Source organism: Novosphingobium sp. (genome assembly GCF_024642085.1).
Lineage (GTDB): Bacteria > Pseudomonadota > Alphaproteobacteria > Sphingomonadales > Sphingomonadaceae > Novosphingobium.
This window is the reverse complement of the sequence record NZ_JAHEBV010000063.1, coordinates 57,672-106,903: the sequence shown is the minus strand read 5'-3', so window position 1 is coordinate 106,903 and position 49,232 is coordinate 57,672. Positions and strand designations below refer to the sequence as shown.

Here is a 49,232-nt window from a genome sequence, read left to right as displayed (position 1 = left end):
GAGCTGGAACTGCCCTGGCGTGATGAACTTGTCGGGGTGGCGGAAACCGGTGTGCTTGCCTCGGGTCCGATCATCAGCCTGATGGACAATGCCACTTCGATGTCGGTGTGGACCCTGACCGGCACCTTTGTGCCCCATGCCACGCTGGATCTGCGGGTCGATTACATGCGCGCGGCCGTTCCCGGGCGCAGCGTGATCGGGCACGGCGAATGCTACAAGCTGACACGCACGATTGCCTTTATCCGTGGGATTGCCCACGATGGTGATCCGTCCGATCCGGTTGCCCATGTGATCGGGACATTCATGGCCACGCACGGAGCCTATCTGTGACCGGCGCTGACCTGCCTCCCTATGCCCACGCACTTGGCATCGAGATTGACCGGATCGAAGACGGGACGCCGGTGCTGGGCGTCGACTTTTCCGACCGCATCCTGGGCCGGCCAGGCTTCCTCCACGGCGGGGCGATGAGCGGTCTGATGGAGATGGCCGCGATTGCCGCGCTGCGCGCCGAGATGGAACGCCGGGGCGAGGCGATGAAATTGAAGCCGGTCAACGTGGCGGTTGAGTTCATGCGTGGCGGCACCGCGCAGCGCACCTTTGCCATGGGCACCGTCACCCGTGCCGGGCGGCGCGTCGCTCTGGTCAATGCCGAATGCTGGCAGGATGACCGGGCCAAGCCTATTGCGCTGGCCCAGATGAAGATCCTGCTCAGCGCTTCCGCAGAATAACGGTCAGCCGCGCATCTTGTGGCGCTGCGGCATCAAGCGGCAACCGCACTGCATCGGCGCGGCTGCGGGCAAGGATGGCGGCAGCAACATGCCCATCGCACAGTATCGCGTCAGCGCTACCCAGCCACCGTGCCTGGCGCAGGGTGAGGTCATCCGGATCGTCGCTGTCCAGATCGATTTCGACGGTTTGTGAAGGGCTTGCCCTTCCTTGTTCAAGCCATATCGAAATGCGTTCCGGAGCGGCTTGATCGAGCAGATCGAGTGTTCCCCCCGGCGCGAGCGCAAGGTCGAGCGCGTGGCGCCGTTCACTCCCGTCGGGCCAGCGCCTCCGCATTGCCTGACGCGCTGCTCCCAAACCGGCGGCCAGCACGCCGAGCGAGGCGGGCAGCATCTGCTCCAGCCGCAGCCGCAACACCTTGGCCAGCCCTGCCGATGCCCCGCCTGTGCTGACTGCGATCAGCACCGGATCACGATCCAGCACCGATGGCAGGGTAAAATCGCACAGGTCGGGCCGGTCAGCGACGTTGACCAGCACCCCGCGCGCCTTGAGTGCGGCGGTGATCTTTTCAGGATCGACAAGAGCCACAAAAGCCAGCCGCGCCTCGTCGTCCTCAGGCCCGACGATCCGTCCGCCTGCCCGCGTGACCAGCCGCGCCTTGGCATCAGCCATGTCGCCTTCGCCCACCACGATCACCGGCTGACCCGAAATGCGGTGGAACAATGGCAGGCTGTGCATCGCCGTTAGTCCTTCAGAAAATCGGGCACACGTTCGGCCGCGCTGATCGCTTCGGGGACGATCCGGTCAGCCACAACCGCCCACTTGTCACCGTCGACCATGACCTCGGCAATAAACCCGCGGCTGTTGTACGAACTGGCCATCGTCGCGCCGTATGCGCCGGCGGTACGGAACACGGCCAGATCACCCGCCGTCAGCGCATCGGTTTCGCGGTCCATGGCGAAAGTATCGCCGGTTTCGCAGATCGGACCGACCACATGGGCAGTCATTCGCTCCCCGGTTGGGGCCACTGCATCGAAGTCGTGCCAGGCACCGTACATCGCCGGGCGGGCCAGGTCGTTCATGGCCGCGTCGACAATGACAAAGGGCACCTGATTGGAACTTCGCTTGACCCGGACAACCTTGGTCAGCAGTACTCCGGCATTGCCGCAGATAACCCGGCCTGGTTCGAACATCAGGGTTACGTCCCAGCCTTGCGTCGCACGGGCAACCATTTCGGCATAGGCCTGGGGCGAAGGAAACACCTCGCCCGCCTTGTAGGGCACACCCAGTCCGCCGCCCAGATCTGCGTGAGTTACGCTTTGACCCTGGCTGCGCAGCTCGGCGATCAGGGCACCGACCTTGGCAAAAGCTTCCTCGAAGGGTTCCAGATCGCTTAGCTGGCTGCCGATGTGGACGGCAATGCCGCGCATGTTGAGACCCGGCAGAGCCGCCAGATTGGAATAGATCGCACAGCCCCGGTCGATCGGCACGCCGAACTTGTTTTCCGCCTTGCCGGTTGAAATCTTGGCATGAGTGCGGGCATCGACATCGGGGTTCACCCGCAGCGCGCATTGGGCGATCAGGCCGCGCTTGGCCGCAAGCGCCGACAACTCGACCCCCTCTTCCTCGCTTTCGAGGTTGAATTGGCCGATCCCGGCTTCCAACCCCAGAATCATTTCGTGGTGCTGTTTGCCCACGCCTGAAAAGACAATGTCGGCAGGCGGCATGCCCGCGGCCAGTGCGCGCGCCAGTTCTCCGCCCGAAACGACATCGGCGCCCAACCCCTCGCGGGCCATCACATTAAGCACGGCAAGATTGGGGTTCGCCTTGATCGCAAAGGCAACATGAACGCGCGGCAGGATTGACAGCGCATCGCGGAACACGCGCGCATGGCGTTCCAGGGTCGCGCGCGAATAGACATAAACCGGAGTGCCGACCTGTTCGGCAATCACGCTCAGCGGCAGGTCCTCGGCGTGAAGCACGCCGTTGCGGTATTCAAAATGGTCCATTTGGATCAGGCTTTCACTCTGGCGGGGGCAGGTCGAACGGGTCTTCGGAGCGGTCTTCCGACCGTTTTCGAAGCTCGACACTACGTTCCGGCGCAGCCTGAGGTGTGGGTTTTAGCAGCGTTTCAGCATCAGCCTGGGCCTCGGCGCCATAGGCTGCAACCGGCAGCGTCTGACCTGCAGCAGGCTTTAGCGGCGCACTTTGCCCGCAGGCAGCAAGAGCAAGCGGCACGGCAATAACCAGGACACGGCGCTTCATAAGATCACTCCAGCCCGAGATCGCGGCGGGCCTCGGCGATTCGAGCCATTACCTGTTCGGGCGCCGTTCCGCCATAGCTGGCGCGCGAGGCGACCGAGGCATCAACCGACAGCACGGCGAAGACCCGCTGATCGATCCGCGCGTCAATCACCTGCAAATCCGCCAGCGGCAAGGCATCGAGAGCCAGGCCCCGGCTTTCCGCCAGCTTCACCGCTGCACCGGTGATGTGGTGCGCTTCGCGAAACGGGATGTCGGCCTGACGCACCAGCCAGTCGGCAAGATCGGTCGCCGTGGCAAAGCCAAGCTCTGCGGCGTTGCGCATCCGTTCGGTCTGAAAAGTCGCACCATCAATCATCCCGGTCATCGCAGCGAGGCTTAATGTAAGCAGGCTCGCAGCCTCGAACACCGGGGGCTTGTCGTCCTGCATGTCCTTCGAATAGGCCAGCGGCAGGCCCTTCATCGTCATCATCAGGCTGGTCAGACACCCTGCGATCCGTCCAGAATGTCCGCGTACCAGTTCTGCTGCGTCAGGGTTCTTCTTCTGCGGCATGATCGAGCTGCCGGTCGAAAGGCTGTCGGGCAGGACGACGAAGCCGAACGGCTGGCTGGCCCAGATGATCAGTTCCTCAGCCAGCCGCGACAGATGCAGCGCACACTGGGTGGCTGCCATCAGGTAGTCGAGCGCGAAGTCGCGGTCCGATACGGCATCCAGGCTATTGCGGGTCGGCATGGCAAAACCCAGGGCCTTGGCGGTCACATCGCGGTCAATCGCAAAGCCCGTTCCGGCCAGCGCTGCTGAACCCAGCGGGCATTGGCTGGCGCGGCGGTGCGCATCGACGAAGCGAGAACGATCCCGTCCGATCATTTCGTAGTAGGCCATCAGATGGTGACCCAGGGTGACCGGCTGGGCGGTCTGCAAATGGGTAAAGCCCGGCATTATGCTGGCAGCGTGTTCCTGCGCACGGGTAACCAGCACGACCTGCAAGGCGCCCAGAGCGGCGTCGACCGCCACGCAGGCTTCACGAACCCAGAGCTTGAAATCAGTCGCCACCTGATCGTTCCGGCTGCGCGCAGTGTGGAGCCTGCCGGCCGGAGCGCCAATCAGTTCGGCCAGCCGGCTTTCGGTAGTCATGTGGATGTCTTCCAGGTCCCAGTTTTCAGGGACGCCATTGGCTTCGTACTCGCCCGCCACCTGGTCCAGCCCGGCGGAAATCGCGTCTGCATCGGCCTGCGTCACAATTCCCTGCGCAGCCAGCATCGCGACATGCGCCTTGCTGGCGCGGATATCCTGGTGCCACAGTGCCTTGTCGAAGGGGATCGAGGCGTTTATCTCGCGCATGATCGCCGAGGGTCCCTCGGCAAACCGGCCGCCCCACATTGCATTGGATTCGCTGTTGCTATCTTCTCGCTCGCTCACCGCTGCAATCCTTGGCTGTACCCTTCTGATCGGGGGGTGCGATAGGCAAACCGGCGGTCAGGCGCAACCGCAAGCAAGTGACGCCGCGCCAAGCGCTTCACTCGATGGAGTAATAAACCGCGCCCACCGCGGCAGCGCGATGCCCGATTTTCTGATCAAGGACGCAGCCGGCAAGGAACTCAAGCTGGCGAGTCTTAAGGGTCAGCCGGTGCTGATCAACCTGTGGGCGACCTGGTGCGCACCTTGCGTCGCCGAACTGCCCGCGCTCAACCGCCTCGCCGAAACGCGCGGCCAGGGGCTGAAAATCGTGACCGTCAGCCAGGACATGGCCAAGCTGGATGCGGTCGCCCCCTTCCTCAAAGCCAAGGCACCGCTGCTGGAACCTTGGCTCGATCCCGATGGGGAATGGTCGACCTTCTTCGAGACAACGATCCTGCCGACATCAATCTATTACGATGCGCAAGGGCAGGAAGTGTGGCGCTATATCGGTCCGCGCGAATGGGACAACGACAAGGCCGCTGCGCTGCTGGCCGAAACCGTTCAGTAAGTGGCCGCGTAGCTTGCCGGGAAAGCTGCCTTGAACCGGGCCAACTTGGGCATGTCCCACGTGGTGATATAGGGATGCTGCGGATTGCGGCGCATGAAATCCTGATGATAACGCTCGGCCGGGAAAAACGCTCCGTTTTCGATCCTGGTGACCACCGGCTTCCGAAATGCGCCGGCCTTGTTCAGCGCGGCGATATAGGCCGCCGCCGTGGCCCGCTGCTGGGCGGATTGCGGGAAAATGGCTGAGCGATAGCTTGGCCCGGTATCCGGCGTCTGGCGGTTGAGCTGTGTCGGATCATGCGCCGCATAGAAGTATATCTGCAGCAACTGGCCGTAGCTAATGCGCGATGGATCATACGAAATTCGAACCGATTCGGCATGACCGGTCGTTTCGTCCGACACTTGGTCATACGTAGCCGTGCTGCTCGCGCCGCCAGCATAGCCGCTGACCACGCCGGTCACGCCTCTGACGTGTTCGAACAGCCCTTCCATTCCCCAGAAACAGCCCCCCGCGAAGACCGCCACCTGAGGGCCTTTTTCAGCAATCGCTTGAGGCGGCGCAATCCGCACCGCGGATGTCACCGGAGCAGCTTCGTTGCGAGGGGCAAAGGCCAGCGTGCCTGCAGCCGCGGCCAGACCCACTGCGATCCACACAGCAGCGCGCATCACGCCTTCCCTGCGGCGCGAAACGCCAGCGCCAGGCCGTTCATGCAATAGCGCTTGCCGGTGGGCTTAGGACCATCGTTAAAGACATGGCCAAGATGCCCGCCGCAATTGCGGCAGTGCACTTCGGTCCGGGGATAGCCGGTTTCCAAATCGGTCATCGTGGCAACAGCATTTGGCAGCGGCTGCCAAAAGCTGGGCCAACCGGTGCCGCTGTCATACTTGGTCTTGGCATCATAGAGCGGCCAATTGCAGCCGGCGCAGTGGAACACGCCAGCGCGATGCTCTTTCAGCAGCGGGCTGGTCCCCGGCACTTCGGTATCAGCGTGACGAAGGACCTTGTACGAAGCCGGGGTGAGCCGCTGGCGCCACTGTGCATCGGTCAGCTTGTATGGTGCACCGGGGCGCCCTGCCGCCAGGTGCTGCGACAACGCCAGCGCGCCAACTCCGCCAAGAGCAGCGCCGATAATCCAGCGGCGGGTGGCAATGGGCTGCGACATCATGAACCTCTCGTTCCGGGCTTAACCGTTGCACCATATGGGGGGCAACGGGCCAAAGGGGAAGGCGCGGCACTGCGCCGCATTCCCTTTTTCGCGCGAAACGGTGATCTGGTTACAGAATGTACCGCATCTTGATTTCGGTGGCTTCACTGCCCGTCAGTTCGATCTTGGCTTCGTCGAACCTGGGTGCCCGCGGCTTGAAACCCGGGTTGGCCGAAAACCCGTAGCCTTCGCGCGGAATGCCCGCAAAGGTATCCAGCTTGCCGTTCGCGTTGGCGTCGTGGAAAACGCTGATAGCGTAACTGCCCGGGGCCAAGCCTGTTAGCACGGTATGCGCCGTGCCGTTTGTTATCGTCAGATCAGACGTGCTGACGACCCGTTCCTTGCATTCCGGAAATCCGGCCTGTGGCGGGCAGACCGCCAGACGAATCACGCCTTTGGACGATTTGATGCCCGTAATGGTGACGGTCAGCGAAGTGTGCTGAGGCAAAGCGCTGCCAGCCAGACCCGGAGAGCCTGGCACCATCGCTGCGATGGCCGCAATAGCTGCCAGAGCGGCCAGCCGAAAGTATCGCGGTGCGGTTTTCATCATCAAAATCGCCCAATCAACAGTCGTTGAAATCCCGTTGTGTCCCCGCCCCTTTGGTGAGGCTAGGCACTTTCAAGTCCTTCGTTTAGGGCAAAACCATGAATATAGCGTTGCCCGTAATAATCGTCGGCGGCGGTCTGGCCGGCGCGCTTGCCGCACTGTGCCTGGTCCAGCAAAGGCCCGACGTGCCAATTCTTCTGCTTGAAGCGGATGAAACCTTTGGCGGCAACCATACCTGGTCGTTTTTCGACAGCGATGTGCCGGACGCCGCGAAAGATCTGATCGCCGCCTTGAATCCCGTGCGCTGGCCCCGGCACACCGTGCGGTTTCCGCGCCGCAAACGAACCTTCGATTTCGCCTACAACGCGGTCACGGCAGCCGATCTGGACCGGCTGGTAAGGACCCGGCTACCGGCAGGCTCTTGGCGAACTGGCGCTGCGGTCGCGGCAATTCACGTCGATCAAGTGGTGCTGAAATCGGGTGAGTGCATTCGCGCAAGCGGGGTTATCGATGCCCGGGGACCGACCGGACCGATGCCGGGGCTGGAACTGGGCTGGCAGAAGTTTGTCGGGATCGAGTTTGCCGCCCGCGCTGGCGATGCCGCCTGTGCCACGGTAATGGATGCAGACATTCCGCAAATCGACGGATACCGGTTTGTCTATGTCCTGCCGATGGCGGCCGATCGCGTGCTGGTGGAAGATACGTATTATGCAGACGGCCCGGAGCTTGACATCAATGCCGTATCGGACCGGGTCCGGACCCTTGCCGATGAGCGCGGTTTGCTGGGCAAAGAAGTCCGGCGCGAACACGGTGTCTTGCCGATCCTGATCGGGGGGGATCCGGACACGTTCTGGCCCGATGATGATCCCGTCGCCCGGCTTGGTATGCGCGGCGGGTTTTTTCATGCCACCACCGGCTATTCGTTCGGCCTTGCGCTGCAGAACGCAGTCGATCTTGCGCAGCGCAACGGCCCTTTCGACAGCGCATCGCTCGCGCAGTGGAGCCGGGCGCTGTTTGCGCGCCACTGGCAATCGATGCGGTTCTTCCGCGTGCTTAACCGCATGCTTTTTCATGCCGCCGCCCCGGCCGAGCGTTACCGGGTGTTTGAGCATTTCTACCGGCTGCCGTTCGCGCTGGTCGCGCGCTTTTACGGAGGCGTCCCGACAGCGGCAGACAAGCTGCGCATCCTGTCGGGAAAACCGCCGGTGCCAGTGGGCGCCGCGCTGGGCGCGCTGCTGCGCCGATGAGCGAGCGCACCACCCTTGTCGCCGCGGCCCGCGACACCATCGCACGCGGATCGCAAAGCTTTGCTGCCGCGAGCCGCCTGTTCGCGCCCAAAACCCGCGAAAGGGCCTGGCTGCTTTACGCCTGGTGCCGCGCGGCCGACGACATGACCGATGGACAGGAACTGGGCCACGGCGCCACGGCGGATGTGCCCGATCCGGGTACGCATGGCCAGTTGGATGCGCTGACCTGGGCTGCGCTCGACAGTGATGCACCCGTGCCCCTTCCCTTTGCCGCGCTGCGTCAGGTCGCGCGCGAAACCGCTATGCCGCGCCGCTACATCGCCGATCATCTGGCAGGTTTCGCGCTGGATGCAGCGGATTGGCGCCCGGCCAGTGAAGACGACCTGATGCGCTATTGCTATTACGTGGCGGGATCGGTCGGCTGCATGATGGCGATTGTGATGGGCGTAGCGCCGGATGATGACGATACGCTGGACCGGGCCTGCGATCTTGGACTGGCCTTTCAGCTCGCGAACATTGCCCGCGACGTGGTGCCCGATGCCAAGGTAGGGCGCTGCTATCTTCCCGCGCAGTGGCTGGCAACCGAAGGACTCAGCGAAGAAAATCTGATCGATCTCCATCACCGTCCCGCCGTGGCCCGGCTTGCGGCGCGGCTGGTTGATAGCGCCCGGCCCTATCGCGCATCAGCCCGGGTGGGCGCGGCACGCCTGCCGTTCCGATCCCGCCTGGCGGTATTGGCGGCAGACGGGATTTATGGGGCAATCGGCGAGAAGGTTTGGGCGCTGGGCGAGGCCGCCTGGGACGAGCGGGTGCGGGTCAGCAGCGCAGGTAAACTCGCCTTGCTGGGGCAATCTGCGCTGCGCGGGTTGACCAAGCCAAAGCCTGCTCCGCGCACCGGCCTTTGGATCCGCCCACGCTAATCTTGCAGCGAAGGCTCACGCAGCTGCGCCCCGGACGATGCCTTCAGTTCTGCCTTGAGCTGATCAACCGGCGGCGCCCACAAAAACCCGAAACTGACTGTCCCGTGTTTGCTTTCAACTACGTGATGCAGGCGGTGGGCCTGGACGATCCGTTTGAAATAAGCGCTGCGCGGCACGATCCGGTGGGGCAGCCGCTGATGCACGATCCAGTCGTGAAACCCGAAATAGATCGCGCCGTAGCCGGCAATTCCCGCCCCAACAGCGGCTGCCCAGTCTCCCCAACCGCCGCGTACACCCATCCACAGCAGCGCAATTGACGGTCCGGCAAAGATCACTGCGTAAAGGTCATTCCATTCGAACGGCCCGGTTCGCGCGCGGTGGTGGCTGGCATGAAGGAACCAGCCCACGCCGTGCATTACCCAGCGGTGCATCACGTAAGCGAACACTTCCATGAAGGCGATGGTCGCCAGGAATATCAGGGCAAATGTTACAAGGTGCATGGTAGCTTTATAGCGTCTTCTGCCTGCGATTACACGATCAGGCTGGCGGTGGCCTTGGCGCTGCCCACGACGCCCGGTATCCCCGCGCCTGGGTGGGTGCCCGCGCCTACAAAATACAGGTTGGAAAAGTGATCGTCGCGGTTGTGGCCGCGGAACCAGGCACTTTGCCACAGCACCGGCTCAAGGCTGAAGGCACTGCCCAGATGGGCGCCCAGATCGTCATGGAAGTCCTGCGGTGTGTAGTGAAAACAGGTGTCCATGCGCTGATCGAGGTCGGGGATCAGCAAATCGCGAATCCGGCCCAGCACTACATCGCGGTAACGCGGCCCCTCAACCGCCCAGTCAACCGGCGCACGGCCCATGTGCGGTACAGGAGCAAGAGCATAGAACGCCGACTTGCCAGCAGGTGCCATGCCACTATCGGTAGCGCTGGGGTGGTGAAGATAGAGCGAGGGGTCATCCGCCAGAGTGCCGGACTTGTATATGTCTTTCAGCAACGGACCGTAACGATCGGAAAACAAAATCGAATGATGGGCGATGCCGGGGAACGTGCCGTTAAGCCCAAAATGGACCACGAACAGACTGGGTGAAAAGCGCTTGCGGTGAAGCGAGCGAACCTTGCGCGCTGCATAGGCCGACCCTTCAATCAGACCGTAGCTGTGAACCAGATCGCCGTTGGTCGCAACCATGTCGGCGCTCAGCACCTTACCGCCAGCCGTTTCTACGCCGGTCACGCGCTTGCCCGTGTGGGAAATGCGTGAGACCTTGTCACCAAGGATCAACGTACCCCCAAGCCGCTCAAACAACGCAACCATGCCATTGACCAGTTCATTGGTCCCGCCCTTGGCAAACCATACCCCGCCCAGTTTTTCGAGCCGGTGAATAAGGGTATATATGCTGCTGGTGTTCATCGGGTTGCCGCCGACCAGCAGGGTATGAAACGACAGCGCCTGGCGCAGCTTGTCGTTTTTGACGAAGCTTGAAACGATTGAATAGACCGAGCGCCAGGCTTGATATTTTGCCAGTGCCGGCGCAGCTTTCAACATCTGGGAGAAGTCGAGGAACGGCACGGCTCCCAGCTTTAGATAGCCTTCCTCATACACGCCTTTCGAATATTCCAGGAACCGCGCGTAGCCAGCCATGTCAGCCGGATCGAGCTTGGCGATTTCGGCATTAAGTTCGGCATCGACGTTGGAATAATCAAACTTCGTTCCGTCATTCCAGATCAATCGGTAGAACGGATGGACCGGCAACAGGGTAACATCATCGGCCATGCGGCTGCCCGACAGCGCCCACAATTCTTCCAGGCAGGCCGGATCGGTTATCACCGTGGGTCCAGCGTCAAATGTATAGCCGTCCTGTTTCCAGACATAGGCGCGTCCACCCGGACGGTCGCGGGCTTCGACAATTGTCGTTGCGATGCCCGCGCTTTGCAGCCGGATGGCAAGAGCCAGCCCGCCGAATCCGGAACCAATTACAATGGCGGTCTGTTTTGCAGTCATTGCTTGCACTTATGCGGCAACAGGGTGCAAACAACATGTCCCAATGGGCGGCTGGCTCCGCTGCAGGTCGCGGCGCAATACGGGGACGTGAAGGATAAGCATGGCGTCACGCTGTAACACCCAAGGTCACGGCGACAAGCAAATTAGCGGGTCCCGGCGCGTACTACTGGCTAACCCGCGCGGATTTTGTGCGGGCGTACAGCGCGCAATCGATACGGTCGAACAGGCGCTGCAACGGGCCGGTGCTCCGGTTTATGTCAGGCGCGCAATTGTACACAACCGTGCCGTAGTGGAAGAGCTTGAACGCAAGGGCGCAGTGTTTGTTCAGGACGTGAACGAGATTCCCGAAGGCGCTGTTGCCATACTGTCGGCGCATGGCAGCGCGCGTTCGGTAAAGGTGGCTGCGCAGGCTCGGCAACTGCGTCTGGTCGATGCGATCTGCCCGCTGGTTTCCAAAGTGCATGCTGAAGTCGAAGCGTGGTACCGCGCTGGGCGGCATGTCCTGCTAATTGGCCATCTGGGCCATCCCGAAGTGGTCGGCACGCTGGGCCAAGTACCCGCTGGTGTGGTTTCGGTCGTCAACCGCCCCGACGATCTCGACACGCTTGAGCTCGCCCCCAATACCGCTGTTGCCTATGCCGTGCAGACCACTTTCGCGATGCGAGAGGCCGAAGGCATGATTGCCGCAATCACGGCACGCTATCGCGATGTTGTCGGCCCGCGTTCAAGCGACATCTGCTATGCCACAACCAACCGCCAGCAAGCGATAGAGGCTATCGCACCGCGGTGCGACCTGGTGCTGGTAGTGGGCGATACAATATCGTCCAACGCCCGCCGCCTGGTCGAGGTGGCACAGGCTGCAGGATGTCCGGACGCGCGGTTGATTGCCAGTGCTGCCAATTTGCCCGCCGATGCTGCGGACTACGCTGGGACTATCGGGGTGACAGCAGCTGCTTCAACCCCTGAAGCGGCGGTCACGGGCGTTTGTGAAGCCTTGGCAGCGCTTGGTTTTGCGATCGAGGAATGCGACGGAGAGGCCGAGCGCGTGCGCTTCCGCGCTGTTTCCCTTGATCCCATTGATGAAAAAGCCGTGACAGGATCGCTCGAAGATCGTCTGTCAGGCTTGCGCCGCGCCATCGATAACGAGCTGGACTCGGCGATAGGTGCCGCGCGCGGGCGCGATCGCCGACTGGCTGAAGCGATGCGCTATGCCACGATAGGCGGCGGCAAGCGGTTCCGCGCCTTGCTGGTTGCCGCAGTGGCCGACCTGTGCGGGGGGGCATATCCCCAGGCGCTGCGGGTCGGTGCGGCGATAGAGTGCATCCACGCGCAGTCGCTGGTGCATGATGATCTGCCTTGTATGGACGACGATGATCTTCGCCGCGGCCGCCCCACGTTACACCGCAAGTTTGACGAGGCGACTGCCGTGCTGGCTGGCGATGCGCTGATCGCGCTGGGCTTTGAAATGCTGGCAGACGAAGCAACGCACGCCGATCCAGCGGTGCGCGCCAACCTGGTGCTGGCGCTGGCCCGCGCGGTCGGTCAGGACGGCCTCGCCGGCGGCCAGATGATGGATCTGTATCCGCCTGCTGCGCCAACCAAGCAGGACCTGTTCGAATGCGAATCGCGCAAGACCGGGGCGCTTATCCGCTTTGCAGTCGAAGCCGGGGCCATGCTTGGCAGTTGTTCCGCAGAGGAACGCAGCCGGCTGCTGCGCTTTGCCGAGAACTTGGGCCTCGTCTTCCAGATCCGCGATGACATGCTGGATTCAATTGGCGATACGGCGGTTGTCGGCAAGGCGCTGCGCAAGGATGGCGATGCCGGCCGCAAGAGCGCGACCGCTTTGCTGGGGTTGGAAGGCGCGGCCAAGCAGGCCAGCCAATTGGAAAATGCCTGTCACGAAGCGCTCGACATGTTCGGACCAAAGGCAAGTCCGCTGCGCGATCTGGCCCGCTTCGCCGTCAGCCGGATGCACTAAGTGCGAAGTCAGCTACACTGACCGTGATGACCGATCCGCAGCCTAATACCCCGCCTCGATTGCGATGCGGATTGCTTCGGCCACCGTGCGCACACCAAGTGCCCTAAGCAGCGCAGCACGGTGCATTTTGATCGTTCGTTCCGTCAGACCAAGTTCCCAGGCGATCTGCTTGTTGAGACGCCCCTTCGACAGCGCTTCTAGGATTTGCTGCTGGCGGCGAGTTAATCCCGCGATCTGGTCACGTGCACGGTCATGCCTGCTCGCTCCTTCGGCATCGATTTCCATTTGCGAGCCAAGAAAATAAAGCAGCTCGCCTCCGTCATCGAATAACGGGGCTATCATAACGGCGTTGCGAAAGGCCGAGCCGTCTTTGCGATAGTTGATCAGCTCGACCATTGCCGGACGCCGCGCCGCCACGGCTTCGCGCAACATCAGTGTTTGTTCGGGTTCGGTTCCTTCGCCACGCAGAAACCGGCAATTGCGACCCACTATTTCGTCGCGGTCATAGCCGGTCAGCTGCATGAACGCGGTGTTGCAGGCAATTATCGGATTGTCGGGCAGCGTGGGATCACTCACCACGGCGGCAACATGGCTGTTTGCAATGAGATCTTCGGGTGACATCGCGCTTTACGTCCTGAAAATGTTTCCTGCCCAAATGGTCATATCGCAGGTTGCGGGCGGTAAGCCTAGACCATCTCTACCGGCCGCCGTGCGTGATGCCTCCCCCTCCTGTCCTCAGGGCGGCCGGACCTTCCTTGATTACAGGATGTGCGCATGCAGGTTGCCATTGTCGGAGCGGGAATCGCCGGGCTATCCTGCGCATCGCGGCTCGCTGATCGGGGACTGAAGACGGCACTGTTCGACAAGGGGAACAGGCCGGGCGGGCGCCTCTCCACTCTGGTAATCGATGATATGGAGTGGGATTTCGGCGCGCAGTTCATCGAAAACCCGCAAGAACCTTTTTCTGCCGCACTGAATGACTGGATTGGCGCCGGGTTGGTTGCGCCGTGGCATGGCGGTCCTGAACACAGCTTTGTCCCTGTTCCGCACATGCAGAGCCTGGTTGCCGCGCTGTGCAACGGACATGACGTGACCTTTGGCGCAGCGGTCCAGCAAATCGAGCGCCGGCCCGGTGGCTGGTTTGTGCGCGGGGCGGATTTTGCATCTGGTCCGTATGATGCTGTCGTGATTGCCACTCCGGCGGAGCAGGCGGCGCCGCTTCTGTCGCTGCACGACCTGGTCCTTGCCCGCGAAGCCGCGGCGGTCCGCTCGGCGCCTTGCTGGACCGCCATGGTCGGATTTGGCGAGCCGTTGCCAAATGTTCCGGTGACGATCGGTGACAGGGACGGTGTGATCTGGGCAGCGCGCAACACTTCGAAGCCTCGGCGCGGTTCAGCTGAATGCTGGGTTTTGGAGGCCGGTCCTGAATGGTCGCGCCAAAACCTTGAAGAAGCCCGGGAGGACGTCGCAACGCAGCTGCTTGCCCTGTTTGCAGCAGAGGCCGGAATTTCCTTGCCAGAACCAACCTTCCTGAAAGCCCACCGCTGGCGTTTTGCCAGGCCGCATGGGACAGCGGGACGCACGTTATGGAACGAACGGCTGCACCTTGGAGCTTGCGGCGACTGGTGCATCGATGCGACGATCGCCGGGGCGTGGCAATCAGGGACCGCGCTAGGTGAACGCATTGCGGCGGAACTGGCGCCCAAACAGGCTGCGAAAGACGTTGCCTGAGGTCGCAGTCGTTTTTGGCGCAAGCGGCGGCATCGGTGCGGCGCTGGTGGCAAACCTGGCGGCAAGTGGGCGCTATTCGCAAATCCATGCCGGTGCGCGCCGCAATCTTGAGGAACTGCCGCCGGGGGTAAGTGCGTTCCGGTTCGAATTGGGCGATGAGCGGTCGATCGCTGCTGCAGTGGCCGCGCTGTCATCCCCGCCGACCCTGGTCGCAATTGCAACAGGCGTGCTTCACGATGACGGGTTAGCGCTGCAGCCCGAAAAGAGTGCGCGCGCAATCGACCCGGCCGCCATGGAGCAGGTGCTGGCGATAAACACCGTCGGGCCGGCCCTCATTGCCAAGCATGTATTGCCGCACTTGCCGCGCGAACGAAGAGCTGTCTTTGCCGCCCTGTCAGCCAAGGTAGGATCGATCAGCGACAACCGCCTTGGCGGATGGCACAGTTACCGGGCCAGCAAAGCTGCGCTCAATATGCTGATAAAGACCTTCGCGATCGAGCTTTCACGCACGCATCCCCTGGCGGTGGTGGCCGCACTGCACCCCGGCACAGTGGCAAGCGCGCTGTCCGCCCCGTTCAGCCGGGGCATGGCACCCGATGCCTTGTTCGCTGCCGAGCGCGCTGCAGCCCAGCTTATGGATGTGATCGAAGGGCTGGAACCACGCGACAGCGGCGGCCTGTTCAGCTGGGACGGATCACGTCTGCCTTACTGATCCAATGTCGCCAGGAATGCGCCTGCTTCGCGGCGCACCTGTTGTTGTCGGTCGGGAGAAAACCGGTCCCATGTCGCCACCATCTGCCCCATGCGCGGATTACCCGCCAGCCGTGTTCGGTGACGGGCGATGAAATCCCAATAAAGCAGGTTGAACGGGCATGCGTCAGGTCCCGACTTGGCCTTGACCTTGAACCGGCAAGAACCACAATAGTCGCTCATCCGGTCAATATAGGCTCCGCTTGCCACATAGGGCTTGCTAGCCAGAAGGCCCCCGTCAGCGTACTGGCTCATGCCGACAGTATTGGGCAGTTCCACCCATTCATAGGCATCGGCATAGACTGCCAGATACCATTCGTGCAGTGCATGGGGGTCAACTCCGGCCAGCAGGGCAAAGTTTCCCGTCACCATCAGGCGCTGGATGTGATGAGCATAGGCTTCATCGCGGGTCTGGTTCACACAGGCGCTGACACAGGCCATGTCGGTCTGCCCCGACCAATAGAACCACGGCAGCGGCCGCGACGCGTCAAGAACGTTCGACCTTTCATATCCGGGCATCTTCCACCAGTAGATCGCGCGAACAAACTCGCGCCAGCCGATGATCTGGCGGATGAAGCCCTCGGCACTGTTCAGCGGCACCCAGCCACCCTGCCACGCCGTTTCCACGCGGCGGCATATTTCCAGCGGATCGAGCAGACCTGCGTTCAGATAGGGTGAAACAACCGCGTGAAACAGAAACGGTTGCCCTCCAACCATCGCATCCTGGTAAGCACCGAAATGCGGCAAGGCATGTTCGATGAAATGATCCAGCGCCGCTTCTGCGTCAGCGCGGGTGACAGCGAACCCGAACGGTTCAAGCGTTCCGAAATTTTCGGGGAAGCGCTTAGCCACCAGGTCAAGCACGGCTTGCGTAACTTCATCGGGAGCAAATCGCGGCGGCGCAGGCACCTCCATATCGGGCGCTGGCGGCTTGCGGTTATCAGCGTCAAAGTTCCAGCGCCCCCCGGCAGGCTGGTCGCCTTCCATGAGCAACCCGGTCTTGCGCCGCATCAGCCGGTAGAAATGCTCCATGCGCAGCGTTTTGCGCTCTTCGGCCCAGCGAACGAAGCCATGACGGTCGGCGATAAAACGGTCATCGGCAATCAGATCGGTACCGGGCCAACGGCTCATTTCGTCCAGCAAACGCCATTCGCCAGGCTCAGTCACCAGAACCCTGTCGATCCCGCCGCTTGCCAGGGCGCGCTCGACCTCTCCGCGCAATGTGCCGGTATTGCCGGGATCGTCCAAGGCAACATAGTCAACCCGCCAACCGTCATCACGCAGATCCTGGGCGAAGTGGCGCATCGCTGAAAATACGAAGGCGATCTTTTTCTTGTGATGGGCGACATAAGTTGCCTCGGCCATGACTTCGGCCATCAGTACCCGGTCTGCCATGCGGTCACCCTGGCGCAGCGAAGAAAGCTCGGGGCTGAGCTGGTCGCCCAGAATCAGGATCAGGTTACCGCTCACATTGCTGGCCTAAGACGCAGTCACACCGTTTTCAGCCTGTCCGCAGGGGCAGGTGTCAATTGTCTTCCCACCTAGCGCCGACATGCGCCTCTCCTCGCGCCGCGGCGAGCTGTTCCTGGCGGTGGCGTTCGCGGTACGAAGCGCGCTGTTCGTCGCTCCGCTCGGCGTGGCAAGCGGGGCAACTGATCCCTTCTTCAAAATGCGGAGATTGCTGGTCGGCCGCACTGACCGGGCGGCGGCAAGCGCGGCACAGCGCGTGGGTACCCTGGACAAGGCCATGACCGACTGTCACCCGCTCGTCGAAAACGAAACATTCGCCGCGCCAGAGGCTTTCCTGCGCCGGCACTTCTTCCAGATATCTCAGGATTCCGCCCTTGAGGTGATAGACCTCGGCAATTCCTTCCTGTTTCAAGAAGGCGGTCGACTTTTCGCAGCGAATGCCGCCGGTGCAAAACATCGCAACCCGCTTGCCAGCGCTTACCAAGCGGTGGCCTTCGCGATTGAACCAGTCGGGAAAATCGCGAAACGTTGTGGTACCAGGATCGACTGCCCCGGCAAAGGTTCCGGCCATCACCTCGTATCGGTTGCGGGTATCTATAACCACTGTATCGGGATCGGCGATCAACGCGTTCCAATCGTGTGGATCAACATAAGTGCCGACGCTGGCGACAGGGTCGATATCCGGCTGGCCCATCGTGACGATTTCGCGTTTCACACGCACCTTCAGGCGGTGGAAAGGCATGGTTTCAGCCGCGGCAAACTTGACGTCAACATCTGCGCAGCCCTGAAGTCCACGAATGTGGCCAAGTACGGCAGCAACGCCCTGGGCGTTTCCCGCGATCGTCCCATTGATGCCCTCATGGGCCAACAGCAGCGTGCCCTTTACCCCGTTCTGCCGGCACGCATCGAGCAGCGGCGCGCGCATGGCCGTACAATCTGCCAGGCGCGTAAAGCGATAAAGCGCCGCCACGACAAGCGGTTCGGAAAGAGGCTGGGTAATTGGCACCGGGCGCCAATAGCGCCGGGTATGCCAATTGTCATGTGCGCGGACCCTACCGCTCAGCCTTCAGGCCTGCTAGGCGGCGCGCCATGCTCAATCTTACCGGTGTCACAGTGCGCCTTGGCGGACGCACCATCATAGACGACGCGACCGCAAAACTGCCGCCGCGCGGACGTATCGGGCTAATTGGTCGCAATGGTGCGGGCAAGTCCACGCTGGTGCGCGTCATCGCCGGAATGCTTGAGGCAGACAACGGCACCGTAGCCATGCCGCGCGGCAGCCGCCTTGGCTATATCGCGCAGGAAGCCCCGGCTGGCTTGGCGACGCCGTTTGAAACGGTGCTGGCGGCCGATACCGAGCGCGCTGCGCTCATGGCGGAAAGCGAAGACTGCGCCGATGCGCACCACCTGGGAGAAATCCACGAACGTTTGATCGCGATAGACGCCCATTCCGCCCCAAGCCGCGCCGCCCGGATTTTGGTCGGTCTGGGTTTTGACGAAGCAGCCCAGCACCGCCCGCTTGACAGCTTCTCGGGCGGCTGGAGAATGCGTGTTGCGCTGGCATCGTTGTTGTTCTCGCAGCCCGATCTGCTGCTGCTCGACGAACCTTCCAACCACCTCGATCTTGAAGCGGTACTGTGGCTGGAGGATTTCCTGCGCACCTATCCGGCCACGATCCTGCTGGTCAGCCACGAACGCGACTTCCTCAACAACGTGGTCGATCACATCTTGCACCTGTCACAAGGCAAGCTGACCCTGTACCCCGGCGGCTATGATGCGTTTGAGCGGCAACGAGCGGAACGGCAGGCACAGCTAGCCTCGGCGCGGGTCAAGCAGCAGGCCGAACGGGAACGCCTGCAGGACTATGTCGCGCGCAATTCGGCTCGCGCATCGACCGCCAAGCAGGCACAGTCACGAGCCAAGGCCTTGGCGAAACTGCAGCCGATTGCCGAAATGATCGACGATCCTTCGCTCAGCTTCGACTTTCCCAACCCCGATGAACTGCGTCCGCCGCTGATCACGCTGGATCTGGCGGCAGTTGGATACAGTGAGGAACCGGTGCTCAGCCGCCTCAACCTGCGGCTTGATCCCGATGACCGGATCGCGCTGCTGGGCCGCAACGGCAACGGCAAGACCACGCTGGCCCGCTTGCTGGCAGCGCAACTGACACCGATGGCCGGGGCAATGAACGCCAGCGGCAAGATGCGGGTAGGTTACTTCACGCAATATCAGGTGGAGGAGCTCGACCGCGCAGAAACACCGCTGCAGCACATGACGGTGTTGATGAAAGGCGCGACCCCGGGCGCAGTGCGGGCGCAATTAGGACGGTTCGGCTTTTCGGGCGCCAAAGCGACAACCGAGGTCGGCAAACTTTCCGGCGGAGAGCGCGCGCGCCTGGCGCTGGCGCTGATCACGCGCGAGGCACCGCACATGCTGATCCTGGACGAGCCGACCAACCACCTGGACGTCGACGCTCGTGAAGCGCTGATACAAGCGCTCAACGCCTATTCCGGCGCGGTGGTAATCGTCAGTCACGATCGGCATATGCTGGAAATGACTGCTGACCGGCTGGTGCTGGTCGATAGCGGAACTGCCAAAGAGTTCGACGGGGCTATTGACGATTACATCAGCTTCGTACTCGCCAAGGATCCGCAAGGCGGCCGCAAGGATGAAGCCAGCCGGGGTGTCAACAAGAAGGATCAGCGCAAAGCCGCTGCCGAAGCGCGCGAGCGCGGACAGGAGCTGCGCAAAGCCGCCCGCGCGGCCGAGGCCGAGCTGGAACGTTTGCAAAACCAGCGCAGCGCGGTCGATCACGCAATGTTTGATCCCAACGGAGCGGAACCGGCCCTGGCCAAACTGACTATGACTGACCTGATGAAGCGCCGCGCGGACATTGAAACGAAAATCGAGGCCGCGGAACTCGTTTGGCTTGGGGCCAGCGAAGCGCTGGAAGACATTTCCGTTTAGTGACCCAGGTCCGCCGGGTCTGGCTTGACCTGCTGTGATGGCTTCTGCAGCAGCAGGGCAAACGGCATGACCAGCATGCTCATCCACATCATCAGATAGAAGTTGTCGATGTAGCCGATCATCGCAGCCTGCCGGTTGATTTCAGCGTCAATTGCAGACAGCGCGGCAGATCCCAGTTGCTGGAACCGATCTATGGTCGAAAAATCGATAAGGGCCGTCATCGAAGCAGTGACATGCGAGGAAAGGTCCGAATGGCCCGTCTGGATGTTGCGGGCCAACAGAACCGTAGTCACCGCGATACCAACCGAAGCCCCGAGCGAACGCGACAGATTGAGCAGGCTTGCGCCATCGGTTCGCAGCCGGGGCGAAATGCTGGCAAAGGCGCTGGTATTGATCGGCATGAACAGCATGCCGATACCCAGGCCTTGAAGAAAACCGCTGATCACGATCTTCGTTTGATCGACGCCCAGCGACCACCCTGACATTTGCCAGAACGACACTGCCGCCAAGGTAAAGCCGCAAATGACCATCAATCGGATATCAAATCCGCGCCGAATCAGGATTCCCGAAATCTGCATCGAAATCAATGTCCCGACTCCGCGCGGCATCAGCACCCAGCCGGTTCCGATAACCGAATAGCCGAACAGACGTTGCAACATCGGTGGCAGTAGTGCCATGGTTGCAAACATCACCACGCCCATGGCAAACATAAAACCAAACGCCACCACGAACGACCGGCTGGCAAACAATTCGGAACTGAACAGGGTCGGTTTCTTGCTGCTGATAAAGTGAACGCCGCCCATCCACACCGCGCTTACAATCGCAATCGCGTAAATCCATATCTCGGCAGAATTGAACCAGTCGACGTGGTTGCCGCGATCGAGCATTAACTGCAGCGCACTGATGGCAACGGCGATCATCGAAAAGCCGAACAGATCAAACCGGCGCTTGACGATTGGCCGGGACGGCAATTCCGCGATCATGATCAGCAGAGCCACGGCGCCAAGCGGCACATTGACATAGAATACCCAGCGCCAGTTCCAGTTTTCGGTAAGCCAGCCGCCGATAATTGGGCCAAGGATTGGCCCAGCCATCAGGCCCATTCCCCAAATAGCCATCATCTGCGCCTGCCGCGACGGCTTGTTCACATCAAGCATGGCGGTCTGGCTGAGCGGCGAAATGAACGCGCCGCTGATCCCCTGCAACGTTCGAAAAAGGACCATCTGCGTTATATTCTGCGCCATGCCGCACAACATCGAAGACAGGACAAAGGCAGCCGTCGACACGATGAACAAGCGGCGCGACCCGATCTGGTCGGAAATCCAGCCCGTCGTCGGAATCGCGACCGCGCTGGCCACGATATAGCTGGTCAAGACCCAGCTGATTTCGTCAGGTGTCGCTCCCAATGCGGCTTGCATGTGCGGGATAGCGACGTTGGCAATCGTGGTGTCGAGGATCTGGAGGAGCGATGCGGTCATCACCCCGATTACAACCAGATAGGGATTGCGGACCTGCAACGCAGCGACGTCTGGCGCTGCGGCTGCGGCAGCCTGCGGGCCGGCAGATCCAGCGCCGGTAATCGGTCCGGCGGCCTGCGATGCCACGGCGCCCGGCCTAGTGCTGATTGCCGTCAGTATAGACGGTGATGTGGCTTGAAAGGCCGGCCAGCAGCTGGCGTGGGCTGCGTTCGTCAATCGCGATGCGCACCGGAACGCGCTGGGTCACCTTGACCCAGTTGCCGGTCGCATTCTGGGCAGGCAACACCGAAAACTCGCTGCCGGTCCCTGCACCGATCGATGCGACGTGCCCTTTCAGCTTGACCCCGGGATAGGCGTCAAGCGCAATCGTGGCGGGTTGACCGGGCATCATATCGGCCAGATCCGTTTCCTTGAAATTGGCTTCGACATAGCTTTGTGCGCTGGCCACGATTGTCACGACGGGCAAACCGGTAATGATTTCCTGACCGATTTGCAGCCGGTCGGCCTGCGAAATCCGCCCCGCAAGCGGCGCGCGAACCACTGTCCGCTTGAGGTTCAGTTCGGCCGCGCGGCGCTGGGCTTGCGCTGCGGCGACGGCTGGCAGCACGCCTGGAACCTGCGAGCCGGTGGCCAGCTTTGCCCGCGCTTCATTCTGCTTGGCTTGCGCTAGCCGCAGTTCTTCGCGCGCTTGCGACACCTGATGCTGGGCGGCCTCGAAATCAGCCTTGGTGGTGAATCCGCGCTGCCAAAGCGCGCGCTGACGGTCGTAGTTGGCCTGTGCAAACCCGATATCTTCGCTCGCCGCACCAATATCGGCGCCGGACAGTGCCGAACTGTTGGCCAGCGCTGTCGCGTTAGCCTGGGCACTGGCGATTGCCGCGTCCGCCTGAGCAACTTGTATAGTGTAAGGTTCCTGATCGACCACGAACAGCACGTCGCCGGCTTTGACCAGTTGCCCTTCCCTTACCGCCACTGTCACGATTTTACCGCCGACTTCGGCGCTGACCGAAACCTTGTCCTGCTGGACATAGGCATTGTCGGTGGAAACCTTGCCTTGCAGAGTATACCAATAGGTCAGCCCGCCGCCGATGGCGAGCAACGGGACGATCCCCATCAAGGCGGCGCGACGCCAGCGGCCAGTTGCCTTGGCCGGCTTGAAAGCGGATGCCTGATCTTCCGGTGCGTTCACAGGCACCGCATTTTCAAGGATAATTTCGGGATCACGATCAGCCATTAGCTGCAGCCTGTTCAGTGAGTTTTCGCGAAAGATTGTGCCGCACCTGTTCCAGCATCGCGATCAACCGGATGCGCTCATCAGGCTCAATTCCCTCCATCGCGTCGTCCATCATCGCTTGGGCCATCGGGCGCAACTGTTCGAGCAGACTGTGGGCCCGGTCGGTCAAGTGCAGGCGCCAGGACCGGCGGTCCGCCGCATCTGCGCGCCTCTCGACCAGCCCGGCATCCTGCAACCGGTCGACCATCCGGCATACTGTGATCGGCTCCACATCCAGCTGCTCGGCCAGACCGCCCTGGTTGATGCCTTCATGCCGCGCAAGTGTGACAAGAACCTGCCATTGCGGGCGCGTCACGCCGATCGAGCGGGCGCGGCCGTCAAACGAACGCCGCATCATGCGCGAGGTATCTGCGATAAGCGAACCGAGGCTTTCCATACCGGCCATATAATAACTATGCTTATAATCGTCAAGATCACAATATTGATTTGCGGAGCTGCGCGGTGCTGGCGAGCACTAAAGTGCCTGCAATTCGGCCATTTTCCCGATTGCCATTGTGCCGCGCGCCGTAAACGCCTAGCGGGGCCGCTGAACGACGGACCCGGTGTCCGCCAGCGGTCTTCAATGCCGCCCCAGCCAAGCACGAGAACATGACCTTTCACACTCCCTTCACGCTTCTTCAGGAAGCGCTTGCCACGCGTGGATATAGCGATCCCACTCCCGTCCAGGCCGCCGTGCTCGAGGACGAGGCGAGTGGCCGCGACCTGATCGTTTCGGCACAGACCGGATCAGGCAAGACGGTGGCTTTCGGCCTTGCCATGGCGCCCGAGATACTGGACGGCGAAGGCCGAGCAGCGCCAGCCGCAGCGCCCCGCGCGCTGATCATAGCCCCTACGCGTGAACTGGCCCTGCAGGTCAGCCGCGAACTGATTTGGTTGTTCGGCCCGACCGGAACGCGGGTTGCCACTTGTGTCGGCGGGATGGACCCATCAAAGGAACGCCGCGCGCTCGGCTACGGTGCGCAGATCGTGGTCGGCACACCGGGGCGTCTGCGTGATCATCTGGAACGTGGGGCGCTTGACCTGCGTGAACTGGCCGTCGCCGTGCTCGATGAAGCGGACGAGATGCTCGACATGGGCTTCCGCGAGGATCTGGAGGAGCTGCTCGATGCGACGCCTGACGGCCGCCGCACGCTGCTTTTTTCCGCCACGATGCCCAAGCCTATTGTGGCGCTGGCAAAGCGCTATCAGCGAGACGCGCTGCGCATATCAACCGTCGCTTCGGAACGTGGGCACGGTGATATTACGTACCAGGCCATGGCGATCGCGCCGGCCGACATCGAAAACGCCGTGGTCAACCTGCTGCGCTATCACGAGGCCGAAACGGCGATGCTGTTCTGCGCCACGCGCGACAACGTCCGCCATCTGCACGCCAGTCTGACCGAGCGCGGCTTTACCGCCGTTGCGTTGTCGGGTGAGCACAGCCAGAACGAGCGCAATCAGGCGTTGCAGGCGCTGCGTGACCAGCGAGCGCGGGTCTGCGTGGCAACCGACGTTGCCGCCCGCGGCATCGATCTGCCCAGCCTGTCGCTGGTGGTCCATGTCGAAATCCCGCGTGATGCCGAAACGCTGCAGCACCGATCGGGCCGAACGGGCCGTGCGGGAAAAAAAGGCACCGCAATCCTGCTGGTCCCCTACCCCCGCCGCCGCCGGGTTGAAGGCATGCTGCGCGGCGCAAGCGTTTCTGCCCAATGGGTCGCTGTGCCATCCGCCGCCGATATTCGCGCGGCCGACGCCGAGCGTTTGATGACCACACTGCTCGCTCCGATCGAGGTGACGGACGAGGATCGCGACCTTGCAGCCAAGTTGATGGCAGAAAAGAGCGCCGAGGAGATCGCCGCTGCGCTGGTTCACGCCCACCGCGCGCGGATGCCGGTGCCCGAGGATTTGCTGGCCAGCGATGCGCCGCCCCCGCGCGGACCGCGCCCCGGTTTTGAAGGCAGCGCCTGGTTCCGGCTGAACGTTGGCCGGAGGCAGAACGCCGATGCGCGCTGGATCCTGCCGCTGCTGTGCCGCCGCGGCCATGTCAGCCGAACCGACATTGGCGCGATTCGCCTTGCCGCCAACGAAACGTTTTTTGAAATCGCCGGACCCGTTGCGGCACGGTTCCTGGACGCTGTGCACCGGACTGCCGAAGAAGACGACGGCGTGGAGATCACTCCCAGCGAAGGCGCCCCGCGCGAAGAAGCCCGCGCCGCGCGAAAGCAGGGTCACGCACGGCCTGTCGCACCCACCGGCAAGTCGCCCCATCACGCCAAGCCGGCGCACCGCGGCAAGGATTTCGCCGGATCCCGCAGCAATGCTGCAGGATCCGGTGCCAAGCCGTTCCGCAAAAAGGGACCGTGGAAAGGCAAGCCGCCACAAGGATAAGAGATTGGGCTGCTGTTACGGCAACCGGTTCCGGTGGTGGGCGCTGACGGGCTCGAACCGCCGACCCTCTCGGTGTAAACGAGATGCTCTACCAACTGAGCTAAGCGCCCCATCACGGGAAGCGCGCTTTTAGCCTGTGATCCGCGCGCGTCAATCTGCTGTGACGTTATACGCTCAGACTATTCGTGCCGCATTGGCGCCCAGATCGGCAAAATATCGCGCCATGGCATCTGCCGCCTTGTCGGTCAGCGTGATGAAGGCACGGCGGCGGTCGCTGTCATCCTCTACCCGCGCAAACAGGCCGGCGTCGATCATCTGGCCGATCCAGCGCAGCGCGGTGGTCGGCGGAACGCCGCTGGCGATGCAAAGGCTGGTGACCGATACGCGGGTATGTTCCACCCGGGCGGCCGTCAGATCAAGCAGCATGTCCCATGCCGGATCACCGAACAGGTCACCATCAAAGAAGCGAGCGCGCAGCTGGCGCTGTCTAATAATCCGCCGGACCAGCCGCGGATCAGGCAGCGCCGGGCGCGCAGCGCGCAGCAGCCGGTCCTCAATCTCGGGTTCTGCCGCAGCAAAGGCCGGGCGCGGACTTTCAAAGCGGAATGCTCCATCCCGTTCAGGCGCCGCTAACGGTCCTTCCAGCCGGTCAAGTCGCTGGGCTATCTGCCCAACCTGTTCGGTAAGGCGGAGCAGGACTAGACGGTCTTCCTCGCTCAATTCACGCAGGCGCAGGGCCGAAACCTGCCCCAGGACCCGGCCGAGTGCAATAACCCGATCTGCCCGGCTGGGATCGACCAGTATCTGCGGGCTCGACTGGTCAAGACAGCCAAATACATCGTCCAGGGCTGCTACTGAAGTCGACACGATAAGCTGCGCACCGGTATTGGCGGCGCGCATGTCAATTCGCGCCAAGGCAGCCAATCCCGCTGCATCGGGCTGCGGACAATCAACCAGGATCACGTCACCCAGCGCCCGTGCCTCATCATCAAGTAATTCCGACAAGGTACCGCCTGCAGCTATTCGCAACCCTGCTGCTTCGGCATCCTCGCGGACAATTGCTGCAATATGGGACCGGTCGGCAAACAGGCTTAGCGTCAACGGCGATCCAGCCGCATCATGCGCGGCAGAGGAATACGCGAAATTGGCTTGCCCCATGATTATCGACTCCATTTCTTTGAACAGAAGTAGAACAAAAAGGGATTATGTCAAGAATTCGGATGCGTTACGCGTTGATATCAATTGGAGTACCATCAGCCACTGCCTGCCACAGCGCCTCGATCTCGTCGTTGGAAACGGCGATGCACCCGTCGGTCCAGTCACCGGGAATACGGCCGGCGGGCAGGCTGTTGGGCTGGCCATGGATGAAAATCTGTCCTCCCGGGTTGCGGCCTTTCGATCGGGCAAAAGCGGTATCGGCGATGCGGGGGTAATCGATGTGAAGCGAAAGATGATAGGCGCTGTTGGGGTTGCCGTAGTCGATGGTGAAGCGCCCTTCGGGCGTGCGCTCATCGCCTTGGAATTGCTTGGCGCCAATTGGCTCGTCGCCCAGCTGGATTCCGTGGATGATGTGAACCAGCGCGCCATCGGCATACAGTTCCATCCGCCGCTCTGACTTGTCGACCACGATCCGGTCTATCTGCGGCAGCGGCGGTGCGGGTTCCTGCGCGCGGGCCAGAATTGCCATCCCGGCAAGGGGCATGGTCAAGGCGGCAACAGCGGCGAGGCGGCGAACCATATGACGCAGCTTACCGATGGTACAATTTCCGACAAGTGTATCCGTCAGTCGACGAAGGGATCACGGACCAGGATCGTGTCCTCACGCTCTGGTGATGTGCTGACCAGCGCTACCGGGGTTTCGATCAGTTCCTGGACCCGCTGGATATACTTGATCGCCTGAGCGGGCAGATCGGCCCAGCTGCGCGCGCCAGCGGTGGTGCCGCTCCAGCCTTCCATTTCCTCATAAATTGGTTCAACCGAAGCCTGATCGGCGGCGTGGCTGGGGAAGTAATCGAGCACCTTGCCGTGGAGGCGATAACCGGTGCAGATTTTCACCGTTTCAAACCCGTCGAGGACATCGACTTTGGTCAGCGCGATGCCGGTCACGCCGCTGATTGCGCAAGACTGGCGCACCAGCACCGCGTCGAACCAGCCGCAGCGGCGTTTGCGCCCGGTTACGGTGCCAAACTCATGCCCGCGCTCGCCCAACTGCTGCCCGGTGGCGTCTTCCAGCTCGGTCGGGAAAGGGCCCGATCCGACACGGGTGGTATAGGCCTTGACGATCCCCAGCACGAAGCCGGCCGAGGCCGGGCCGAGTCCGGAACCGCTGGCCGCCGTGCCACTGACCGTGTTCGAACTGGTGACGAAGGGGTAAGTGCCGTGGTCCACATCAAGCAGCACGCCCTGCGCACCTTCGAACAGGATGCGCGCCCCGGCCTTGCGCACGGTATTCAGCCGTTTCCACACCGGCTGGGCGTATTGGAGCACAGATGGCGCGATTTCCTTGAGCTCGGCAACCAACGCGTCGCGGTCAACCGGGGGCTGACAGAACCCGGCGCGCAACGCGTCGTGATGGGCGCAAAGCCGGTCAAGCTGGCTGTCGAGCGCGTCGAGGTGCGCCAGATCGCAGACCCTGATGGCGCGGCGGCCGACCTTGTCCTCATAGGCGGGGCCGATTCCGCGCCCGGTGGTGCCGATCTTGCCCGATCCGGCGGCGCTTTCGCGCAAGGCGTCCAGATCGCGGTGAAGCGGCAGGATCAGCGGGCAGTTGTCCGCAATAGCGAAGTTTTGGGCGTTGATGACGACGCCTTGCCCTTCCAGTTTGGCGATCTCGCTCTTGAGATGCCACGGATCCAGGACCACGCCGTTGCCGATGATCGATAGCGTGCCGGTGACAATGCCCGAGGGTAGCAGGCTGAGCTTGTAGACCTGATCGCCGACGACCAGCGTGTGGCCGGCATTGTGCCCGCCCTGAAAGCGGACCACGGCATCGGCGCGGCTTGCCAGCCAATCGACGATCTTGCCTTTGCCTTCATCGCCCCACTGGGCGCCGATCACGGTTACGTTGGCCACGGTTCGGCAAATCCTTATGTAAAGCAGGGGCGAAAACCGTGCCGCCCCCTAAGGTATGCGCAGGCCAAGGGCAAGGCGACAATCCGCGACAATTGATGACTGGACGGCAATGCCCGCCGAATTAGGCTGGCCACAAACCGGAGCGTACCGATGGGGAAAATTGAAATATTGTCCATGACCGCGCTGGCGCTGGTGGGCAGCAGCCTGGCCCAAGCGCGCGATGATTCGCTGGGTAGCGGGCTGGCAGAGCGAATGGCGCTGCGGACGCGCGTCGCTGATGTAGCGCAAGCGGAAGGCAAGCAGACGCTGTCCTATGGCAGTGATCCCATGCAGAAGCTTGATTTTTATCCGGCAAAGAATGCCACAGGGGCCGCTCCCCTTGTGCTTTTCGTTCATGGCGGCGGGTGGAAACGCGGGAGCAAGGATAACGCCGACGGAAGCTGGAAGGCGCCGCATTTTACGCAGGCGGGCTACGCCTACGCCTCTATCAATTACCGGCTGGTGCCCGGCGCCGCAGTTGAACAGCAAGGCGCCGATGTCGCTGCTGCACTGCGCTACCTTCTTGATCATAGCGCTTCGCTTAACATCGACCGTGGGCGTGTAATCCTGATGGGCCACAGCGCGGGCGCGCACCTGGTCGCGCTGGTCGGTACAGACGAACGCTATCTGGCCGGGGCTGGCCTGTCGTTTCGAAATGTAGTTGGCATACTGCCGATCGATGGGGCTGCCTATGACGTGACGGCGCAAATGAAAGATGGACCCAGGTTGATGCAGCAAACCTACGTCCAGGCCTTTGGCACCGATCCGGCGCGCCAAGCGGCGCTGTCTCCGACAATGCAGGCGGGCATGCCCAATGTACGGAGCTTTCTGATCATCCACGTCCAGCGTAATGACGGCGTCGCTCAATCAAAAGCGCTGCAGGCCGCATTGGTCAAAGCAGGCACCAAAGCCGAGCGCGCAGGTTTCCCGGGGACGGGTCTATCGGGCCATGCCGAAATCAACCGGCAACTTGGAAATCCCGCTTATCCGGCAACCGCGGTGGTTGATGAGTGGCTGTCCAGGGTTTTTGCGCGTTAAGGATCACCGTTAAGCCGTGCTGCATCCAGTGTCCAAAGCAGACACACCCCCGGAAGGGGTATAGAAATTAAGTATGGGATCAGGTTACACACTGTCTTCAATGGTGCACGAACTGATCAGCGAACCGGCATACGTGATCAAGGCGGAAGAACTTTCAGCCTTGAATTACCTTGATCCGGACCATCCACGGCCTTTGCTGACCGAGTGGATCAACCGTGGCACCGATCAGAAGATGCGGCGCACGTCTATTGATCTGCTGCTGCGCACCCTGACCGAAGACAGCACGTCACCCAGCGTCGTTCGTCTGCACCAAACGTCAGGCCTTCGCGTCATTTTTGCAACCGACAAGGATCGCGACGCTTTTGCGACCGCCTTTGCCGGCGCGCGAACGCAAATGGCACTGCGCCGCGACTACGTGATCGCAACGATCTTCGACAGCGTCGATCACGCGCAGGAAGCCGTCGCCGCCCTCACAGCAGCCGGGGTACCAGACCAGTCGATTTCGCTGATGTGCCGCGCGGGTGAGTTTTCGCCCGACGGCGATAAAAGCTGGCGCGGGCATAGCAAGACCAGCGTTGCCGCGGCGGTAGCCGGGGGCGGCCTGATGGGCGCCTTGATGGGCATTGGCATGATGGTCATTGTTCCGGGCCTGGGAGCAGTTGCCGCAGCCGGAGCGATTGCTACCAGCCTGTCATCGGTTGCCTCTCTTTCAGGCATCTTCGGGGCTACCGGCGGTGCAATCGCCAAGATGCTGACCGACAACGACGTCGATGGACGCGAGGCCAATTATTACGAGCGGCAGATTCGCCGTGGCCGCGTGTTCGTATCGGTCGACACCCGGATAGCGCCGGGACTGACCGGCGCTGTGCGCCGAATCCTCAAGAACAATGGCGGCCAGACCGCCAAGGCCGCCTAGACGGCAACGGTATCGCCGCGCTCAAGCCGGTGAGTGCAGCCCAGTATCTTTGGATCGCAGTTTTTACCCAGAGCCGCCACTGTGCGCCATCCGATGGCCCGCAGGCGCGCAGCATGGATAGGGTCATGACCAAGCGGCAGGAACAGCACGTCGCGGCGCGGTTCGGCATCGGCTAGCCAGTCGATCAGCGCGTCGGGATAAAGCGAAAAGCCGATAGCCGGCTCGTCACTTCCGCCAGGACTGTTAGACTTGATCGTATAGCTGCCGCCGCGCCCCAGAATTCCGGCGAGTCCATCAGCATAAATCGAAAAGCCGAACCAAGATTGGTATTCAAACCCGTGCCGTTCAGACGGGTCGAGCGTAATGCGGGCACTATCGCCCAACCGCGCAGCAATGGCGCGCAAAGCTGCAATCCGGCTGGCAAGGGCGCCGCCTGCATCGATTGCTGCCAGCTGCTCGATCGCGCTTTTGAATGGCCCGATTGCAGTCAATAGCGGAAGGTAATCAGCGCCTCCCGCCGCCACCAGTCCGCCGGCGTTCTTCGCATCGAGTTCGCGCCGCACTGCGTCAGCTTTCTCAGGAGCCAGCGGCAGGGCCTGCGCGGCCAGTGTGTCGACCAGATCGGGCAGGGTAAAATCTACCGAAAGGCCGGTCGCCCCGGCGCTGCGCAGCGCCTCGATCGCAACTGCAACGACTTCGCCCGCGGCAGCAACGCTTTCCATCCCGATCAGTTCGGCGCCAAGCTGAAGTCTTTCGCGCGTGGGATCAAGCCCGTCGCCCTTGATGGTCACGACCTGACCGGCATAGCATAGCCGAAGCGGGCGCGGGGCGCCGGCCAGGCTGGTCGAAGCAATCCGGCCCAGCTGCGGTGTAATATCGCTGCGCAACGCCAGGGTTCGCAAGCTGGCGGGATCAACAAAGCGGAACATGCGGCGCGGGCTGATCCCGGCCATGCGGCTGGCCAACGACCTTTCAAACTCAATGCTGGGGGGTTGAACTCGGTCATAGCCATGCGCATCGAGTGCATCGATCACCGCACGGGTTACACGAGCGGCCACCGCCGCGCTAACAGGCAGGCGGTCTTCCAATCCTTCAGGAAGCAGGTCGCGATCGGTGTCTTGCATTCGGTTCTACCTTAACCTCTTCATTCCCGCGCAAACGGGAACTCCACCCTCGAACCATCCGGTCATGGCACACCCTGATTATCGACCCCCGCTTTCGCGGGGATGACGACAAATGGCAAGCGGGCCGGCCTGGTCAACTTTTCCCGAGATTACCGGTCAAGCCCGGCGCGATAAAGTGATCAGAACCCCAACGCCATGACCCGCTTTACACCGGGCAGGGATCGCGCCTTATCGACCACATCCGCAGGAACCGGCTCGTCAACCGACAGCAGCAGCACGGCCTCACCGCCGGCTTCGCGGCGGCCAAGGTTGAAGGTGCCGATATTGATGTTGTTTTCGCCCAACAAAGTACCGATCCGGCCAATGAAGCCGGGGGCGTCTTCGTTGACAATGTACATCATCGGACCATCGAGCTCGGCCTCTACTTTGATGCCGAACAGTTCGACCAGACGCGGCTCGCTGTTGGAGAACAAAGTCCCTGCAACTGATCGTTCACCCGCTTCGGTCTTGACCGAAACGCGGATGAGTGTGTGATAATCCCCTGCCTTTTCGGTTTTGACCTCGCGTACTTCAAGTCCGCGTTCCTTGGCCAGGAACGGCGCGTTGACCATGTTGACCGTGTCAGACTGGGTGCGCAGAAAACCTGCGAGCACTGCCGCCACCATCGGCTTGGCATTAAGCTCGGCTGCGGCGCCTTCGGCGTGGATCGAGATCCGGGCAAGGCTGCCGGTCGTCAGCTGGCCGACCAGACTGCCCAACCGCTCTGCCAGGGCCATGTAGGGCTTTAGCTTGGGGGCCTCCTCTGCCGAAAGCGATGGCATGTTAAGAGCGTTAGTAACCCCGCCGTTGACCAGGAAATCGGCGATCTGTTCCGCAACCTGCAGCGCGACGTTGACCTGCGCCTCATTGGTCGAGGCGCCAAGGTGCGGCGTGCAAATGAAACCTGGGGTGCCGAACAGGGGGGATTCCTTGGCCGGTTCGGTCTGGAACACGTCAAGCGCTGCCCCCGCAACCTGGCCCGAATCAAGCGCATCCTTAAGCGCAGCTTCATCGATCAGCCCGCCACGAGCACAGTTGACGATCCGCACGCCGCGCCTGGTCTTGGCCAGATTTTCTGCCGACAAGATATTGCGCGTCTGGTCAGTCAGCGGGGTGTGAAGAGTGATGAAGTCTGCGCGTGCCAGCAAATCGTCCAGCTCGACCTTTTCAACGCCCAGTTCGACTGCCCGTTCAGGCGAGAGGAACGGATCAAAGGCAATGACCTTCATCCGCAGGCCTATGGCGCGGCTCGCGACGATCGAACCGATGTTACCCGCACCAATCAGGCCCAGCGTCTTGCCGGTAACTTCCACGCCCATGAAGCCGTTTTTGGGCCATAAACCCTGCTGGGTCTGGGTGTTTGCGTCGGGGATCTGGCGGGCCAGCGCGAACATCATGGCAATTGCGTGTTCTGCTGTCGTAATTGAATTGCCGAACGGGGTGTTCATCACGACGACGCCCTTTGCCGAGGCATAGGGGATGTCGACGTTGTCGACGCCGATCCCGGCGCGGCCGATGACCTTGAGATTTGTGGCGGCGTCGAGCACCTCCTTGGTCACCCTGGTCGAGGATCGGATGGCCAAGCCATCATAGTCGCCAATTCGGGCGATAAGCTGCTCAGGCGTTTCGCCAGTGATGACATCAACGTCGCAGCCGCCTTCGCGCAGCAGACGTTCGGCATTGGGGTCCATCTTATCGGAAACAAGTACGCGGGGTTTGGTCATAATATCCTCGTCATTCCCGCCAAAACGGGAAGCCTGTCCCCGTCTTAGCGTCTTGATATGTCTGGAATTGGGTCACCGCCTGCGCGGGGATAACGGTCTTATTGCCTGGTCGCTGCGTAGGCCCAGTCGAGCCACGGACCCAGCGCAACGATATCGGCCGTCTCAACCGTAGCGCCGCACCAGATACGCAAGCCTGGCGGGGCATCGCGGTATCCGGCGATATCATAGGCCGCGCCTTCCTTTTCCAAGGCTCCGGACATGGCTTTGATCATGGCTTCGTCGGCGCCTTCAACCGTTAGGCATACCGAGGTTTTCGAACGGCTGGCCGGATCGGCAGCAAGGTGGCCCAGCCACGAACGGCCTGCAACGATGGCATTGAGCGCGGCGGCATTCGCATCGCTGCGCGCCTGCAGGCCTTTCAGCCCGCCCAGACCCTTCGCCCATTCCAGTGCGAAGATCGCGTCTTCGACCGCCAGCATGGACGGTGTGTTGATCGTTTCTCCCTTGAACACGCCTTCGGCAAGCGCGCCCTTGGACACCAAGCGAAAAACCTTGGGCAGTGGCCACGCGGGAGTATGGCTTTCCAGGCGTTCGACTGCTCGGGGGCCGAGGATCAGGACACCGTGACCACCTTCTCCGCCGAGCACCTTCTGCCAGCTGAACGTCGCGACATCGATCTTGCTCCAGTCGATATCATAGGCAAAGACCGCGCTGGTTGCATCAGCGAAGGTTAGGCCTTGTCGATCGGACGGGATCCAGTCGGCGTTTGGCACGCGGACGCCGCTGGTGGTGCCGTTCCAGGTGAACAGCACGTCGTCGTCAAAGTTCACTTTGGACAAATCGGGCAACTGACCATAATCAGCGCGGATCACCGTGGGGTCGAGCTTAAGTTGCTTGACTGCATCGGTAACCCAGCCTTCGCCGAAGCTTTCCCAGGCCAGACTTGTAACGCCGCGCGCGCCCAGCATGGTCCACATTGCCATTTCATAGGCGCCGGTGTCCGATCCCGGTACTATGCCAATGCGGTGCGTGTCGGGAAGCTGCAGCACCTCGCGCATCAGATCGATGCAGTATTGCAGGCGCGTCTTGCCGATCTTGGCCCGGTGCGACCGGCCAAGCGATTCGGTGGCAAGTTTAGCGGGAGCATAGCCCGGAGGCTTGGCGCACGGGCCCGAGGAAAAATACGGGCGTACCGGCAGTGCCGGCTTGGTATCAGTCATGTATTCTCTCCTTGCAGAGAGCACGCGCGGCGTTGGGACCGCGTGGCCCGGAGCCGCACCTAGTGGCGACTGATCGCGTGTCAAGCGAATGCTACCGCAAAGTGTTCCCCGATCTGTTTCCCGTTACCCTTTGTTAACCATGCGCGCCTTAGCGTGTCGGACGTGATGAGCCGTTTTGTCATGCTGCCCTTGTTGGCCCTGCTGTCTGCCTGCAATTCTGTGATTCCGCAGGGCGATGCGCCGCAGCGCGCATCGATCAAGCGTTCTGCACAGATTTTGACGACGCGGCCCGAAGTGCGCCAGTGTCTGTCCACTCTGGGCCAGGCCAAAGCCGATTTCACGCCGCTGCCCGATCAGTATTACGGCGCTGGCTGTTCAACGCTGGGTACCGTGCGGCTCGCAAGCTTGCGCGGTGATGATTCCACTCTTGGGCTAAGCAATCTTGGCCCAGTTACCTGTCCGCTGGCTGAAACCTTTGCCGGCTGGGCCCGCTTTGGCGTTGACCGCGCCGCACAGCAGCTACTTGGCAGTCCGCTAGCCCGGATCGAGACGATGGGGAGCTACAATTGCCGCAATGTCGCAGGCTCAGCGCGGCGCAGCGCCCATGCCACGGCCAGCGCGATCGACGTGTCGGGTTTTGTCCTTGCTGATGGTCGGCGCATCACAGTCAGCGGCGACTGGCAAAGTGAGAGCCCGCGAGTGCGTCAGTTTCTGACACTGATTCATTCGAGCGCCTGCAAACGCTTCGGCACCGTCCTTGGCCCGGCCTACAACGCCGCGCACAAAGATCACCTTCATCTTGAGCTCAGCAGCAGGTCAACCTGCAGCTAGCGGTTATTTCGAATAGAGGCTGTAGTCGGGAAGCGCGTGGAAAGCGTTTTTCAGCGCCTCGCTCCACCCGGCAGAAACCGCCAGAAAATAGGGATCTGTCGGAGCGATCCGGCGTTCGTGCAGTGGCTCGAAACTGTCTTTTCTGATGACCATCAGATCCAGCGGCGGACCCACCGAAAGGTTGGCTTTGATGGTCGAATCGAAACTGACCATCAGCAGCTTGACCGCGTCTTCAAAGCTCATGTCGCTGTCATAGCCGCGCAAAATAATTGGCCGGCCATACTTGGTTTCGCCAATCTGGAAGAAAGGCGTGTCGGGCCCGGATTCAATGAAATTGCCTTCGGGATAAATCAGGTAGAGCCGCGGCTGCATGCCCTTGATCTGGCCCGCCACGATGATCGATGCCGTAAATTTGGTACTGGCGGTCTGTCCCTCAGGCGCGGGGTTGATCGCGTTGGTCTTGGCAATGGTGTCGCGCAGCAAGGCGCCAATCTGGGTTGCCACTTCGAACATGGTCGGCGCCTTGAACAACGTGTTTAACCGTTCTTCCGGCGCCTTATTGCGTTCTTCGAGCAGCCCGATGACCGCTTGGGTAGTAGCCAGGTTACCGGCTGTCATGACTGTGATGATGCGTTCACCGGGGACCGACCAGCTTTGCATCTTGCGGAACACGGATATGTTGTCGACGCCCGAATTGGTGCGGGTGTCGCTCATCAACACCAGCCCCTGGTCGAGCTGCATTCCAACGCAATAAGTCACACGTGATTCCCCGGCTTTGGGCCAGACCTACTGCTGCGCGTGCTGTTGTTCAACCGCCAGGCGCACTTCAAGCACGGTTTCCCCAGCTCCGTATGACAAGCCGGTGACGGGTGCGGCCTCGCGGTAATCACAGCCCGTGGCGACACGGACATAGCGCTCATCCGGGCTTATTCCGTTCGAAACGTCGAAACCCACCCAGCCAAGGTGGTCGATATAGGCCTCAACCCAGGCATGGCCGGCTTCCTGTTCAATGCGGTCGGTCAGCATGAGATAGCCCGAAACATAGCGCGTCGGCACACCCAGCGCCCGCGCTGCTCCGATAAAAATATGGGCATGATCCTGGCAAACGCCCTTGCCCAGGACCGCCGCTTCTTCGCCGGCCGTTTGGACACCTGTTTCGCCGGTCGTATAAACCACGTTGGCCCTGACCAGCGCCGACAGGCTGTGCAACATGGCTAGCGGTTCGGACTTCGGCACATCGATTTCTGCCATCAATGCGCGGATGCGTGGACCCGGCTTGGTCAAAGCGGTCTGCGTCAGGAACGCCCACAGCGGCATGTGCCCTGAAATCTGGCCGATGATGCCATGATTATCGGCGGTGACAACGGTGCCTGCACACCGAATTTCAACGCTTGTGACGCCGCTTTCCACAGACACCAGCGTTGTGCGGTTGTGGTGGTGATCGTCATACGCAAGCTCTACCTTTGCGCCAGCAAGGTTCATCTGCCACTCAACGACTTTTTGCCCTTGGGTATGCTTTGGCGTCAGTCGCAGGCGCTGGAGGCCGTGAACTACCGGCTTTGAGAAGCTATAGCGCGTCACGTGTTCGATCCGCAGGCGCATCAGGTGGTTATCCTAGGCATAGAAGCGGTAGTCCCGCTCGATCGCCTGGGCAACCTGGCGGTTGCAGGCGATAAACTGGGTAAGGAACTCGTGCAGCCCATCGTCAAAGATGCCGTCGATTGACAGGCCGTGCAATTGTGATCCTGATGCTCGCACTTGTTCGTGGGCGCTGGTTTCCTGGCCATACTGGTGGGCCAGACCGGCCAGATTTGACCGAACCTTGTCCATGCTGAACGCAAGGCTGCGGGGAAATCGCCGGTCCAGGATCATGAATTGCGCAATCCCGCGCGGGTCCATCGCTCCGGCATTTAGCCAGCGGTATGCCCGCTCACCCGAAACCGAGCGCAGCACGCTGTCCCACTGGACATTGTCGAGACTGGATCCAACCCAGGCGAGCGAAGGCAGGAGGACGTAATACTTAACATCCAGAATGCGCGCCGTGTTGTCGCCGCGTTCGATGAAGGTGCCGATCCGGAAAAAGTTGAAATTCTCGTTTCGCAGCATTGATCCTTCGACCGCGCCGCGTACCAAAGTCGCTTGGCGCCGGATGGTGGCAAGGACTTCACCCAGGGATACCTCGCGCACCGGCTTTGCCAGCATCGCGCTCAGAGTCATCCAGCTTTCGTTGATCGCCTCCCATACTTCGCGGGTCAATGCGGTACGCACCGACCGGGCGCTGGTGCGCGCGCTTTCGATCATCGCCAGGACGGACTGCGCATTGCCTTTTTCGCGCAGCAGGAAGTTCCACACCTGGATACCGGTGTAAGTACCGTGGCTTTGTTTGTACGCAGCCGTCTGTCCAACCGTTTCCACCACCGAGCGCCATTCATTCTGGCTGATCACAGCATCACGGGTCAGCGCCATGCGGTGTCCGGCGTCAAGCAGACGCGCCATATTTTCTGCCCGCTCAAGATAGCGGGCCATCCAGAAAACACCTTTTGCAGTCCGCCCCAGCATCCCCATCAATCTTCCAGAACCCACGAATCCTTGGTCCCGCCGCCCTGCGACGAGTTCACCACCAACGATCCCTGCTTGAGCGCAACCCGCGTCAATCCGCCCGGTGTGATCTCTATTCCCTTTGGCGATACCAGCACGAACGGGCGCAGATCGACATGGCGCGGAGCCAGGCCAGCCTTGGTCATGATCGGCACTGTGGAAAGCGCAAGGGTCGGTTGGGCAATATAGTTATACGGCTTTGCTCGCAGCTTAGCGGCGAACGTCTCGATCTCTTTTTTTGAGCTGGTTGGACCAATCAGCATGCCATAGCCGCCCGATCCATGGACTTCCTTGACCACCAGTTCCGCAAGGTGATCAAGCACGTAGTCGAGACTGTCTTTTTCGCTGCAACGCCAGGTCGGCACGTTCTGCAGCAAAGGCTTTTCACCGGTATAGAACTCGACAATTTCGGGCATGAACGAATAGATTGCCTTGTCGTCAGCAATCCCGGTGCCCGGCGCATTGGCAATAGTGATCCCACCGGCGCGATAGACGTCCATGATCCCCGGCACGCCCAGCATAGAGGTCGGATTGAAGGTCAACGGATCAAGATATTCATCGTCAACCCGGCGATACAGCACGTCGATCGGTTGATAGCCTTGCGTTGTGCGCATCGCGACGCGTCCGTCGACCACACGCAGATCACTGCCTTCAACCAGTTCGGCGCCCATCTGGTCGGCCAAAAAGGCATGCTCGAAATAAGCGGAATTATAGATTCCCGGCGTCAACACCGCCACCACCGGTCGTTCTCCAGCACATGACGGCGCGCAGGCCGCAAGGCTGCTGGCCAACCGGCGGGGGTAATCCTGGACCGGGCAAACCGACAGGCGGCTGAACAGTTCCGGAAACATCGCCATCATCGTCTCGCGGTTCTCCAGCATGTAGGAGACGCCTGAGGGCGTGCGGGCGTTGTCTTCGAGCACCATGAAATCGTCGGGTCCGGTGCGAACAAGATCGATTCCGACGATGTGGGTGTATACCCCGCCGGGTGGTTTCAATCCGACCATCTGCGGCAGGAACGCGGCGTTGCGCGCAATCAGGCGTTCGGGCACCCGTCCGGCGCGGACTATTTCCTGACGATGATAGATATCATGAAGAAAGGCGTTCAGCGCCCTCACCCGCTGCTCAATCCCGCGCGACAACTTGCGCCATTCAGCCGCAGTGATGATCCTTGGCACCATATCGAAGGGGATCAGGCGTTCCTCCCCCGCATCGTCACCATAAACGTTGAAGGTGATCCCGGTTGTTCTGAAGAAACCTTCAGCTTCCTTGCCCTTGCGGCGCAGCACGTTCACGTCCTGCTGACCGTACCATTCGCAATATCCGGCATAGCCCGGACGCACGGCCCCGTCGGGACCATACATCTCATCATAGCAGGTTGGCTTTTTACTCATGGGTCGATGCAATGACTGCCCTATGTCAGGGAAGAGTCAAGCACTTGCTGCAACTGCGAAGGCGCAGAATTGGCCTAGGCCCAGTCCTGTCCGCCATCCAGCAGGTCAAGCACTACTCCAATTGCACGCGGGTCGGCGGAGAAGCCGAAGTGCGTACAGCGCAGGCCGATCGCCCGATCTCGCTCCTGCGGCTTGCCGCAAGCGCAGCGCGGCGCGACGATGCCGTCGCGCGTGCTCCACAAAGCCACGGTCGGCACCGGCGGCTTGAGCCCGAAATCCACGTTGACCGGAGGATCGGTGACTGCGTGGCCAGTGATCAGATGATAGGTCCGCCAAGCGTTATTGGCGTGCCGGTTCCCGGAAAACGGAGTACCCATGGTAACGACGCCCGCGACAGTGTCAGGCAGCCGGTGCGCCAGTTCGCGTGCGAAGATGCCTCCCAGACTCCACCCGACAAGTATGACTTTGCGCCCGGTTTCGGCTGCAAGGGCTTCAATCCGTGTTTCCAGCCGTTGCAGATTGTCGGGGTCCGGGCCCAGATTAAATCCTTCGCCCCAGTCGCTGACCTGGTGGCCGGCCTGATCAAGCGCGCTCCTCAGGCGGCGCATGGTAAACGGGTGGGCCGCAAAGCCGGGAAGCAGCATAACCGTCCGCACGGAGCTGGTGGGCGGAACGGGCGCGCTTTTGCGGCCCAGCGCCGGCATGATCCGCAGCCCTTCGCCCAGCCACAGCCGTAACGATGGTCCACGCACACCGTGCGGTGCGGGCATCGTAGCCAGCCGCAAACGCCGGGCAAGAGGTCCGTCAAAAGACAGGTTCATCATTTTTTCCTCAGGGACAATCCCCGATACGCTCATTCTTGACTTCTGCCTCGATATGCATGCCTCGTCCGGGCATTGGCATCATCGACGCGTCGAAAGCCATTTTCAGTTGTGACCCGGTCGATGTGAACGTGCCATGCATGTCATAGGTCATGGTCATGCCCCGGCCGGTCTTGCAGGTCATCCGGGCGTCGATCCTGCCGCCGTCGGCTTTGAAGTTGTCATAACGGCAATCGCCTTGCGCGGCGCGCTTGTTCAGTTCTTCGAAGCCCTTGTCCGCCTGAGCTTTGGTAAGGCAAGCCTCGGTACTTTTGGAAGTGGTTCCAAACAGTTTTTTCATTTGCTCCGCCCGCGCCGCGTCCATGCCGGGGATCGTTACATCAAGAACGTTGATAGTGGTGCGGTACATACCCGGCTCGGGGCGTTCCATCCGTGCCACTTCGGTCTTCACCTCATCAGCTGTCTTCGGGGTGTCGGAGGAGGAATTGCAGCCACCCAGCGCCAAGATCACGACCAGACCGTAAACGGAGTTCAACAGGCGCATCGGTTTGCTCACTTTGTTGAGATGGTAACGGCAATCTAACAGGCGCAGCGGCCCCTGCCAACGCACTTGCCCAGGAGCGAGTCGCAGCGCGATTGCCGCGCGACTGCCAGCAATCGGACCCGGCAATACCGGTACTCAGTCCAGCTTCTGGACGCGCCTTCCGCTACGGCAGGCAGGCGCAAGCGGAGCGCTACGCCCGAAAGTACATCCTGCGTTGCAACGGATCACTTGCAGCGGCCGCGAACCTGCGCCAATCTGCCAGCAAGACATGAACCGGAGAGAGCCATGGATCTGGAATTCAGCCCCGAAGAAATCGCGTTCCGCGACGAAGTGCGCAAGTTCATCGCTGACAACTATCCCGCGCAGCTCCGCGGTAAGCAGGATGAAGGCGATGAACTGACCAAGGAAGATTTCCTTTCCTGGCACCGCGTTCTTGCAAAAAAAGGCTGGGTAGCCCCGGCCTGGCCGGTTGAATACGGCGGCACTGGTTGGACCGTAACCCAGCGTTTCATCTTTTCCGAAGAAACCGCGCGCGCCGATTGCATCCGTCTGATGCCGTTCGGCCTGACCATGGTCGGGCCGGTCATCTATACCTTCGGCACGCCTGAGCAGAAGGCTCATTTCCTTCCGCGCATCCTGTCGGGAGAGGATTGGTGGTGCCAGGGCTATTCTGAACCGGGTTCTGGATCGGACCTCGCCTCGCTGCGCACCAAGGCTGTGCGCGAAGGCGATCACTATGTCGTTAACGGACAGAAAACCTGGACCACCATGGCGCAGCATGCTGACTGGGGCTTTTTCCTGGTCCGCACCGATCCCGATGCCAAGATGCAGGAAGGCATCAGTTTTCTCCTGATCGATATGAAGTCACCCGGAATCGAAGTGCGTCCGATCATCACTCTGGGCGGCGAGCATGAGGTGAACGAGGTGTTCCTCGACAACGTCAACGTTCCTGTCGAAAACCGCGTTTTCGAAGAGAACAAGGGCTGGACTTGCGCCAAGTTCCTGCTTGCTCACGAACGCGTCGGTATCGCCGGGGTGGCCTCTTCCAAGCGCGGGATCGAAAAGATCCGCCAGATTGCAGCAACCGAGATCGACGGCGACAAGCCGCTGCTGGCCAATCCATTCTACCGCCGCAAGGTCGCTGAGCTGGAAATGGATCTTACCGCGCTGGAGTTTACCGAACTGCGCACTCTGGCCGGCGAAGCTGCCGGCCGCGGACCCGGGCCAGAAAGCTCGGTCCTGAAAATCAAGGGCAGCGAAATCCAGCAGCGCCTTACGGAACTCGCGCTTGAGGCGGCCGGCCATTACGGAGCCCCTTACTTCCGCGGCTTTGGCGAAGGCGATAACGAGCATCCGATCGGACCCGATTGGGCCCACCGCACCGCGCCGGGTTATTACAACATGCGAAAGACTACGATTTACGGCGGCTCGAACGAAATCCAGCGCAACATCATCGCCAAGATGGTCTTGGGCCTTTAAGGAACTGACATGGACCTGAGCTATACCGAAACGCAGGACATGCTGCGCGACACGCTGTCGCGCTTCCTTGCCGACACCTATGACTTTGAAACCCGCAAAAAGATGCTGGCCAGCCCCGAAGGCCGCGATCCCGGCATCTGGAGGGCGCTCTCTAGCGAACTTGGCCTGACCAGCGCACCCTTTGCCGAGGAATACGGCGGCCTGGGCGGCGGATACCTTGAAAACCTGATCATGATGGAAGAACTGGGCAAGGTCATCGCGGTTGAACCGTGGCTGCAGACGGTAGTGATCGGCGGCGGCGCGTTGACGGCTGTCGGCGGTGCCTTGGCCGCTGAAGTCATCCCTCAGATAATCTCAGGCGATTGCGTGATCGCCTGGGCCTATGCCGAACCCACCGGGCGCTATGATCTGGCCAGTGTTTCCACTACCGCGAAGGCGGACGGCAGTGGTTTTGTTCTAAACGGACACAAGGCGGTGGTCTATGCTGCACCGTGGGCCTCGCATTTGCTGGTCACCGCACGCACTGGCGGCTCTGCCCGCGAACGGAACGGCGTCGAACTGTTTCTGGTCGATGCCAAGTCCGCCGGGATAACTCGCCGCGATTATCCGACCGTCGATGGGTTCCGCGCCTCTGAAGTCTATTTCGAAAACGTCGCTATTCCGGCCGAGGCGCTGCTGCCCGGTGGGATCGATCTGATCGAACGGATTGCAGATGAAGCAGCCATGGGTGTCTGCGCCGAAGGCACCGGGATCGCTCGAAAGCTGCTGGATGGTACGGTTGAATACACTAAGCAGCGCAAGCAGTTCGGCCAGCCGATTGGCAAGTTTCAGGCCTTGCAGCACCGCATGGCCGACATGCTGGTCGAAGCTGAACAGATCGCATCAATGGCATTGATGGGCACGCTCAAGCTGGGCCTGCCTGCCGCCGAACGCAAGGCTGCGGTCAGTTTGGCCAAGGCCAAGGTTGCGCGCAGTATTAAGTTTGTCGGTCAGTCAGCCGTGCAGACGCACGGCGGCATCGGCATCACGATGGAACTCGCGATCGGGCACTATTTCAAGCGTGCGACAATGATCGAAAACCAGTTCGGCAGCGCCGATGCACACCTTGAACGGTACGAGGCATTAACGCTGGCGGCTTAACGCCAGCGCGACAGCAGCGCCGCCAGTTCGCGCTTGCCATACGGCCGGGCAATAAAATCCCGCTCGGCCCACGCAGGCGCGATGTCCGATCCGTCACCCAGGCTGCTAACAAAGGCCAACGGCACACCGGCCTGGTCGAGCGCCGCCACAACGTTTTCAAGATCGCCGCCTCTTAGCGTCCCGTCTACGAGCGCCCAGTCGAACGGGCTTGTCGCGACGTGTTCCAGCGCCTGATCGCCGCGTGATGCGACATGGACTTGCGTAAAGCCCAGTTCGATCAGCATTTCACGGGTATCGAGCGCGACAAGCCCGTTATCATCAACGACCAGCGCGCGTCGGCCCGGGGTTACGTAACCCTCTGACATTGTTGCGCTCCACGGTTCAGGAGAGCGCGTATGTAGACTAGTCTACAGATTTGTCCGCTCACTAGTGCGCGTAAGCCGGGAACAATCCGCAAGCAGCGTTCTTATCACCGTATACTGGAGCCCTTTCCGCTGGATACCGTGATGAGCATTGAAACAAACGATCTGCTAAGCGCGCTGTTCGAAGATCACCGCGCCCGGGTTTCAACCCGCGTCTCCAAGCAGAAACTTGCCAAGGGTGACACGCTCTACGATCCCGGCGACACGATCGAATACTGCTATTTTCCCTGCGGCGCGGCGATGGCCACATACTATGTGGTAATGGATGACGGCGCGGCGGTTGAAACGGCGACTGTCGGCCGCGAAGGGGCGCTGGGCGGTATCGTCAGCCACGGCCGTCTGCCAGCATTCGCCCGCTCAACCGTTCTTCACGGCGGCACATTCCTGAAAATCCCGCTGCGCGAACTGGAACAACTAAAGGAGGATCTGCCTTCGGTCGGTCGGCTGTTCAATCGCTATGCCGATTGCTTTGTTGCGCAGGTGTTTCAGTCGGTTGCCTGTAATGCTACTCACACCATCGAACAGCGCGTTGCCCGCTGGCTAACCGCCGCGATCGAACGAACCGGGACCAACGATATGGCCATCACCCAGGAACAGCTTGGCGAACTGCTGGGTGTAGGGCGAACCTATGCCAGCCGCGTTCTGCAGAGGTTCAAGGCGCGCAGCATCATCGACATCCGCCGCGGGCGACTGGTCATCCTTGATGAAGACGCACTGCGGCAGACGGCTTGCAGCTGCAATTCGGTCATCGCCGATCATTTTTCAAAGGTGCTTGGCGGCATTTATCCAGAATAGGCTTGGCACGAATCAGGCGTTGCGGGCCATAAGACCACCGTCGACCGGAATGACCGCACCGGTTACGTAGCTGGCCGCGGGCAGGCACAGACTTAGCGTCATGTGCGCAACTTCCTCGGCCAGGCCATATCGGCGCAGCGCAGTGCGGCGATGGGCAAAGGTGGCCTTGTCGGCGCCTGGCACATTGGCCGTCATCCCGGTATCGATGGGGCCAGGGCAAATGCAGTTGACCGTGATCCCCTCCTTGCCCAGTTCCACGGCCAACGCGCGGGTGAGCCCCGTCACACCGGCCTTCGCAGCGCAATAGGGGCTGTCACGGCTGGTCGCACCAAGCGCTTCGGTTGATGCGATATTGACGATGCGCGGGCAGGACGAAGCGCGCAGGTGCGGCAACACTGCACGCACCAAACGCTGGTGCGCCGTCAGCAGCACCACCAGCGCTCGTTCCCAAACCTCGTCATAATGATCGTCATCATCGATCGGGCAGAACGCGCTGATCCCGGCGTTGTTGACCAGGCAATCGATCCCGCTGAAATGGTCAGCGATCGAGGCCGTGCAATCGCGGATGGCATCGGCGTCACTTACGTCCAGCGCCCAGCCTTGCACCCTGTGACCACTTCCCCGCAATTGCGCAGCAATTGTTTCCACGGCCTCGCCCGACAGGTCGGTCAGCGCCACCTGTGCTCCGGCCGCCGCAAAGACCTCAGCCGTCGCTCGCCCCATCCCGCTTGCCGCCCCTGTGACCAGTACCGTCAGCCCTTCGACTGATCGGCTCAATTCGTGTCCCATTTTGTTCCCCCTCGACCCTTCGATGGCCAAATGTGATGTGTGGCATGGATCGCGGGTGGGAGCGACCTTGGCGCTACTTTTTCGCAGCCGCGCTTTATTTGTCGTCAGGCGCAGCAGCCGCGCTTTTCAACGCCGCATTGGAGGACGCGACCAGGCCACTGGCCTGGCTTTTCAGGCCATTGAGGCGCGAAACGCTGGATGCAAGCATCCCCGGATCGGTCACGCCGTTTGAAGCTCCGACAATCTGATCAGCCTCAGCCAGCAAAGCTCGGACCCGGTCGGCATTATCCTTGCGCAGCTTGTGTGACTGCCGTTTGGCGCCAGAGGCGAACAGGCCGGGTTTCTCGACTTGGGTCATGCCTGCCGCCTGGCTTGACAGCCGGGCCAGTTCGCTGCGCACATTACCGAGTTCGGCACGCATCGACGACAGGCGGTTTTGCGCCTTTGCCGTATCAGCAGCAGCCACCGCCACAGCAGTCTTGGCGCTGGCCACGCCGATTGTGCCTGCCACTGAAACGGCGCGAACCCGGCCATAGGCTGCAAGAGCTTTTTGCCCGGCGGTAATCGCCGACAGTGCATCCGGGGCCTGGCCTGCATTGCCGACCGCTGCGGCAAGTTCAGCGCGCGGGCCGCGGGCCCGGTTCAGCATCCGGTCGACGCTGGCTGCGCCATCTGGCGAAAGCTTGTGGCTGGCTGCAGCGGCCTGACGCTCCTGCTCGGCAATCCAGCGATTGGCATCGGCTGAAAGCGCAGTTCCCTGCGGACTGACCAGATTGATCGCAATGTCGCGCAATTGGCCCGATACCATCTCGTCGCCTGGCGTTGCCTTCATCCGGGCAAGCAGCGGTGCCATTGCTTGCAATCCCCCTTCCAGCGCCGCCACTTCGGCAGTTGGTCGTCTGGCTCTGCGGCTGGCGGTGATCAACGATGTCAGCGCCTGGCCGATCGGTTCGATCTGCTCGCTTTCACCTTCCATGCCAGCCGCCGGCACGATTGCCGCGGCGGGCGCTATCGCAGAGCCAGCCGGAAGTTTGGCGACCGCGAAGGTAGGACTGGAATCCGCCGACGCCGACTTTCCGTTGCCGCCCAGCATGGCCGCAGCGCCTGTCCCTACAACCGCGAGCACGCCGACGACTCCGGCAATTCGCGGCCAGGCTGATCGGCGTGGCGGAACTGCTACAGCAGCGCCATCATCATTTGCAGCCTTCGGCCCGGTCCTTGGCGACATGACCACGAAAGGTTCTGGCACGACAACCTGGGTCGCAGCCGGGGCCGACGCGAACATAAGAACGTCCGCCGGTTCGGGTGCGTCATCTGGTACGGCATCCTCTGCAGGAAAAGTCGTAGCATAATCATCAAGGACATCGACCAAACCGGCTTCTTCAGGCGACATTGCAGCTTTTGCCGGTTCAGCAAGCGGCACGGGCGCAGCGGCTTCCTTCAGTTCCTCCGGCCGGACTTGCACGCCCGGTTCGCCGCCCGCTTCGGCCCACAAACGCCGCAACGTCGCGGCATGGGCGGCCGTACGCTCGCGCAAGTGTTCATAGCGTTCGATCTGCCAGACATGACGGTCCAGCGGCATCGCAGCTTCGCTTGAACGGATCTGCCGAACGGCGGCGATTGCATCAGCATGTCTGCCCAGATGCTCGGCGACGATTGCCTTCCATTCAAGTGCGATCTGGTATTCCGGGTTAAGCATCAACGCCTGATCGAGCACGGCTTCGGCCTCGTCCCCCTGTCCTTCAAGCAGCAGGCAGGTACCGAGGTTCGTCAGCGCAATATGTCGGCTGCTATCATAGGGGGCCAGCCGCTCCCATTTTCGGTAAGCCTCGATCGCCTCGGCTGGACGGCCCAGCATTCGCCGGGAATCGCCCAGCATGCGATAGGATGTGGGCGAGCTTGGCCAGAGATCGACCGTGCGGCGCGCCAAACGTCGGCATATCTCATATTCGCCCAGGCCCTGATAGGCTGCGGCCAGCGCCATCAGGACTGTCGGGTTGTTCCCATCGAGCCGCATGGCTTGGCGCGTGGTGGTCTGGATTTCGCGAATCTGCTCTTCATTTGGTGCCGCGCCGCGGCTTTCCGCAAGGGCGGCAAGTCCCGAGGCGAGCATGGCATGGGCCAGCCCGCTTTCCGGTTCCTGTTCAATAGCCTGTCGCGCCTCGTCAATCGCACCTTGCGCGCTCGTCTCATCGTCGCGGCGCAGCAACGCCGACGCGCGCAGGATCCGATCAGTTGCGGAGAAGGGCGCCCGGCGGGCCATAGCCTGCGATTCCTCACGCGTCACGATTTGTTCGGCCAGCTGCAGTGCGACAGCTACCGGCAAGGCATCGTGATTGAAATCGGGGTCTTCCGGGGTGGAGACCATGCGATTGGACCACAGCACATTGCCTGTACCGGCATCAACCAGTTGAGCGGTCAGCCGCATGCCACCTCCACTGGCTTGCAACTTTCCATCGACCAGATAGCGTGCACCCAGCTGCCGCCCCAGGCTCTTGTGATCAACCGCCTTGCCCCGCCAGGCTGCCATGGTCCCTGCGGCAATGACCCGAACATAGCGGTTGTAGGCCAGTTCGCGGGTCAAATCCTCGGTCAGATCCTCCGCCATCAGTTCCAGCTCGGCATTGCCTGCTCGGCACGCAATGGGCAGTACAGCTACCGCCGCCCGATCATCCCCGCTCAACGCGGATTCCGGCGCAGTCGTTGCGGCCATTGTGCGGGAAGCCGGTTCGAGGGGCGCAAGCGGACGGCTCTGGCGAGGCGCATCGCCGGGTGACTGGCCAATGCGGCCTTTCACATCCGAGATGAATGCCGTCCACCGCGGATCGGTGGTATCGCCTCTCCACGCCGCCAGATCAGTAGTCTGTTTGAGCTCGAACATCACCGGACGTTCGCAATCCTCGATCATTACCGGCATCAGCCGCTGGCCGCGGTCGGCGATTGTTGCTTCGGCTCGGACCCAGCGCGAATTGACCGAACGCGGCGACCACAGCACGACTACGGCCTTGGACTTGCGCAGAGCGTCTTCGGTGACTGCGTCGTAATCCTCTCCCGAACGCAGCGTTGCATCCCACCAGACTTCAAGCCCCGCGTCCGTAAACGCGTCGGCATAGGCCTGGGCGAAGGCAGTATCCTCTCGATTATAGGATATGAAGATGTCCGGAACGTTCATCGTACCCCCGCAACGGGCGCACAGCAGCGGTCCATCATTGGCCGCCCGCACCCAAAATCCCTGGTGTACGCGTCTTTTTTACGCGTCTGATTCGGCGGCCCTGCGGTCAAAATATCTCTTAGAACAGGTCGCAAAGCAAGACCGATGGTGCAGGTGCGAAATGCCTACGCGTCCCTGCCCGGGACGCGTCGCAGCCACCTTGCAGAACAAACCATAAACCTCCATATCCCGACGCATGGCCGAACTCATAATCCGCCGGGGCCTCGACGAGCCTGATACTTCCGGCGACTTCGTCCCGCACAAGCCCGCGCGCCCCGAAAAGTCGGACGGAGGGCGGCGTTTCGTCATATCGTCTGAATATCAGCCAGCAGGTGACCAGCCCACTGCAATTGCTGACCTGGTAACAGGCGTGCGGGCCGATGACCGCACCCAGGTGCTGCTGGGCGTAACCGGCAGCGGCAAGACTTTTACGATGGCCCAGGTTATCGAGGCCACCCAGCGCCCTGCACTTATCCTGGCCCCTAACAAAATCCTCGCCGCCCAGCTTTACGGGGAGATGAAAAGTTTCTTCCCCGACAATGCGGTGGAATATTTTGTTTCCTACTACGATTATTATCAGCCCGAAGCCTACGTCCCGCGCAGCGATACCTACATCGAGAAGGAAAGCTCGGTGAACGAGGCGATCGACCGGATGCGCCATTCGGCCACCCGCGCCCTGCTGGAACGCGACGACGTGATCATTGTCGCCTCGGTCTCGTGCCTTTACGGTATTGGCTCGGTCGAAACCTATTCGGCGATGGTGTTCGACATAAAGGCTGGCGAAACGGTCGATCAGCGCGAACTGATCCGCAAGCTGGTTGCTCTTCAATACAAGCGCAATGATGCAGCCTTTGCGCGCGGTAATTTCCGCGTGCGCGGCGACAATCTTGAGCTTTTTCCTTCACACTACGAAGACATGGCCTGGCGTGTATCGTTCTTTGGCGATGAGATCGAAAGCATCGTCGAGTTTGATCCGCTGACCGGCAAAGCGGGCAATGCCCTTAAATCGGTGCGGGTCTACGCCAATTCGCACTACGTCACGCCGGGCCCGACGATGAAGCAGGCCGCCGATGCGATCCGGTTTGAACTAACCGAGCGGCTCAAGGAAATGGAAGTCGAGGGCAAG

The 49,232-nt window shown here is 61.4% G+C and carries 47 protein-coding genes and 1 tRNA gene (1 of these 48 only partly in view); 17 read left to right on the top strand and 31 right to left on the bottom strand.

The genetic code is table 11. The features are described from left to right. Together Q0L62_RS13495 and Q0L62_RS13490 are read left to right on the top strand one after the other, a co-directional pair. The coding region (locus Q0L62_RS13495; RefSeq protein ID WP_296680825.1) for a PaaI family thioesterase at positions 1-330 on the top strand (330 nt) is incomplete at its 5' end. Further along, complete coding sequence (locus Q0L62_RS13490) at positions 327-728, top strand: PaaI family thioesterase (protein WP_296680822.1); 402 nt, start codon at positions 327-329, stop codon at positions 726-728. The genes Q0L62_RS13495 and Q0L62_RS13490, both read left to right, overlap by 4 nt. Here Q0L62_RS13490 and Q0L62_RS13485 read toward each other — a convergent pair. Genes Q0L62_RS13485 through argH form a run of 4 tightly spaced genes read right to left on the bottom strand, consistent with a single transcriptional unit; the run spans position 709 to position 4,369 of the window. Continuing rightward, positions 709-1,464: a bifunctional precorrin-2 dehydrogenase/sirohydrochlorin ferrochelatase gene (locus Q0L62_RS13485; protein WP_296680820.1), complete on the bottom strand. Its 756-nt coding sequence runs from the start codon at positions 1,462-1,464 to the stop codon at positions 709-711. The genes Q0L62_RS13490 and Q0L62_RS13485 overlap by 20 nt on opposite strands. Positions 1,465-1,469: 5 nt before the next feature. Further along, on the bottom strand, positions 1,470-2,735 hold the full coding sequence (gene lysA, locus Q0L62_RS13480; protein ID WP_296680817.1) for a diaminopimelate decarboxylase: 1,266 nt from the start codon (positions 2,733-2,735) through the stop codon (positions 1,470-1,472). Between the two features lie 13 nt (positions 2,736-2,748). Continuing rightward, positions 2,749-2,991: a hypothetical protein gene (locus Q0L62_RS13475; RefSeq protein WP_296680815.1), complete on the bottom strand. Its 243-nt coding sequence runs from the start codon at positions 2,989-2,991 to the stop codon at positions 2,749-2,751. Between the two features lie 4 nt (positions 2,992-2,995). Then, complete coding sequence (argH, locus tag Q0L62_RS13470) at positions 2,996-4,369, bottom strand: argininosuccinate lyase (RefSeq protein ID WP_296680838.1); 1,374 nt, start codon at positions 4,367-4,369, stop codon at positions 2,996-2,998. Positions 4,370-4,547: 178 nt separating this feature from the next. Here argH and Q0L62_RS13465 point away from each other — a divergent pair, with 178 nt between their 5' ends. Next, positions 4,548-4,955: a TlpA disulfide reductase family protein gene (locus Q0L62_RS13465; protein ID WP_296680814.1), complete on the top strand. Its 408-nt coding sequence runs from the start codon at positions 4,548-4,550 to the stop codon at positions 4,953-4,955. Here Q0L62_RS13465 and msrA read toward each other — a convergent pair. The 3 genes from msrA to Q0L62_RS13450 form a co-directional block, all read right to left on the bottom strand. Further along, positions 4,949-5,620, bottom strand: coding sequence for a peptide-methionine (S)-S-oxide reductase MsrA (msrA, locus tag Q0L62_RS13460; protein ID WP_296680812.1), 672 nt, complete (start codon positions 5,618-5,620; stop codon positions 4,949-4,951). The two genes, Q0L62_RS13465 and msrA, sit on opposite strands and share 7 nt — an antisense overlap. Next, complete coding sequence (msrB, locus tag Q0L62_RS13455) at positions 5,620-6,117, bottom strand: peptide-methionine (R)-S-oxide reductase MsrB (RefSeq protein WP_296680836.1); 498 nt, start codon at positions 6,115-6,117, stop codon at positions 5,620-5,622. The genes msrA and msrB overlap by 1 nt, the downstream gene beginning before the upstream one ends. A 112-nt stretch (positions 6,118-6,229) precedes the next feature. Beyond that, positions 6,230-6,709: a DUF2141 domain-containing protein gene (locus tag Q0L62_RS13450; RefSeq protein WP_296680809.1), complete on the bottom strand. Its 480-nt coding sequence runs from the start codon at positions 6,707-6,709 to the stop codon at positions 6,230-6,232. A gap of 95 nt (positions 6,710-6,804) precedes the next feature. Here Q0L62_RS13450 and crtY point away from each other — a divergent pair, with 95 nt between their 5' ends. Both crtY and Q0L62_RS13440 read left to right on the top strand, forming a co-directional pair. Continuing rightward, the gene (gene crtY, locus Q0L62_RS13445; protein ID WP_296680806.1) at positions 6,805-7,953 is read left to right on the top strand and encodes a lycopene beta-cyclase CrtY; all 1,149 of its coding nucleotides are present in this window, start codon (positions 6,805-6,807) and stop codon (positions 7,951-7,953) included. Then, positions 7,950-8,873 (top strand): phytoene/squalene synthase family protein, encoded by a 924-nt coding sequence (locus Q0L62_RS13440; RefSeq protein ID WP_296680803.1) that lies wholly within the window; start codon positions 7,950-7,952, stop codon positions 8,871-8,873. Before crtY ends, Q0L62_RS13440 begins: the two co-directional genes overlap by 4 nt. On the opposite strand, the gene Q0L62_RS13435 is transcribed toward Q0L62_RS13440, so the two are convergent. After that, positions 8,870-9,373 carry a sterol desaturase family protein gene (locus Q0L62_RS13435; protein ID WP_296680800.1) on the bottom strand — a complete coding sequence of 168 codons (504 nt, stop codon included), beginning with the start codon at positions 9,371-9,373 and terminating at the stop codon, positions 8,870-8,872. The two genes, Q0L62_RS13440 and Q0L62_RS13435, sit on opposite strands and share 4 nt — an antisense overlap. Positions 9,374-9,402: 29 nt before the next feature. Further along, complete coding sequence (locus Q0L62_RS13430; protein ID WP_296680797.1) at positions 9,403-10,875, bottom strand: phytoene desaturase; 1,473 nt, start codon at positions 10,873-10,875, stop codon at positions 9,403-9,405. Positions 10,876-10,975: 100 nt separating this feature from the next. Here Q0L62_RS13430 and ispH point away from each other — a divergent pair, with 100 nt between their 5' ends. Further along, positions 10,976-12,853, top strand: a complete 1,878-nt coding sequence (ispH, locus tag Q0L62_RS13425; RefSeq protein ID WP_296680795.1) for a 4-hydroxy-3-methylbut-2-enyl diphosphate reductase — start codon at positions 10,976-10,978, stop codon at positions 12,851-12,853. Positions 12,854-12,895: 42 nt separating this feature from the next. On the opposite strand, the gene Q0L62_RS13420 is transcribed toward ispH, so the two are convergent. Then, entirely contained in the window at positions 12,896-13,474 is a 579-nt protein-coding gene (locus Q0L62_RS13420) for a PAS domain-containing protein (RefSeq protein WP_296680792.1), read from the bottom strand. A 153-nt stretch (positions 13,475-13,627) separates the two neighbouring features. Here Q0L62_RS13420 and Q0L62_RS13415 point away from each other — a divergent pair, with 153 nt between their 5' ends. Next, entirely contained in the window at positions 13,628-14,584 is a 957-nt protein-coding gene (locus tag Q0L62_RS13415) for an NAD(P)/FAD-dependent oxidoreductase (RefSeq protein ID WP_296680790.1), read from the top strand. After that, the gene (locus Q0L62_RS13410; protein ID WP_296680788.1) at positions 14,577-15,296 is read left to right on the top strand and encodes an SDR family NAD(P)-dependent oxidoreductase; all 720 of its coding nucleotides are present in this window, start codon (positions 14,577-14,579) and stop codon (positions 15,294-15,296) included. Before Q0L62_RS13415 ends, Q0L62_RS13410 begins: the two co-directional genes overlap by 8 nt. On the opposite strand, the gene Q0L62_RS13405 is transcribed toward Q0L62_RS13410, so the two are convergent. Then, entirely contained in the window at positions 15,290-16,804 is a 1,515-nt protein-coding gene (locus Q0L62_RS13405) for a cryptochrome/photolyase family protein (protein WP_296680785.1), read from the bottom strand. The two genes, Q0L62_RS13410 and Q0L62_RS13405, sit on opposite strands and share 7 nt — an antisense overlap. A gap of 55 nt (positions 16,805-16,859) precedes the next feature. After that, entirely contained in the window at positions 16,860-17,810 is a 951-nt protein-coding gene (locus tag Q0L62_RS13400; RefSeq protein ID WP_296680783.1) for a rhodanese-related sulfurtransferase, read from the bottom strand. Between the two features lie 83 nt (positions 17,811-17,893). Here Q0L62_RS13400 and Q0L62_RS13395 point away from each other — a divergent pair, with 83 nt between their 5' ends. Further along, the gene (locus tag Q0L62_RS13395; protein ID WP_296680780.1) at positions 17,894-19,771 is read left to right on the top strand and encodes an ABC-F family ATP-binding cassette domain-containing protein; all 1,878 of its coding nucleotides are present in this window, start codon (positions 17,894-17,896) and stop codon (positions 19,769-19,771) included. Here the strand turns inward: Q0L62_RS13395 and Q0L62_RS13390 are convergent. Genes Q0L62_RS13390 through Q0L62_RS13380 form a run of 3 tightly spaced genes read right to left on the bottom strand, consistent with a single transcriptional unit; the run spans position 19,768 to position 22,919 of the window. Next, complete coding sequence (locus tag Q0L62_RS13390) at positions 19,768-21,375, bottom strand: DHA2 family efflux MFS transporter permease subunit (RefSeq protein WP_296680777.1); 1,608 nt, start codon at positions 21,373-21,375, stop codon at positions 19,768-19,770. The two genes, Q0L62_RS13395 and Q0L62_RS13390, sit on opposite strands and share 4 nt — an antisense overlap. A 10-nt stretch (positions 21,376-21,385) precedes the next feature. After that, a complete protein-coding gene (locus Q0L62_RS13385) occupies positions 21,386-22,483 on the bottom strand; it encodes an HlyD family secretion protein (protein ID WP_296680775.1) in 1,098 nt (365 codons plus the stop codon). Next, positions 22,476-22,919, bottom strand: coding sequence for a MarR family winged helix-turn-helix transcriptional regulator (locus Q0L62_RS13380; protein ID WP_296680772.1), 444 nt, complete (start codon positions 22,917-22,919; stop codon positions 22,476-22,478). Before Q0L62_RS13380 ends, Q0L62_RS13385 begins: the two co-directional genes overlap by 8 nt. A 212-nt stretch (positions 22,920-23,131) precedes the next feature. On the opposite strand from Q0L62_RS13380, the gene Q0L62_RS13375 reads away from it, so the two are divergent. Further along, positions 23,132-24,910, top strand: a complete 1,779-nt coding sequence (locus Q0L62_RS13375; RefSeq protein ID WP_296680770.1) for a DEAD/DEAH box helicase — start codon at positions 23,132-23,134, stop codon at positions 24,908-24,910. Between the two features lie 34 nt (positions 24,911-24,944). Here the strand turns inward: Q0L62_RS13375 and Q0L62_RS13370 are convergent. The 4 genes from Q0L62_RS13370 to Q0L62_RS13355 all read right to left on the bottom strand — a co-directional run bounded on the left by Q0L62_RS13370 (position 24,945) and on the right by Q0L62_RS13355 (position 27,982). Continuing rightward, positions 24,945-25,020 (bottom strand) — tRNA-Val (locus Q0L62_RS13370). Positions 25,021-25,084: 64 nt separating this feature from the next. Then, positions 25,085-26,068, bottom strand: a complete 984-nt coding sequence (locus Q0L62_RS13365) for a winged helix DNA-binding protein (protein WP_296680835.1) — start codon at positions 26,066-26,068, stop codon at positions 25,085-25,087. Between the two features lie 67 nt (positions 26,069-26,135). Next, complete coding sequence (locus Q0L62_RS13360) at positions 26,136-26,648, bottom strand: L,D-transpeptidase family protein (protein ID WP_296680764.1); 513 nt, start codon at positions 26,646-26,648, stop codon at positions 26,136-26,138. A 44-nt stretch (positions 26,649-26,692) separates the two neighbouring features. Continuing rightward, positions 26,693-27,982, bottom strand: a complete 1,290-nt coding sequence (locus Q0L62_RS13355; RefSeq protein ID WP_296680761.1) for an adenylosuccinate synthase — start codon at positions 27,980-27,982, stop codon at positions 26,693-26,695. Positions 27,983-28,234: 252 nt separating this feature from the next. Here Q0L62_RS13355 and Q0L62_RS13350 point away from each other — a divergent pair, with 252 nt between their 5' ends. Continuing rightward, positions 28,235-29,059, top strand: a complete 825-nt coding sequence (locus Q0L62_RS13350) for an alpha/beta hydrolase (protein ID WP_296680833.1) — start codon at positions 28,235-28,237, stop codon at positions 29,057-29,059. A 73-nt stretch (positions 29,060-29,132) separates the two neighbouring features. Further along, complete coding sequence (locus tag Q0L62_RS13345; RefSeq protein WP_296680758.1) at positions 29,133-29,975, top strand: hypothetical protein; 843 nt, start codon at positions 29,133-29,135, stop codon at positions 29,973-29,975. On the opposite strand, the gene Q0L62_RS13340 is transcribed toward Q0L62_RS13345, so the two are convergent. From Q0L62_RS13340 to Q0L62_RS13330, 3 genes are all read right to left on the bottom strand, one after another. Next, a complete protein-coding gene (locus Q0L62_RS13340; RefSeq protein WP_296680754.1) occupies positions 29,972-31,099 on the bottom strand; it encodes an ATP phosphoribosyltransferase regulatory subunit in 1,128 nt (375 codons plus the stop codon). The genes Q0L62_RS13345 and Q0L62_RS13340 overlap by 4 nt on opposite strands. Before the next feature lie 179 nt (positions 31,100-31,278). Further along, the gene (serA, locus tag Q0L62_RS13335) at positions 31,279-32,862 is read right to left on the bottom strand and encodes a phosphoglycerate dehydrogenase (RefSeq protein WP_296680751.1); all 1,584 of its coding nucleotides are present in this window, start codon (positions 32,860-32,862) and stop codon (positions 31,279-31,281) included. Positions 32,863-32,960: 98 nt separating this feature from the next. Further along, positions 32,961-34,082 carry a phosphoserine transaminase gene (locus Q0L62_RS13330; protein WP_296680748.1) on the bottom strand — a complete coding sequence of 374 codons (1,122 nt, stop codon included), beginning with the start codon at positions 34,080-34,082 and terminating at the stop codon, positions 32,961-32,963. A 165-nt stretch (positions 34,083-34,247) separates the two neighbouring features. Between Q0L62_RS13330 and Q0L62_RS13325 the strand changes: the two genes are divergently transcribed. Next, positions 34,248-34,913 (top strand): extensin family protein, encoded by a 666-nt coding sequence (locus Q0L62_RS13325; RefSeq protein ID WP_296680745.1) that lies wholly within the window; start codon positions 34,248-34,250, stop codon positions 34,911-34,913. 3 nt (positions 34,914-34,916) lie between these two features. Here the strand turns inward: Q0L62_RS13325 and Q0L62_RS13320 are convergent, their stop codons facing one another. The 6 genes from Q0L62_RS13320 to Q0L62_RS13295 form a co-directional block, all read right to left on the bottom strand. Beyond that, positions 34,917-35,672: a proteasome-type protease gene (locus Q0L62_RS13320; RefSeq protein WP_296680741.1), complete on the bottom strand. Its 756-nt coding sequence runs from the start codon at positions 35,670-35,672 to the stop codon at positions 34,917-34,919. A 27-nt stretch (positions 35,673-35,699) separates the two neighbouring features. After that, a complete protein-coding gene (locus Q0L62_RS13315; protein WP_296680738.1) occupies positions 35,700-36,515 on the bottom strand; it encodes a transglutaminase family protein in 816 nt (271 codons plus the stop codon). A gap of 12 nt (positions 36,516-36,527) precedes the next feature. Continuing rightward, positions 36,528-37,472, bottom strand: coding sequence for an alpha-E domain-containing protein (locus Q0L62_RS13310; RefSeq protein WP_296680830.1), 945 nt, complete (start codon positions 37,470-37,472; stop codon positions 36,528-36,530). Between the two features lie 5 nt (positions 37,473-37,477). Further along, positions 37,478-38,905 (bottom strand): circularly permuted type 2 ATP-grasp protein, encoded by a 1,428-nt coding sequence (locus Q0L62_RS13305; protein WP_296680735.1) that lies wholly within the window; start codon positions 38,903-38,905, stop codon positions 37,478-37,480. Between the two features lie 74 nt (positions 38,906-38,979). Next, positions 38,980-39,762, bottom strand: a complete 783-nt coding sequence (locus tag Q0L62_RS13300) for an alpha/beta hydrolase (RefSeq protein WP_296680732.1) — start codon at positions 39,760-39,762, stop codon at positions 38,980-38,982. After that, on the bottom strand, positions 39,737-40,270 hold the full coding sequence (locus Q0L62_RS13295) for a DUF3617 domain-containing protein (protein ID WP_296680729.1): 534 nt from the start codon (positions 40,268-40,270) through the stop codon (positions 39,737-39,739). Before Q0L62_RS13295 ends, Q0L62_RS13300 begins: the two co-directional genes overlap by 26 nt. Positions 40,271-40,555: 285 nt before the next feature. Here Q0L62_RS13295 and Q0L62_RS13290 point away from each other — a divergent pair, with 285 nt between their 5' ends. Continuing rightward, positions 40,556-41,749 carry an acyl-CoA dehydrogenase family protein gene (locus Q0L62_RS13290; protein WP_296680728.1) on the top strand — a complete coding sequence of 398 codons (1,194 nt, stop codon included), beginning with the start codon at positions 40,556-40,558 and terminating at the stop codon, positions 41,747-41,749. 9 nt (positions 41,750-41,758) lie between these two features. Continuing rightward, the gene (locus tag Q0L62_RS13285) at positions 41,759-42,889 is read left to right on the top strand and encodes an acyl-CoA dehydrogenase family protein (RefSeq protein ID WP_296680721.1); all 1,131 of its coding nucleotides are present in this window, start codon (positions 41,759-41,761) and stop codon (positions 42,887-42,889) included. Here Q0L62_RS13285 and Q0L62_RS13280 read toward each other — a convergent pair. Further along, positions 42,886-43,254, bottom strand: a complete 369-nt coding sequence (locus Q0L62_RS13280) for a response regulator (RefSeq protein ID WP_296680718.1) — start codon at positions 43,252-43,254, stop codon at positions 42,886-42,888. The genes Q0L62_RS13285 and Q0L62_RS13280 overlap by 4 nt on opposite strands. A 141-nt stretch (positions 43,255-43,395) precedes the next feature. Between Q0L62_RS13280 and Q0L62_RS13275 the strand changes: the two genes are divergently transcribed. Then, positions 43,396-44,106: a Crp/Fnr family transcriptional regulator gene (locus Q0L62_RS13275; protein WP_296680714.1), complete on the top strand. Its 711-nt coding sequence runs from the start codon at positions 43,396-43,398 to the stop codon at positions 44,104-44,106. A 12-nt stretch (positions 44,107-44,118) separates the two neighbouring features. Here the strand turns inward: Q0L62_RS13275 and Q0L62_RS13270 are convergent, their stop codons facing one another. Further along, complete coding sequence (locus Q0L62_RS13270) at positions 44,119-44,895, bottom strand: SDR family NAD(P)-dependent oxidoreductase (protein WP_296680711.1); 777 nt, start codon at positions 44,893-44,895, stop codon at positions 44,119-44,121. A 94-nt stretch (positions 44,896-44,989) separates the two neighbouring features. After that, the gene (locus tag Q0L62_RS13265) at positions 44,990-48,067 is read right to left on the bottom strand and encodes a TIR domain-containing protein (RefSeq protein WP_296680708.1); all 3,078 of its coding nucleotides are present in this window, start codon (positions 48,065-48,067) and stop codon (positions 44,990-44,992) included. Positions 48,068-48,302: 235 nt separating this feature from the next. Between Q0L62_RS13265 and uvrB the strand changes: the two genes are divergently transcribed. Continuing rightward, positions 48,303-49,232: the start of an excinuclease ABC subunit UvrB gene (uvrB, locus tag Q0L62_RS13260; protein ID WP_296680705.1), read on the top strand. Its footprint extends 1,257 nt past the window's final position; only the first 930 of its 2,187 coding nucleotides appear in the window; the start codon lies at positions 48,303-48,305; its stop codon lies off the right edge, out of view.

What these genes read in the sequence shown, in the direction of transcription:
- Q0L62_RS13485 (WP_296680820.1), bottom strand. Translation starts at nt 1,464, where the DNA reads ATGCACAGCCTGCCATTGTTCCACCGCATTTCGGGTCAGCCGGTGATC.
- lysA (WP_296680817.1), bottom strand. Translation starts at nt 2,735, where the DNA reads ATGGACCATTTTGAATACCGCAACGGCGTGCTTCACGCCGAGGACCTG.
- Q0L62_RS13475 (WP_296680815.1), bottom strand. Translation starts at nt 2,991, where the DNA reads ATGAAGCGCCGTGTCCTGGTTATTGCCGTGCCGCTTGCTCTTGCTGCC.
- argH (WP_296680838.1), bottom strand. Translation starts at nt 4,369, where the DNA reads ATGTGGGGCGGCCGGTTTGCCGAGGGACCCTCGGCGATCATGCGCGAG.
- Q0L62_RS13465 (WP_296680814.1), top strand. Translation starts at nt 4,548, where the DNA reads ATGCCCGATTTTCTGATCAAGGACGCAGCCGGCAAGGAACTCAAGCTG.
- msrA (WP_296680812.1), bottom strand. Translation starts at nt 5,620, where the DNA reads ATGCGCGCTGCTGTGTGGATCGCAGTGGGTCTGGCCGCGGCTGCAGGC.
- msrB (WP_296680836.1), bottom strand. Translation starts at nt 6,117, where the DNA reads ATGTCGCAGCCCATTGCCACCCGCCGCTGGATTATCGGCGCTGCTCTT.
- Q0L62_RS13450 (WP_296680809.1), bottom strand. Translation starts at nt 6,709, where the DNA reads ATGATGAAAACCGCACCGCGATACTTTCGGCTGGCCGCTCTGGCAGCT.
- crtY (WP_296680806.1), top strand. Translation starts at nt 6,805, where the DNA reads ATGAATATAGCGTTGCCCGTAATAATCGTCGGCGGCGGTCTGGCCGGC.
- Q0L62_RS13440 (WP_296680803.1), top strand. Translation starts at nt 7,950, where the DNA reads ATGAGCGAGCGCACCACCCTTGTCGCCGCGGCCCGCGACACCATCGCA.
- Q0L62_RS13435 (WP_296680800.1), bottom strand. Translation starts at nt 9,373, where the DNA reads ATGCACCTTGTAACATTTGCCCTGATATTCCTGGCGACCATCGCCTTC.
- Q0L62_RS13430 (WP_296680797.1), bottom strand. Translation starts at nt 10,875, where the DNA reads ATGACTGCAAAACAGACCGCCATTGTAATTGGTTCCGGATTCGGCGGG.
- ispH (WP_296680795.1), top strand. Translation starts at nt 10,976, where the DNA reads ATGGCGTCACGCTGTAACACCCAAGGTCACGGCGACAAGCAAATTAGC.
- Q0L62_RS13420 (WP_296680792.1), bottom strand. Translation starts at nt 13,474, where the DNA reads ATGTCACCCGAAGATCTCATTGCAAACAGCCATGTTGCCGCCGTGGTG.
- Q0L62_RS13415 (WP_296680790.1), top strand. Translation starts at nt 13,628, where the DNA reads ATGCAGGTTGCCATTGTCGGAGCGGGAATCGCCGGGCTATCCTGCGCA.
- Q0L62_RS13395 (WP_296680780.1), top strand. Translation starts at nt 17,894, where the DNA reads ATGCTCAATCTTACCGGTGTCACAGTGCGCCTTGGCGGACGCACCATC.
- Q0L62_RS13385 (WP_296680775.1), bottom strand. Translation starts at nt 22,483, where the DNA reads ATGGCTGATCGTGATCCCGAAATTATCCTTGAAAATGCGGTGCCTGTG.
- Q0L62_RS13380 (WP_296680772.1), bottom strand. Translation starts at nt 22,919, where the DNA reads ATGGAAAGCCTCGGTTCGCTTATCGCAGATACCTCGCGCATGATGCGG.
- Q0L62_RS13375 (WP_296680770.1), top strand. Translation starts at nt 23,132, where the DNA reads ATGACCTTTCACACTCCCTTCACGCTTCTTCAGGAAGCGCTTGCCACG.
- Q0L62_RS13365 (WP_296680835.1), bottom strand. Translation starts at nt 26,068, where the DNA reads ATGGGGCAAGCCAATTTCGCGTATTCCTCTGCCGCGCATGATGCGGCT.
- Q0L62_RS13360 (WP_296680764.1), bottom strand. Translation starts at nt 26,648, where the DNA reads ATGGTTCGCCGCCTCGCCGCTGTTGCCGCCTTGACCATGCCCCTTGCC.
- Q0L62_RS13350 (WP_296680833.1), top strand. Translation starts at nt 28,235, where the DNA reads ATGGCGCTGCGGACGCGCGTCGCTGATGTAGCGCAAGCGGAAGGCAAG.
- Q0L62_RS13345 (WP_296680758.1), top strand. Translation starts at nt 29,133, where the DNA reads ATGGGATCAGGTTACACACTGTCTTCAATGGTGCACGAACTGATCAGC.
- Q0L62_RS13340 (WP_296680754.1), bottom strand. Translation starts at nt 31,099, where the DNA reads ATGCAAGACACCGATCGCGACCTGCTTCCTGAAGGATTGGAAGACCGC.
- serA (WP_296680751.1), bottom strand. Translation starts at nt 32,862, where the DNA reads ATGACCAAACCCCGCGTACTTGTTTCCGATAAGATGGACCCCAATGCC.
- Q0L62_RS13330 (WP_296680748.1), bottom strand. Translation starts at nt 34,082, where the DNA reads ATGACTGATACCAAGCCGGCACTGCCGGTACGCCCGTATTTTTCCTCG.
- Q0L62_RS13325 (WP_296680745.1), top strand. Translation starts at nt 34,248, where the DNA reads ATGAGCCGTTTTGTCATGCTGCCCTTGTTGGCCCTGCTGTCTGCCTGC.
- Q0L62_RS13315 (WP_296680738.1), bottom strand. Translation starts at nt 36,515, where the DNA reads ATGCGCCTGCGGATCGAACACGTGACGCGCTATAGCTTCTCAAAGCCG.
- Q0L62_RS13310 (WP_296680830.1), bottom strand. Translation starts at nt 37,472, where the DNA reads ATGCTGGGGCGGACTGCAAAAGGTGTTTTCTGGATGGCCCGCTATCTT.
- Q0L62_RS13305 (WP_296680735.1), bottom strand. Translation starts at nt 38,905, where the DNA reads ATGAGTAAAAAGCCAACCTGCTATGATGAGATGTATGGTCCCGACGGG.
- Q0L62_RS13300 (WP_296680732.1), bottom strand. Translation starts at nt 39,762, where the DNA reads ATGAGCGTATCGGGGATTGTCCCTGAGGAAAAAATGATGAACCTGTCT.
- Q0L62_RS13295 (WP_296680729.1), bottom strand. Translation starts at nt 40,270, where the DNA reads ATGCGCCTGTTGAACTCCGTTTACGGTCTGGTCGTGATCTTGGCGCTG.
- Q0L62_RS13290 (WP_296680728.1), top strand. Translation starts at nt 40,556, where the DNA reads ATGGATCTGGAATTCAGCCCCGAAGAAATCGCGTTCCGCGACGAAGTG.
- Q0L62_RS13285 (WP_296680721.1), top strand. Translation starts at nt 41,759, where the DNA reads ATGGACCTGAGCTATACCGAAACGCAGGACATGCTGCGCGACACGCTG.
- Q0L62_RS13280 (WP_296680718.1), bottom strand. Translation starts at nt 43,254, where the DNA reads ATGTCAGAGGGTTACGTAACCCCGGGCCGACGCGCGCTGGTCGTTGAT.
- Q0L62_RS13275 (WP_296680714.1), top strand. Translation starts at nt 43,396, where the DNA reads ATGAGCATTGAAACAAACGATCTGCTAAGCGCGCTGTTCGAAGATCAC.
- Q0L62_RS13270 (WP_296680711.1), bottom strand. Translation starts at nt 44,895, where the DNA reads ATGGGACACGAATTGAGCCGATCAGTCGAAGGGCTGACGGTACTGGTC.
- Q0L62_RS13265 (WP_296680708.1), bottom strand. Translation starts at nt 48,067, where the DNA reads ATGAACGTTCCGGACATCTTCATATCCTATAATCGAGAGGATACTGCC.